The 57,671-nt window shown below is 40.3% G+C and carries 54 protein-coding genes and 2 pseudogenes (1 of these 56 running past the window's edge); 46 read left to right on the top strand and 10 right to left on the bottom strand.

Annotated elements, in window-relative coordinates; translation table 11 throughout:
• The 21 genes from pepF to PBAT_RS13440 form a co-directional block, all read left to right on the top strand.
• Positions 1 to 1,213, top strand: partial view of an oligoendopeptidase F gene (gene pepF, locus PBAT_RS13535; RefSeq protein ID WP_068650714.1) — the 3' portion only. Its footprint begins 587 nt before the window's first position; only the last 1,213 of its 1,800 coding nucleotides appear in the window; its start codon lies off the left edge, out of view; it ends in the stop codon at positions 1,211 to 1,213.
• Between the two features lie 96 nt (positions 1,214 to 1,309).
• Positions 1,310 to 2,929 (top strand): S-layer homology domain-containing protein, encoded by a 1,620-nt coding sequence (locus tag PBAT_RS13530; protein ID WP_246168195.1) that lies wholly within the window; start codon positions 1,310 to 1,312, stop codon positions 2,927 to 2,929.
• A 33-nt stretch (positions 2,930 to 2,962) separates the two neighbouring features.
• Complete coding sequence (locus PBAT_RS13525) at positions 2,963 to 3,859, top strand: DMT family transporter (protein WP_068650441.1); 897 nt, start codon at positions 2,963 to 2,965, stop codon at positions 3,857 to 3,859.
• 167 nt (positions 3,860 to 4,026) lie between these two features.
• Entirely contained in the window at positions 4,027 to 9,486 is a 5,460-nt protein-coding gene (locus tag PBAT_RS13520) for a HAMP domain-containing protein (RefSeq protein WP_068650440.1), read from the top strand.
• A gap of 236 nt (positions 9,487 to 9,722) precedes the next feature.
• Complete coding sequence (gene map / locus PBAT_RS13515) at positions 9,723 to 10,475, top strand: type I methionyl aminopeptidase (RefSeq protein WP_068650439.1); 753 nt, start codon at positions 9,723 to 9,725, stop codon at positions 10,473 to 10,475.
• A gap of 332 nt (positions 10,476 to 10,807) precedes the next feature.
• Positions 10,808 to 11,644: a DegV family protein gene (locus tag PBAT_RS13510; protein WP_068650438.1), complete on the top strand. Its 837-nt coding sequence runs from the start codon at positions 10,808 to 10,810 to the stop codon at positions 11,642 to 11,644.
• 201 nt (positions 11,645 to 11,845) lie between these two features.
• Positions 11,846 to 12,445 (top strand): nitroreductase family protein, encoded by a 600-nt coding sequence (locus tag PBAT_RS13505; RefSeq protein WP_068650436.1) that lies wholly within the window; start codon positions 11,846 to 11,848, stop codon positions 12,443 to 12,445.
• Between the two features lie 213 nt (positions 12,446 to 12,658).
• The gene (locus PBAT_RS13500) at positions 12,659 to 13,003 is read left to right on the top strand and encodes a YojF family protein (RefSeq protein WP_068650434.1); all 345 of its coding nucleotides are present in this window, start codon (positions 12,659 to 12,661) and stop codon (positions 13,001 to 13,003) included.
• Positions 13,004 to 13,025: 22 nt separating this feature from the next.
• Complete coding sequence (gene bshB2 / locus PBAT_RS13495) at positions 13,026 to 13,676, top strand: bacillithiol biosynthesis deacetylase BshB2 (protein WP_068650432.1); 651 nt, start codon at positions 13,026 to 13,028, stop codon at positions 13,674 to 13,676.
• 158 nt (positions 13,677 to 13,834) lie between these two features.
• Positions 13,835 to 15,157: a beta-N-acetylhexosaminidase gene (gene nagZ, locus PBAT_RS13490; protein ID WP_068650430.1), complete on the top strand. Its 1,323-nt coding sequence runs from the start codon at positions 13,835 to 13,837 to the stop codon at positions 15,155 to 15,157.
• A 31-nt stretch (positions 15,158 to 15,188) separates the two neighbouring features.
• The gene (locus PBAT_RS13485; protein ID WP_068650428.1) at positions 15,189 to 16,271 is read left to right on the top strand and encodes a lactonase family protein; all 1,083 of its coding nucleotides are present in this window, start codon (positions 15,189 to 15,191) and stop codon (positions 16,269 to 16,271) included.
• Positions 16,272 to 16,452: 181 nt separating this feature from the next.
• Positions 16,453 to 18,129 (top strand): spore germination protein, encoded by a 1,677-nt coding sequence (locus PBAT_RS13480; protein WP_068650426.1) that lies wholly within the window; start codon positions 16,453 to 16,455, stop codon positions 18,127 to 18,129.
• Between the two features lie 27 nt (positions 18,130 to 18,156).
• Positions 18,157 to 19,263, top strand: a complete 1,107-nt coding sequence (locus PBAT_RS13475) for a spore germination protein (RefSeq protein WP_068650424.1) — start codon at positions 18,157 to 18,159, stop codon at positions 19,261 to 19,263.
• A complete protein-coding gene (locus PBAT_RS13470; protein ID WP_084403063.1) occupies positions 19,256 to 20,452 on the top strand; it encodes a Ger(x)C family spore germination protein in 1,197 nt (398 codons plus the stop codon). The genes PBAT_RS13475 and PBAT_RS13470 overlap by 8 nt, the downstream gene beginning before the upstream one ends.
• Positions 20,453 to 20,613: 161 nt before the next feature.
• Positions 20,614 to 20,793 (top strand): ATP-binding protein, encoded by a 180-nt coding sequence (locus tag PBAT_RS26390; protein WP_149466318.1) that lies wholly within the window; start codon positions 20,614 to 20,616, stop codon positions 20,791 to 20,793.
• Positions 20,794 to 21,233: 440 nt separating this feature from the next.
• The gene (locus tag PBAT_RS13465) at positions 21,234 to 21,668 is read left to right on the top strand and encodes an NfeD family protein (protein ID WP_068650417.1); all 435 of its coding nucleotides are present in this window, start codon (positions 21,234 to 21,236) and stop codon (positions 21,666 to 21,668) included.
• On the top strand, positions 21,668 to 22,588 hold the full coding sequence (locus PBAT_RS13460; RefSeq protein WP_068650415.1) for an SPFH domain-containing protein: 921 nt from the start codon (positions 21,668 to 21,670) through the stop codon (positions 22,586 to 22,588). The genes PBAT_RS13465 and PBAT_RS13460 overlap by 1 nt, the downstream gene beginning before the upstream one ends.
• 157 nt (positions 22,589 to 22,745) lie before the next feature.
• On the top strand, positions 22,746 to 23,489 hold the full coding sequence (locus tag PBAT_RS13455) for an ABC transporter ATP-binding protein (RefSeq protein ID WP_149466319.1): 744 nt from the start codon (positions 22,746 to 22,748) through the stop codon (positions 23,487 to 23,489).
• On the top strand, positions 23,477 to 24,226 hold the full coding sequence (locus PBAT_RS13450; protein ID WP_068650413.1) for an ABC transporter permease: 750 nt from the start codon (positions 23,477 to 23,479) through the stop codon (positions 24,224 to 24,226). The genes PBAT_RS13455 and PBAT_RS13450 overlap by 13 nt, the downstream gene beginning before the upstream one ends.
• An 85-nt stretch (positions 24,227 to 24,311) precedes the next feature.
• The gene (locus PBAT_RS13445) at positions 24,312 to 25,505 is read left to right on the top strand and encodes an AI-2E family transporter (RefSeq protein ID WP_068650410.1); all 1,194 of its coding nucleotides are present in this window, start codon (positions 24,312 to 24,314) and stop codon (positions 25,503 to 25,505) included.
• Positions 25,506 to 25,543: 38 nt separating this feature from the next.
• Positions 25,544 to 26,281 (top strand): alpha/beta fold hydrolase, encoded by a 738-nt coding sequence (locus PBAT_RS13440; RefSeq protein WP_149466320.1) that lies wholly within the window; start codon positions 25,544 to 25,546, stop codon positions 26,279 to 26,281.
• 53 nt (positions 26,282 to 26,334) lie between these two features.
• On the opposite strand, the gene PBAT_RS13435 is transcribed toward PBAT_RS13440, so the two are convergent.
• Positions 26,335 to 27,183 carry a 1,4-dihydroxy-6-naphtoate synthase gene (locus tag PBAT_RS13435; RefSeq protein ID WP_068650406.1) on the bottom strand — a complete coding sequence of 283 codons (849 nt, stop codon included), beginning with the start codon at positions 27,181 to 27,183 and terminating at the stop codon, positions 26,335 to 26,337.
• Positions 27,180 to 27,842, bottom strand: coding sequence for a futalosine hydrolase (locus tag PBAT_RS13430; protein ID WP_211267833.1), 663 nt, complete (start codon positions 27,840 to 27,842; stop codon positions 27,180 to 27,182). The genes PBAT_RS13435 and PBAT_RS13430 overlap by 4 nt, the downstream gene beginning before the upstream one ends.
• Positions 27,843 to 28,099: 257 nt before the next feature.
• Here PBAT_RS13430 and PBAT_RS13425 point away from each other — a divergent pair, with 257 nt between their 5' ends.
• Genes PBAT_RS13425 through PBAT_RS13410 form a run of 4 tightly spaced genes read left to right on the top strand, consistent with a single transcriptional unit; the run spans position 28,100 to position 33,307 of the window.
• The gene (locus PBAT_RS13425; RefSeq protein WP_068650404.1) at positions 28,100 to 29,254 is read left to right on the top strand and encodes a type III polyketide synthase; all 1,155 of its coding nucleotides are present in this window, start codon (positions 28,100 to 28,102) and stop codon (positions 29,252 to 29,254) included.
• A complete protein-coding gene (locus PBAT_RS13420) occupies positions 29,241 to 29,996 on the top strand; it encodes a methyltransferase domain-containing protein (RefSeq protein WP_068650402.1) in 756 nt (251 codons plus the stop codon). The genes PBAT_RS13425 and PBAT_RS13420 overlap by 14 nt, the downstream gene beginning before the upstream one ends.
• Positions 29,984 to 31,132 (top strand): NAD(P)/FAD-dependent oxidoreductase, encoded by a 1,149-nt coding sequence (locus PBAT_RS13415; RefSeq protein WP_068650399.1) that lies wholly within the window; start codon positions 29,984 to 29,986, stop codon positions 31,130 to 31,132. Before PBAT_RS13420 ends, PBAT_RS13415 begins: the two co-directional genes overlap by 13 nt.
• 27 nt (positions 31,133 to 31,159) lie before the next feature.
• Positions 31,160 to 33,307 carry an MMPL family transporter gene (locus PBAT_RS13410; RefSeq protein WP_084403059.1) on the top strand — a complete coding sequence of 716 codons (2,148 nt, stop codon included), beginning with the start codon at positions 31,160 to 31,162 and terminating at the stop codon, positions 33,305 to 33,307.
• Positions 33,308 to 33,323: 16 nt separating this feature from the next.
• Here PBAT_RS13410 and PBAT_RS13405 read toward each other — a convergent pair whose 3' ends face one another.
• Complete coding sequence (locus PBAT_RS13405; protein ID WP_246168200.1) at positions 33,324 to 34,262, bottom strand: alpha/beta hydrolase; 939 nt, start codon at positions 34,260 to 34,262, stop codon at positions 33,324 to 33,326.
• A 206-nt stretch (positions 34,263 to 34,468) separates the two neighbouring features.
• Here PBAT_RS13405 and PBAT_RS13400 point away from each other — a divergent pair, with 206 nt between their 5' ends.
• The 16 genes from PBAT_RS13400 (at position 34,469) to PBAT_RS25285 (ending at position 46,173) form a co-directional block, all read left to right on the top strand.
• Complete coding sequence (locus PBAT_RS13400) at positions 34,469 to 34,963, top strand: flavin reductase family protein (protein ID WP_068650397.1); 495 nt, start codon at positions 34,469 to 34,471, stop codon at positions 34,961 to 34,963.
• Positions 34,964 to 35,061: 98 nt separating this feature from the next.
• Positions 35,062 to 35,805 (top strand): AAA family ATPase, encoded by a 744-nt coding sequence (locus tag PBAT_RS13395; protein ID WP_068650395.1) that lies wholly within the window; start codon positions 35,062 to 35,064, stop codon positions 35,803 to 35,805.
• Positions 35,806 to 35,868: 63 nt separating this feature from the next.
• A complete protein-coding gene (locus PBAT_RS13390; RefSeq protein ID WP_068650393.1) occupies positions 35,869 to 36,177 on the top strand; it encodes a hypothetical protein in 309 nt (102 codons plus the stop codon).
• A gap of 262 nt (positions 36,178 to 36,439) precedes the next feature.
• Positions 36,440 to 37,198: a YheC/YheD family protein gene (locus PBAT_RS13385; protein WP_068650391.1), complete on the top strand. Its 759-nt coding sequence runs from the start codon at positions 36,440 to 36,442 to the stop codon at positions 37,196 to 37,198.
• Between the two features lie 415 nt (positions 37,199 to 37,613).
• Positions 37,614 to 38,411: a class I SAM-dependent methyltransferase gene (locus PBAT_RS13380; protein WP_068650389.1), complete on the top strand. Its 798-nt coding sequence runs from the start codon at positions 37,614 to 37,616 to the stop codon at positions 38,409 to 38,411.
• Between the two features lie 173 nt (positions 38,412 to 38,584).
• Positions 38,585 to 39,100, top strand: coding sequence for a hypothetical protein (locus PBAT_RS13375; protein WP_068650387.1), 516 nt, complete (start codon positions 38,585 to 38,587; stop codon positions 39,098 to 39,100).
• A gap of 506 nt (positions 39,101 to 39,606) precedes the next feature.
• Positions 39,607 to 39,888: a nucleoside triphosphate pyrophosphohydrolase family protein gene (locus tag PBAT_RS13370; RefSeq protein WP_248912428.1), complete on the top strand. Its 282-nt coding sequence runs from the start codon at positions 39,607 to 39,609 to the stop codon at positions 39,886 to 39,888.
• A gap of 113 nt (positions 39,889 to 40,001) precedes the next feature.
• Positions 40,002 to 40,631, top strand: coding sequence for a class I SAM-dependent methyltransferase (locus tag PBAT_RS13365; RefSeq protein WP_068650384.1), 630 nt, complete (start codon positions 40,002 to 40,004; stop codon positions 40,629 to 40,631).
• A gap of 154 nt (positions 40,632 to 40,785) precedes the next feature.
• Positions 40,786 to 41,034, top strand: coding sequence for a hypothetical protein (locus tag PBAT_RS13360; RefSeq protein WP_068650382.1), 249 nt, complete (start codon positions 40,786 to 40,788; stop codon positions 41,032 to 41,034).
• Positions 41,035 to 41,124: 90 nt separating this feature from the next.
• Positions 41,125 to 41,727, top strand: a complete 603-nt coding sequence (locus PBAT_RS13355) for an RNA polymerase sigma factor (protein WP_068650380.1) — start codon at positions 41,125 to 41,127, stop codon at positions 41,725 to 41,727.
• The gene (locus PBAT_RS13350) at positions 41,654 to 42,964 is read left to right on the top strand and encodes a DUF4179 domain-containing protein (protein ID WP_068650378.1); all 1,311 of its coding nucleotides are present in this window, start codon (positions 41,654 to 41,656) and stop codon (positions 42,962 to 42,964) included. Before PBAT_RS13355 ends, PBAT_RS13350 begins: the two co-directional genes overlap by 74 nt.
• Positions 42,965 to 43,316: 352 nt before the next feature.
• On the top strand, positions 43,317 to 43,883 hold the full coding sequence (locus tag PBAT_RS13345) for a MarR family winged helix-turn-helix transcriptional regulator (protein ID WP_068650707.1): 567 nt from the start codon (positions 43,317 to 43,319) through the stop codon (positions 43,881 to 43,883).
• 207 nt (positions 43,884 to 44,090) lie between these two features.
• The gene (locus tag PBAT_RS13340; RefSeq protein WP_338060044.1) at positions 44,091 to 44,501 is read left to right on the top strand and encodes a hypothetical protein; all 411 of its coding nucleotides are present in this window, start codon (positions 44,091 to 44,093) and stop codon (positions 44,499 to 44,501) included.
• Positions 44,498 to 45,364 (top strand): SDR family oxidoreductase, encoded by an 867-nt coding sequence (locus PBAT_RS13335; RefSeq protein WP_068650377.1) that lies wholly within the window; start codon positions 44,498 to 44,500, stop codon positions 45,362 to 45,364. Before PBAT_RS13340 ends, PBAT_RS13335 begins: the two co-directional genes overlap by 4 nt.
• Before the next feature lie 203 nt (positions 45,365 to 45,567).
• Complete coding sequence (locus tag PBAT_RS13330; RefSeq protein ID WP_068650376.1) at positions 45,568 to 45,813, top strand: hypothetical protein; 246 nt, start codon at positions 45,568 to 45,570, stop codon at positions 45,811 to 45,813.
• A 189-nt stretch (positions 45,814 to 46,002) separates the two neighbouring features.
• Positions 46,003 to 46,173, top strand: a complete 171-nt coding sequence (locus tag PBAT_RS25285; protein ID WP_157091317.1) for a hypothetical protein — start codon at positions 46,003 to 46,005, stop codon at positions 46,171 to 46,173.
• Positions 46,174 to 46,434: 261 nt separating this feature from the next.
• Here PBAT_RS25285 and PBAT_RS13325 read toward each other — a convergent pair whose 3' ends face one another.
• The 3 genes from PBAT_RS13325 to PBAT_RS13315 all read right to left on the bottom strand — a co-directional run bounded on the left by PBAT_RS13325 (position 46,435) and on the right by PBAT_RS13315 (position 49,130).
• The gene (locus PBAT_RS13325; RefSeq protein ID WP_068650375.1) at positions 46,435 to 47,199 is read right to left on the bottom strand and encodes a phytanoyl-CoA dioxygenase family protein; all 765 of its coding nucleotides are present in this window, start codon (positions 47,197 to 47,199) and stop codon (positions 46,435 to 46,437) included.
• A gap of 115 nt (positions 47,200 to 47,314) precedes the next feature.
• Entirely contained in the window at positions 47,315 to 48,208 is an 894-nt protein-coding gene (locus PBAT_RS13320; protein ID WP_068650374.1) for an AraC family transcriptional regulator, read from the bottom strand.
• Between the two features lie 52 nt (positions 48,209 to 48,260).
• Positions 48,261 to 49,130 carry a helix-turn-helix transcriptional regulator gene (locus PBAT_RS13315; RefSeq protein WP_068650372.1) on the bottom strand — a complete coding sequence of 290 codons (870 nt, stop codon included), beginning with the start codon at positions 49,128 to 49,130 and terminating at the stop codon, positions 48,261 to 48,263.
• A gap of 138 nt (positions 49,131 to 49,268) precedes the next feature.
• On the opposite strand from PBAT_RS13315, the gene PBAT_RS13310 reads away from it, so the two are divergent.
• The gene (locus PBAT_RS13310) at positions 49,269 to 50,096 is read left to right on the top strand and encodes a phytanoyl-CoA dioxygenase family protein (RefSeq protein WP_068650370.1); all 828 of its coding nucleotides are present in this window, start codon (positions 49,269 to 49,271) and stop codon (positions 50,094 to 50,096) included.
• Positions 50,097 to 50,185: 89 nt separating this feature from the next.
• Positions 50,186 to 51,118: an NHL repeat-containing protein gene (locus PBAT_RS13305; protein WP_068650368.1), complete on the top strand. Its 933-nt coding sequence runs from the start codon at positions 50,186 to 50,188 to the stop codon at positions 51,116 to 51,118.
• A 302-nt stretch (positions 51,119 to 51,420) separates the two neighbouring features.
• Here PBAT_RS13305 and PBAT_RS13300 read toward each other — a convergent pair.
• A pseudogene (locus PBAT_RS13300) lies at positions 51,421 to 52,844 on the bottom strand (amino acid permease).
• 430 nt (positions 52,845 to 53,274) lie between these two features.
• On the opposite strand from PBAT_RS13300, the gene PBAT_RS13295 reads away from it, so the two are divergent.
• On the top strand, positions 53,275 to 53,940 hold the full coding sequence (locus PBAT_RS13295) for an LLM class flavin-dependent oxidoreductase (protein WP_068650366.1): 666 nt from the start codon (positions 53,275 to 53,277) through the stop codon (positions 53,938 to 53,940).
• Positions 53,937 to 54,089, top strand: a complete 153-nt coding sequence (locus tag PBAT_RS25615) for a hypothetical protein (protein ID WP_169810120.1) — start codon at positions 53,937 to 53,939, stop codon at positions 54,087 to 54,089. The genes PBAT_RS13295 and PBAT_RS25615 overlap by 4 nt, the downstream gene beginning before the upstream one ends.
• A gap of 305 nt (positions 54,090 to 54,394) precedes the next feature.
• On the opposite strand, the gene PBAT_RS13290 is transcribed toward PBAT_RS25615, so the two are convergent.
• The 3 genes and pseudogenes from PBAT_RS13290 to PBAT_RS13280 all read right to left on the bottom strand — a co-directional run bounded on the left by PBAT_RS13290 (position 54,395) and on the right by PBAT_RS13280 (position 56,408).
• Complete coding sequence (locus tag PBAT_RS13290; RefSeq protein ID WP_068650363.1) at positions 54,395 to 55,021, bottom strand: FMN-dependent NADH-azoreductase; 627 nt, start codon at positions 55,019 to 55,021, stop codon at positions 54,395 to 54,397.
• Between the two features lie 124 nt (positions 55,022 to 55,145).
• Positions 55,146 to 55,730: a DUF3238 domain-containing protein gene (locus PBAT_RS13285; protein WP_068650361.1), complete on the bottom strand. Its 585-nt coding sequence runs from the start codon at positions 55,728 to 55,730 to the stop codon at positions 55,146 to 55,148.
• A gap of 92 nt (positions 55,731 to 55,822) precedes the next feature.
• Positions 55,823 to 56,408, bottom strand: a pseudogene (locus PBAT_RS13280) (DUF3238 domain-containing protein).
• Between the two features lie 152 nt (positions 56,409 to 56,560).
• On the opposite strand from PBAT_RS13280, the gene PBAT_RS13275 reads away from it, so the two are divergent.
• Entirely contained in the window at positions 56,561 to 57,034 is a 474-nt protein-coding gene (locus tag PBAT_RS13275; RefSeq protein ID WP_068650359.1) for a MarR family winged helix-turn-helix transcriptional regulator, read from the top strand.
• The last annotated feature ends 637 nt before the right edge of the window (positions 57,035 to 57,671 follow it).

The raw sequence follows: 57,671 nt of genomic DNA, 5'->3' as shown, positions 1-57,671 counted from the left end.
CTCCTTTCCTTTATACGAGAACACCTATGAACAGTCACCAGATACGACACTTCGTCGCTCTGGATTTGCTTCTTTCAGTCGTTCACTTCGTACATATCAGAATACGTTCGCTGAAGCTTACGCAACGGAAGTGAAGAAGCAGGTTATCATATCTCGTCTTCGTGGATATGAGTCTGTAACTGAAATGCTTCTACAGCCACAACAAGTGACTACTCAAATGTATAATCAGGTCATGGATACGATTCTAGAACAATTGGCACCACATATGCGTCGCTTTGCCAATCTAAAGAAACGTGAATTAGGGCTTGATCATATGTACTTTGCTGATCTAAAGGCACCACTTGATCCTGAATTCAGTCCGAGTACGACCTATTCTGAAGCATGTCAGTTGATCCAAGATGCCCTTGGCATTCTCGGATCGGAATATGGTGAGATTGTGAATTCGGCGTTCAATGAGAGATGGGTAGATTATGCGAATAACGCAGGTAAGTCAACGGGGGCTTTCTGTTCTTCTGCCTATGGTGAACACTCTTACATCCTGATGACTTGGGCAGATAATATGCGCGGGGCATTCACATTAGCGCATGAAGTAGGGCATGCTGGTCATCTGATGCTTGCAGCTAGGAACCAGCGCTTAACGAATGCGAGACCATCGATGTATTTTATCGAAGCGCCATCGACATTGAACGAACTTCTGCTTGCTGAACATTTAATGGCTAATTCTGATGATAATCGTATGAAACGGTGGGTCATTCTGCAACTTCTGAACACGTACTATCATAACTTTGTGACACATCTTCTTGAAGGTGAACTCCAGCGTCGTGTCTATCGTTTAGCGATGAATGATGAGCCTATTACAGCTAGGGTCCTTTCAGAGTTAAAAGGAGAAATACTCACATCATTCTGGGGTGAGGCCGTGGAAATTGAAGAAGATGCTAAATTGACATGGATGCGTCAGCCACATTATTATATGGGGCTGTATCCGTACACGTATGCTGCAGGATTAAGCGCTTCTACAGCGGTTGTACAGATTATCCGTGAAGAGGGGCAACCAGCGATTGATCGGTGGTTGGAGGTACTCGAAGCCGGCGGGAGCATGACTCCGCTTGAGCTCATGAAGTTAGCGGGTGTAGATATGTCAGACGAGAATCCAATTATTTCTGCGGTGAACTATGTGGGTTCATTGATAGATCAACTTGAATCTCTCTATTAACGGTCAAACCTTCCATTATTTGATTATAAAAGCCTTCGCTTTAATTTGATAGGATAGACTAGCACGCTATTCTATTAAAAAAGTGAGGCTTTTCTCTTGAACAAAAATGGTATACATAACGTTATCTTTAAGATTAGTACGGTTTTGATATTATTGATATCTATCAGCATCTCTTCAATATCTTCGGCATTTGCAGCTAATGTAAGTAACAAACTTCCTTTCGACGACATTACGAATAGTTATGCTCAGAAGGAAATTGTTAGATTAGCTGGACTGAATATTCTTAATGGTACGAGCCCCCGAACCTTTTCCCCTCAGAAACCTGTAACAAGGGCTGAATTTATAGTTATGATCAATAGATTGTTACAATTGGAACCAGTAGATATCGCTATTGCTGCGTTTACTGATGTTCGTAAGAACGATTGGTATTATGGGTGGATACAAGCGGGGCTGAACTTAGGTATTGTCGATGGGGTCCGTCCGGGGATATTCGAACCTCAGAAGCAGATTAGTCGTCAAGAAGTTGCTGCGCTGATTGTTAGAGCTGCGAAGATGAAGTCTGGGTCCACCTCAAGCAGTCTTCCATTTGTTGATTCTAACAAGGTTGCTTCGTGGGCTGTCCCATATGTTTATGCGATTCACAAGAATTCCATTATGTCAGGGGAAGGGAATAAATTCCGTCCAAACGACGCTATGACTAGGCAAGAAACAGCAGTCGTACTATCTCGAATCCTTGATACTGCATTCGGAGTTTCGGTTAGTAAGAATCAACAAACCACTGTTATTCAAATGGGATGGCAATATGATAGCACAACAACGCAATTTATCAATCAAATTAAATCTTCTAAGATTAACACTTTGGTGCCTAGATGGTTCTACCTAGAGAATAACGGTGTGGTATCGGATAATTCCAACAAAGAGTTGATGACTTTCGCATCACAATATAACAAGAAGATATGGGCTATGCTTGGGAATCGTTCGAATTCCGAACTGACCCATACGATATTATCTAGTTCAATAACGCGAAATAAAGTGATCCAACAATTAACTAGTTATGTTCAAAAATATAAGCTGGCTGGCATTAATGTCGATTTTGAAGGTGTGAATCCAGTTGATCGTGACAATCTAACAGCCTTTATCTCAACGTTATCCAATGAATTACACAAGATAGGTGCTGTGCTATCTATTGATGTATCTCCCGATTTAGGGACAGATTGGACGGAGGGGTTCGATTATGCGAAGCTCGGGAAATCTGCAGATTATGTTGTTCTGATGAGTTATGATGAGCATTGGTCAACATCTCCAAAAGCCGGGTCTGTATCTTCACTGCCATGGGTTGAGAAGGCTTTGAACAAATTGATCCTTTCTGTACCTTCTAAAAAAGTGATTATGGCTCTTCCATTCTATACGCGTGATTGGGCTTATACTCCAAAGGGAGTCACTTCAGAAGAATTATCGTTATTGCTACAGAATCAACGGATTAGAGCCGTGAACGCTAAGATCTCATGGAACGATACTACAGGAAATTATGTAGCTACGTATTCAAAATTAGGGATAAAACATAACATTTGGGCTGAAGACAGTCGCTCACTTTCGATTAAAGCTCATATGGCTGCAAATAAAGGTATTGCGGGATATGGGTATTGGTACATGGGAGCTGAAAGCCTTGATATTTGGGCTGCGATAAGGAATGTTGTTAAGTATTCAGCCTACTAAATGATTGTTACACAAACACGAGAGGAATCTACAATGAAGAAATCATCAGCACCTGTTCCTATCATCATACCGCTTCTTATCGGAGTTATTGCAGTGTCCTTTTCTGCAATTTTCGTGAAATGGTCTAGCGCACCTGCGTCGATTCAAGGGATGTATAGACTTCTATTTGCAGTATTAATTATGCTACCATTCGGAATTCGAAGAATATCTGAATTGCGTAAGGTTTCTTATAAGAATTGGCTGCTTCTAGGTGCATCTGGATTTTTTCTTGCGTTACATTTTTTATTATGGATGGGTTCGTTAAAATATACGACGGTTTCGAGTTCGACGATTATCTTGGCACTTGAGCCCGTATTTATTTGGTGCGGAGCTTATTTTATATTCAAAGAAAGAATATCCACATTTGCAAAGGTAGGCATGCTGATTGCTGTTGCTGGTGCTGCCTTGATTGGGTGGGGAGATGTAGGTATTTCAAGTACGAATCTATATGGGGATTTAATGTCCTTCCTAGGAACTATTGCGGTTGCTGTTCATATGTTAATCGGTCAAAAATTAATGTCACAAGTATCGGCCTACGTATACAACTTGGTGGTATTTACATCAGCAGTCGTCGTGTTTGCCCTCTATAATGTGATGATGGGCATATCCTTTACGAATTATAATGATCAGGAGTGGGGTATATTCCTACTATTAGCAATCGTTCCAACGGTGTTCGGACATATGTTGTTTAATTGGTTACTTCAGTACATATCTGCAACGACCGTTTCAATGAGTATCCTAGGAGAACCGATTGGCGCGAGCTTGCTTGCCTTCTTATTATTGAACGAGACCATGAGTTGGATACAAATCAGTGGAGGTCTAATGGCTATTGCAGGCATGATTCTCTTCATGCGAGTCACGAGTAGGAACAATAAACTAGAAATTCAATGATCCCTTACTGGGGTCATTTTTCTTATGTTTTAGGTTTATATGATTTCGTTTATTACTAGAATGACAAAATTTGCATCGCGATGTAAAATATAAATAGGAAAATAGGATACACTGGTTTCATATATAGAAATCAGCTAAGCATGTATTGTGGGTGGGGGGACAGAACAATGTCGAATAAGGATTCATTTGATGAACAGACGAATGAACAATTCAATACAAGCGAGTTATTACAAGCATTAAATGCATTTAAGCAGGGAGACTTCTCTTATAGAATTCCAGTAGACCTAGTTGGTGTGGAAGGGAAAGTCGCAGAATCATTTAATGAAATCATGGAAATGCAAGAAAACATGGTTATTGAGATCCAAGCAGTAGCCAAAGTGGTAGGAAAAGAAGGCAATCTATCGAGACGATTCTCGCATAATAATACAGGTGAATCATGGACTGTTGCTGTTGAGGCTCTGAATGGCATGGTTACTGATCTTATTCAGCCTACCAGTGAAATGGTCCGTGTTATAAACGCAGTTGCTGAGGGAGATCTCTCTCAGACCGTTGAGCTGGAATTCGAAGGACGTCCTCTTACAGGGGAATTCAGGAAATCTGCTAATAACATTAATATGATGGTTAATCAACTAAGTAAATTTGCTTCCGAAGTAACAAGAGTAGCGCGTGAAGTAGGTACCGAAGGGAATTTGGGTGGACAAGCTGATGTTGAAGGCGTATCCGGAACATGGAAGAATCTAACGGATAGTGTGAATAATATGGCTACAAATCTGACAGATCAAGTCCGAAATATCGCAGTTGTAACGACAGCGGTTGCTAATGGTGACCTGTCTAAGAAGATAACAGCAGATGTTCAAGGTGAAATTCTGGAATTAAAGATCACAATCAATACGATGGTGGATCAATTATCCATGTTTGCTTCGGAAGTGACACGTATGGCACGTGATGTAGGTACCGAAGGTATATTAGGTGGACAAGCAGAAGTAAGTGGTGTTGCTGGGACTTGGCGTGATTTGACAGAGAGCGTAAATTACATGGCGAGTAACTTGACTAACCAAGTGCGGAATATAGCTGAAGTGACAACAGCCGTTGCCAAAGGGGATTTATCTAAGACGATCACAGTGGATGCAAAAGGTGAAATTCTAGAGCTCAAGAGCACGATTAACACCATGGTGAATCAGCTTAGTAATTTTGCATCTGAAGTTACACGAGTTGCCAGAGAAGTATCAACGGAAGGCAAACTTGGAGGACATGCTGATGTTAAAGATGTATCAGGTACGTGGAAGGATTTAACCGATAATGTTAATTTCATGGCGGGTACACTCACAGATCAGGTTCGCAACATTGCCGAGGTTACCACAGCAGTAGCTAAAGGTGATCTGTCCAAGCAAATTACGGTCAATGCGAAGGGTGAAATCCTTGAACTGAAGAATACGATCAATACGATGGTGGATCAATTATCTACTTTTGCCTCGGAAGTAACACGTGTTGCACGAGAGGTTGGAACACTTGGGATGTTAGGTGGACAAGCGAAGGTTAAGGGAGTTGCAGGAACGTGGCGTGATCTGACGGAAAGCGTGAATTACATGGCGTCCAATCTAACAGATCAAGTTCGGAATATTGCAGTCGTAACCACAGCAGTAGCGAATGGTGATTTATCTAAGAAAATTACAGCAGATGTTCAAGGTGAGATCCTTGAACTGAAGAACACCATTAACACGATGGTAGATCAATTGTCTACGTTTGCTTCCGAAGTTACACGTGTATCACAAGAAGTTGGAACAGAAGGTAAGTTGGGTGGACAAGCGCAAGTGAAGGGCGTAGGTGGCACCTGGAAGGACTTAACGGAAGGTGTTAACAGTATGGCCCGGAATCTAACAGATCAAGTGCGTAATATTGCTGAGGTAACGACGTCAGTAGCCAAAGGCGACTTGTCTAAAAAGATCACTGTAGATGTTAAGGGTGAAATGTTAGAACTGAAGAATACCATGAACACGATGTTGGATCAGCTGAGTAACTTTGCCTCGGAAGTTACACGTGTTGCACGTGAAGTAGGAACCGAAGGTAAGCTTGGAGCTCAAGCAGAAGTGAAAGACGTGTCTGGAACATGGAAAGACTTGACGGATACTGTTAACTATATGGCTAGTAATTTGACGATACAAATGCGTAATATTGCAGGGGTCACAACAGCCGTTGCAAATGGTGATTTATCTAAGAAAATAACGGTAGACGTTAAGGGAGAATTGCTTGAGCTGAAGAATACGATCAATACGATGGTCGATCAGTTGAATTCTTTCGCTTCAGAAGTTACACGTGTGGCTCGTGAGGTTGGTACCGATGGTAAGTTAGGTGGTCAATCACAGGTTCGAGGTGTGGGTGGAATATGGAAGGATCTTACCGATAACGTTAATATAATGGCGACCAACCTTACAGATCAAGTTCGTGGAATTGCGAAGGTTGTAACCGCTGTCGCAAAAGGTAATCTACAGCAGAAGCTGAACGTAGAGGCAAAGGGTGAAATTGCTGAACTGACAGATACGATTAATAATATGATTGATACGCTTGCTACTTTCGCAGATCAGGTAACAACAGTAGCTAGGGAAGTAGGGGCTGAAGGGAAGCTGGGAGGTCAAGCAAGTGTACCTGGGGCAGCGGGAACGTGGCGTGATTTGACAGATAACGTTAACTACATGGCGAGTACCTTAACGACACAAGTACGTGCCATTACAAATGTTGCTACTGCTGTTACGAAGGGCGACTTATCTCGAACGATAGATGTTGCCGCAGCGGGTGAAGTTGCTGCATTGAAGGATAATGTGAATGAGATGATTCGAAATCTCAAAGAAACAACCCGGATTAATACCGATCAAGATTGGCTTAAGACGAATCTTGCTAAATTCTCTCGATTGTTACAGGGGCAGAGAGATCTGTATGCTGTATGTCGTATGATTCTTTCTGAATTAGCGCCACTGGTATCGATGCAGCATGGTGTCATCTATATCAACGAGGTCGTTAGTGATGAGCCGGTACTATCCTTGTTTGCTAGTTATGCTTACCAACAACGTAAACATCTCTCCAATTCATTCCGAGCTGGTGAAGGATTAGTAGGACAATGTTTAATTGAGAAGCAACGAATTCTGTTAACCAATGTCCCAAGTGATTATGTCATGATTTCATCTGGACTGGGTGAGGCAACACCTCTTAACATTGTGTTGCTTCCGATTATATTTGAAGATCAAGTGCTTGCTGTATTAGAACTTGCTTCATTCCGTGCTTTTGGGGAAATTGATTTAGCCTTCCTTGATCAACTTACGGAATCAATAGGAATTGTAATTAATACAATGCAAGCCAATCAACGTACAGAAGAACTTCTCATTCAATCACAGTCATTAACAGAAAAGCTACAGAAGCAACAGATGGAGCTGCAAAATACGAATGAAGAACTTGAAGATAAAGCCAAGTTATTAGTGATTCAGAAAGCAGAAGTCGAGAGTAAGAATAATGAAGTTGAAATTGCTAAAAGTTTCTTGGAAGAAAAAGCAGAGCAGCTGGCATTGACCTCCAGATATAAATCTGAATTTTTGGCCAATATGTCTCATGAACTTCGGACACCGCTTAATTCATTACTCCTGCTCGCTGAACAACTTGCTGAGAATCCAGAGGCTAATCTATCCAATAATCAAGTGAAATTTGCCAAAACGATTCAAGATTCTGGGTTTGATCTTCTTAATCTGATCAATGATATTCTGGATCTATCCAAGATTGAATCAGGTACGATATCACCAGATTATACAGAGATTAAATTATTAGATTTAGTTGATGCGTTAGATCGGACTTTCCGTCATATGGTTGATGATAGTAAGCTTGAATTTAAAATAAAGACAGATAATAATGTACCTACAACGCTAGTTACGGATTCAAAGAGACTACAACAAGTTCTGAAGAATCTATTATCCAATGCGTTTAAGTTCACAGATGTGGGACAAGTCATGCTTCATATCAGAAGAGCAACGGATGGATGGAATTTGGCTAATACCATACTGAACAATGCTTCAATGGTATTATGTTTCTCTGTGAGTGATACAGGAGTAGGGATTCCAGAAGATAAACAACGTATCATATTTGAGGCATTCCAACAAGCCGATGGAAGTACGAATCGTGTCTATGGCGGTACAGGACTTGGGCTAGCTATCTCTCGTGAGATTGCTGCTATGCTTGGTGGAGAAATTACATTATATAGTGTTGTAGATAAAGGGAGTTTCTTTAATCTCTTCTTGCCCATGGATACCGAGTATCAGGAGATTGAAGTGGAGACTAAATATGTACCTGAAGTCATCGACGTTACACCACCAGAGCGCAAATATTCAGATAGCAGGAAACGAGACAACGATTTCGTTGATGATCGTGACCTGATCGAACCTGGTGATCGTGTGTTTTTAATTATTGAGGATGATCTTAAGTTTAATGAAATTTTATTAGATCTTCTGCATAAAAGAAATATTAAAGCCATCATTACAACTAAGGGATCAAATGCATTAGAATTGGCTCGAAAATATAAACCAGTAGCTATTACACTGGATCTTCGTTTGAAAGATACCGATGGTTGGCTAGTCATTGAACATTTGAAAAACGATCTGAATGTACGTCATATTCCCGTTTGTGTGATAAGTGTTGAGGAAGATGAAATTCAATTGATGCAAAAGGGCGTATATGATTATATTTGCAAACCGATCAATAATGAAGAGCTTGAGAATACGTTGGATAACCTGAATCGATATGCAGATCAGATGAACCATAATCTTCTTATAGTCAATAGCGATACTGAAACTAGTCAACAATGGAAAGAAGTAATCGATAATAAAGATGTGCAAATGACAGATATTGATACTGCGCGTAAAGCATTGGATTATTTGAAAATAAATGATGTCGATTGTCTATTAGTGGATAATGATTTGAAGGATATGGATGTTCTTCAATTCATCCGTGAAATTCAAAAGAATCCAAAAAATAAGTATTTGAGAATGGTATTATATCGAACAAAGAAATGGACTCATGAAGAAGAACACGAACTTGAAGAATTGAAAAAAGTAGCTGTTATTCGTGAAGTGAAATCTCCTATTCAAATGATGGACGAGACTAGTGTATTTCTACATCGTAAGTCTGAGAATCTATCTGAAGGCTCACGGGAAGCGATGATCAAGCTTCATCAATCTGATGAGATGATTAAATACAAAAAGGTACTTGTAGTGGATGATGATATTCGCAATATTTTTGCCCTCACGACTATTCTTGAACGTCATAATATGATGGTTATTTCCGCAGAAAATGGATATGAAGCGATAACTCTCATTGAGCAATCATCAAATATAGACATTATTCTGATGGATATCATGATGCCAATTATGGATGGATACGAAACGATACGTGCTATTCGTGAGAAACCAGAGTTTCAGAAATTACCAATTATTGCATTGACTGCAAAGGCGATGGCTGGTGATCGTGAGGAATGTTTGGAGGCAGGTGCCTCAGATTATATTACTAAACCTGTAAATAGTGCACATTTATTATCAATGATTCGTAGTTGGCTGGATACAGCAGTTGAAGAGGAACCAATTGAAATTGATTAATCACGTGAAAAGAGTCTGAGGAATCGGACTCTTTTCACGTTTATTGTAGGTAACTTAGTGTAATTACCACAATAAAAAGATAATGAAGTGCTTATTGTTATGCATTTTTTCGGTGAGCCTTTTGTATGCTATACGAAGATGGTGTATAATCTTGTTGTTTGGACTTAATTTCATTTCACCAACTCGACATAGTCTGGTTATAATAAGAAGACCATAATAGAATGAGGGATAACAATATGATTACAATAAAGACGAAAGAACAAATCCAGAAGATGAAGTTAGCTGGCGAAATATTAGCAGCTTGTCATCGTGAGATCAGTAAGATGATTGTTCCAGGGATAGCTACTTTGGAGATCGATAAATTTGCTGAGGAATTTATGATTAAGAACGGGGCTACTCCTGAACAAAAAGGTTATAATGGGTATCGATTTGCAACTTGCGCATCTGTGAATGATGTCATTTGTCATGGTTTCCCAACGCATACGAAGTTAAAAGAAGGCGATATCGTTACCATTGATATGGTCGTTAATCTAAACGGATGGTTGGCAGATTCGGCTTGGTCTTATGCAGTAGGTCAAGTATCCGAGCAATCACAGAAGCTCTTAGATGTAACAAAGGAATCCCTTTATAAGGGTATTGAAATGGCAGTGGTAGGTAACCGAATTGGTGACATTTCTCATGCTATTCAGGTCTATGCTGAAGCTGAAGGATTCTCTGTCGTTAAAGAATTCATTGGACATGGTATTGGTAAGGATATGCATGAAGAACCTCAGGTTCCTCATTATGGTCCACCAAATGTAGGTCCAAGATTGAAGGAAGGCATGGTTATTACGATTGAGCCGATGCTTAATACAGGAACGTACCGTAGCAAAATAGATGCAGATGGTTGGACAGCTAGAACGCTTGATGGTGGTTTGTCTGCACAATATGAACATACTTTAGCCATCACAGCAGAGGGTCCTATCATTTTGACGGATCAGAACTTATAAGTTAAGTTAACATTACAAGGAGGCAACAATTGTTGCCTCCTTGTTTCTGAGTTGTTATTGTATTCTTGCCCCATAAGAGGGGCGAATGATGAAGTTTAGATGCGATTTCATTGTTAATACATAATTGCTGAATTCAATATGATCATAGTGTTTATCTATATGGATTAATATCATATCATCTCCTAGGTACAATTAATTATAATGAACTTATCTTTGTTTAATAGGGTTTTCTGGTGGGATAAGATGTAAAGTTGAATATCTGCTGTTAGTTTGTTATGTTTATTTAATTGGATCAACGTAGACTATATATCTGTGAAAGTGAGAAGTGGAAAATGAAATCAATTGCTTGGGTTACAGATAGTACATGTACTATTGACCCTGAATTTGCTAAAGAAAATCATATTTATATTGTACCCTTACGGCTTATATTTGGTAATGAAAGTTATAAAGAGACCATCGATATTACAAATGATGAAGTCTATGAGAAACTTAAAGTTTTTGAAAAAGCAGGTAGTTCACAGCCTCCAATTGGAGAATTTATAGAGTTGTATGAGTCGTTGAAAGATAAATATGATGAAATTATAGCTATTCATTGTTCTTCTTCTCTTAGTGGAACTTTCCACAATTCGATCCAAGCAGCCGAAATTGCTGAGGCAACTGTGGTCGGGATTGATTCACAGGTCGGTGCGTTCCCATTTAGAGAAATGCTAATGCATGGTATTACTTTGCAACACGAGGGATTCTCCGCTCAAGAAATTAAAGAGCGTATTCAACCGATGATAGACAATACCAAGTTTTATCTTATTCCAGCCAATCTACAACAACTTCATCGTAGTGGCAGAGTATCAGGAACGCAGTTATTCATTAGTAATTTGCTTAAAATACAATTGATTATTCGTTTCGATGAAGGGAAGATTCTTGTTGATGAGAAGATTCGTACCGCGAAGAGAGCAAAACAGAGGCTCATCGAACATTTGAAAATTGATATTGAAAAAATTAAAAAAGTATGTATTATGCATGCTAATAATATGACATTAGCGCAAGAGATCAAGCAGGAAATTGCAGAAGAGTATCCGATTGTGAAAATAGAGATTATGACATTCATTCCTGTCGTTGGTATCCTTGCTGGTGAAGGAACCATCGGATTGTCGTGGATAAATAATTACTAATTCATACATTTCATAAGGAAATATAGAAACTGGAGGCAGTTGCCTCTAGTTTTTTTGTATAGAAATATAATGGTTAACAACAATAAATGCTACACAAAATAGTATATCTCCGTGTGGATTCGACAAAAAGGTTGTTATGTGAGAAAAATTATTATATAATAAAAAAAGTAAGTAAATAACTTTAAGGGAGTTGCTTGATTTATGTCTAAGGAATTTTTTGAAGCAATTAAGAATAGACGTTCCGTTTATGTAATAAGTAAGGAAGCAGTTGTATCCGATGAAAGAATTCAAGAAATCGTTAACGAAGCAGTAAAACATACACCATCTTCTTTTAACTCACAAAGCGCTAGAGTTGTCGTTCTTCTTGGAGAACAACATGACAAACTGTGGAATATCACAGAGAACACACTTAAAACTGTAGTACCAGCAGATTCATTCGCGCCTACAGCAGAGAAAATGACGTTGTTCCGAAACGGTTACGGAACGGTGTTGTTCTTTGAAGATCAAGCTGTTATTGAAGGGCTTCAAGAATCATTTGCGCTTTATGCAGATAATTTCCCTATCTGGTCTAATCAATCTTCAGGAATGCACCAACTGGTTGTTTGGACAGCATTAGAAATCGAAGGTTTCGGTGCTTCATTGCAGCATTACAACCCACTTATTGATGATGAAGTGAAACAAACTTGGAACATTCCAGCATCATGGAAACTTCTTGCTCAAATGCCATTTGGTAAAACAGTTGTTCCGGCGGGCGAGAAAGAATTCCAACCACTAGAAGACCGTGTTTTAGTATTTAAGTAAGCTAACTCGATAACTCGATAACTTTAAGAAGCCGAACTTGTTTCTTATATTAGGTAGTGTTAATCCTTGTTTTCTAGGGGTTGATACGCCTCTTATAGAAGGAGGGAAGGCTTTTTTTATATTACTATTTGAGAATGATGTAGGATGTAGACTATAATATACAGAGCACAGTTAAATGTTATGATCGATTTACAGACGGAGGAGTAGAAGATAATGCAACCCATAGATCAGGCAAGCGTTCAATTGATCATTGATCAATTGAAAGACGAAGACCTTTATATTCATCTTGAGATGACGACGGGAGCCTATGCTTCCCACAATGATGATACAAAATTAACCGCATCAACTTTTATACGTAATGGTATTATTCGATATACTTTAGGTTCTATTGAAGGTAACGGTCCTTTTCGTGTCGGACTCAAGATTAATGAAGGTTGGGTTTATTCTCAGGGGCTAACACACTGGGATGAAAGTGATAGTGAACGACTTATCCTTGCAGGTCATGATCATGAAGGCAAACTGGTCGTATCATTACAATTAAGTAAAGCACCATTTTAAATTAGGGAGAAGGGGAACTCATATGGAACGTCAGATATTAGTAGTACTTCCACATCCTGATGATGAATGCTTCGGTCTCTCAGGAACGTTAGCCAAGCGCATCAGTGAAGGAACACAAGTTACCTACGCCTGCTTAACTCTAGGAGAGATGGCTCGTAATATGGGTAATCCCGTGTTTGCCAATCGGGTAACTCTTCCTCAGATACGCAAGTCGGAACTGATGGAATCTTGTAAGTCTATTGGGATAACGGATGTAAGAATGATGGGTTATCACGATAAAACCATTGAATTTGAAGATCATGAAGCCATGAGCAAGAGACTTGAAGAACTCATTACAGAACTTAATCCATCGTTAGTCGTTACCTTTCATCCACTTTATAGTGTGCACCCAGACCATGATGCTACAGGTGCAGCGGTTATCCGTACTTTAGCCAAGATGCCTAAGGAACAAAGACCTACGCTACACTGTATGGCATTCACGAAAGACTGTGAGCAAATGTTAGGTCTTCCGGACGTGAAAGTTGATGTGACGGCATTCCTTAAACATAAGATCGGTTCTATACAAGCTCACCGGTCTCAGTGGCAGTTACCAGTAGACAGTAACATGGTCGAGAGTGAAGCCATGAAGGAAAGGTTCGGAACTGAACGATTCTGGACATATTCATTTGAATAGTAATTGGTTTAACGTTGGGGTCCTTGATATTCATTCAGGGGCCCTTTACATTAGTTATCATGAATGATCATGGCTAGGAAATAAGCAAGGTAGGATTACTGTTAATTATAATTGAAGTTTTGTACAATATAGAGATGTCGGCAACTATTTCTTGAGAAATGGGTGATGAATGGAACGTGAAAATAAACGCCATGATGGTCTGGTTGTGTGTAATCCTTGTTCTTGGAGGTTGTAGTGCAAGTCGTAATACGGGTGAAAATGCAGGTGCGAATACAGGTGTGAACTCAGGGAGCAATGAAATTGCGAAGACTCCCCCTAATGTTGATGGTTCAGCTTCGGAAGATCTCAAACCAATAGACCCATCAGAACCAGCAGATGCTACGAAGGAACTCTTGAAGACTATGACGACAGCGGAGAAGATTGGTCAATTGGTTGTTGTTGGCATGGAAGGTACAATTATCAATGAGGATAGTCGAAAATTCATTGAAGACTACCATGTCGGCGGGTTTATTTTTTATAAAGATAATATTGAGAGTACGAAGCAAACGTTAAGTCTATTTAACGACCTAAAGAAAATTAATGTTACGAATAAAGTTCCGCTCTGGATGAGTGTGGATGAAGAGGGTGGCCGTGTGACACGGATGCCTAAAGAGTTTCTTAAGTTACCTACAAATAAAGCCATTGGGAATAAGAATGACCCGAAGCTATCCAATGAAATCGGACAGGTTCTTGGTCGCGAGTTACAAGGGTTCGGATTGAATATGGACTTTGCACCAGTTCTTGATATTAATAGTAATCCCAATAACCCAGTTATTGGAGATCGTTCCTTCGGAAATCAGGCAAAGTTGGTAAGTGAACTTGGTATTGCCACGATGAAGGGGATTGAATCTCAAGGTGTAGTGCCGGTCATTAAGCATTTTCCAGGTCATGGAGATACGTCAGTTGATTCACACATCGGCTTACCTGTTGTTGAGAAGAATTTAGAACGGTTACGTCAGCTTGAGTTAGTTCCGTTCCAAGATGCGATTAATGAACAAGCAGAAGTGGTGATGATCGCACATCTTCTGATGCCTAAGGTTGACCCAGATGCTCCGGCATCTTTATCGAAGAAAGTAATTACGGATCTGTTACGAGATGAGCTTGGGTTCGATGGCATTGTCATGACTGATGATATGACGATGGGAGCTATCGGGGAAAATTATGATTTACAGAAAGCTTCTGTCCAAACGGTTCTTGCGGGTACTAATATTGTATTGATCGGTCATGATGCGCTGAAGGGGAAATTGGTTATTCAAGCTTTGACAGATGCAGTGAATCATGGGAAAATCTCAGAAGATGTCTTAAATAATCGGGTCTATGCGATATTGAAGGTTAAAGAGAAATATGGGTTAACCAACGATCCGGCTAAAGGACCAGATGTTCAATCGCTGAATTCGGATATACAACAGATCCTGAATAAGGTGGGTAATGGAAATCAATAAACGATACATACAACTAAGGGAGGCATTATAAATGATAGATAATAATCATGGGAAACTATTTGTATTTGTAGGTTCATACGCTGAATCGGATGATAGCGGTGTATATGTGTATAGTTTGGATGAAGCAACAGGGCAATTAACACGAGTAGACGAGGTTGCTGGACTTAAGAATCCGACTTTTTTAAATGTAGACAGGGTTCAACATAAGTTATATGCCATCTCAGAGACATTATCCGAAGAGGGGGCTAAGATCGGTGAGATCGTAGCATTCTCGGTTGATTCTACAACAGGTGCGCTGAAATTCATCGATCGAAAGAATAGCGTACAATCGACTACATGCCATATTCAACGGGATTCAGAAGGTAAGTTCCTCACAGTGACTAGTTATCATGGAGGGATGATCGGATTGATCTCCATAGAACAAGATGGTAGCTTGGGAGTATTGTTGGATGTTAAACAGCATGTAGGACACAGTGTACATCCTAACCAAGATCGACCGCATCCACATTCCTCTTTTTACAGTCCGGATGGAAAGTACTTGTTCGTACAAGATCTTGGATTAGATATCATTCAAGCCTATAGCATCGATTCAGATGATCAGAAGTTGATCAAGAAAGGAACAACACATCTACATCCTGGTGCGGGACCAAGACATTTAACTTTTCATCCACACGGCACATATGCTTTTGTTATTAATGAGCTTGACTCGTCCATTACTTCGTTTAAGTATGATGCTGAGAATGGTGAATTGAAGGAGCAGGAGACGGTGCCTACACTTCCAGATGATTTTACAGGGGAGAATGGTTGTGCAGAGATTACGATTTCTCAAGATGGTAAATTTGTATACGGATCTAATCGAGGACATGATAGCATTGTTATTTATGCATTTGATGAGGCGACTGGTAAACTAAACCTTGTAGAACATGTATCTGTAGAAGGTGGCCATCCACGTCATTTCGCGATCACGCCAAAGGGAGATTATCTCATTGTAGCCAATCGAGATACGAACAATCTTGTGACATTCCGCGTGGATCAAGAGTCAGGAAGGTTACAATATACAGGAATAAGTGAAACCGTATCTAAACCTGTATGTGTACTTCCTTATTATTTGTAAATCCAAATTATAGACTTGATATAGCACTTATTCCGTTCAGCACAATGCTGAGGAATAGGTGCTTTTGTTGTTTTTTCATTATTTTTCGTATGATTTGGAGAGTTATGGTAACACTACGGGTACTAAAGACATGACTTGCTCTTGTCAATTCTAGCCTTGTAGCTGTGTGGGGATGATGTATATGTGGCAATCGATTATTTCATATATTCCGAATTGGATAATTTTCACTCAAGCTTTAGTAATATTGATTGTTCCTATAATTATTTATTTAACCTCTAAATGGCTTCAGTCTGCTTTGGGTTCTCGAACTTCAGAGGGTACTCCAACAGCGAATGAATCTGAAGAGAATATATTTGAGAATGCTAAGACTAAGGCAGAAGATACTATGCCGTTTACAGGTAATTATGAAACAGACTTAGCATCTATTAAGAAAAGGATAGCTAAAAATTGTGATGTTCATTTTAGAGAGTTTACGATGGCTACTGGTGAAATGGTAGCTATTATATATGTCGAAGGACTTTATGATAAGGAACTTATTGAGGTTCAAGTGATGAAGTCTTTGATGTTCGATGATGTTGAAGAGATGGAGAAGTCATCTAAGGACTCGAAGATTACAAAATCATATCTTACAAATAAAATGCTTCCTATTAGTGAAATAAGGGAGGCTCTTAATCTAGAGGAGGTAGTCTCGGATATATTGGTGGGATCTACAGCAATGCTGATTGATGGAATCGTAGAAGTATTACTTCTAGGTTCAGCAACGGGAAAAACACGAAGTATAGAGGAGCCTTTATCAGAAGGGCTATTAAGAGGTCCACGTATAGGATTCACTGAAATACTGTGCGATAATACCGCAATACTAAGGCGTCATGGTAAGAATGAAAGTTTGGAACTGATTAAATTCCAAGTAGGGACAAGGGCCAAAAAAGATCTTGTCGTTGCTTATATGAACGATATCGTTAATTCTGAATTGCTGGAGGAAGTTAAACGCCGGATTGAATCCATCAATATGGATTATTTACCTGAGTCAGGATATGTAGAACAATTGATTGAAGATGATAGTTTAAGTCCGTTTCAACAAGCTCAAAACACTGAGCGACCTGATCGAGTAATTAACTCATTGTTGGAAGGGAGAGTTGCAATTCTATTGGATGGGAGTCCGTTTGCACTGATCGTGCCCGTAACCTTTAGCATGTTGTTACAGTCTCCCGAGGACTATTATGAAAGATGGATACCGGGTACGCTCCTTCGGATGTTACGATTTCTAGCTACATTTTTTGCTTTACTTGCCCCTGCATTGTATATAGCATTTATTTCTTATCACCCGGGGCTTATTCCTACGAAATTGGTTATGTCTATTATTGATGCGAGACAGGGAGTACCCTTTCCATCACTTATTGAGGCATTAATTATGGAAACGTCCATTGAAATATTAAGAGAAGCAGGCGTACGACTGCCCAAACCTATTGGTCCTGCTATGGGTATCGTTGGTGGTCTAATTATTGGTGATGCAGCTGTAAATGCAGGTCTAGTCAGTCCTTTTTTAGTAATCGTTGTTGCCGTAACTGCTATTTCTTCATTTGCGATTCCGACGTATAGTGCAGGCATAACGCTACGATTATTACGTTTTCTGGCCATGTTCTGTGCCGCTATTTTAGGTGCTTATGGAACCGTTTTGTTTTTTCTATTATTATGCAGCCATTTAGTGAAGCTGAAAAGTTTTGGAGTGCCATATGTTAGTCCTATGGCTCCATATAGATTAGATGATTGGAAAGACTTTATCTTTCGTTTGCCCTTTAAGGTGATGAAACGCCGTCCGCTCATAATGAAGACTAAGGATTCTGACCGCAAAAAATAAATAGGAGCAGAAAAGGAGGAGAATGCTTTGTTTACCAGGACGGATGATAAGATAACAACCACACAAACGGTCGTAATCATCAGTTGCTTTATGCTTGGATCTGGAGTTCTTACACTTCCAAGAACTTTAACTGAGAGAGTTAAAACGGTTGATGGTTGGATATCACTCATTTTAGGCGGTTTGATCATTATGCTCGCAGGAATATGTATTGTGAAACTATGTCAGAAATTCCCTGGTAAAACCATGTTTCAATTCCTAAAAGAAATTGTAGGGAGTTGGATCGGTAGTTGTATGTGTTTACTGATGGTCATGTATTTCGTATGTTTATCTGCCTTTGAGATCAGAGTTATGGCTGAAGTAACGATGCTTTATTTACTTGAAGGCACACCTATGTGGGCAATTGTTATGTCCTTTATGTGGATTGGATTGTATCTAATTACGGGTGGGATCAATTCAATTGCGCGATTATTTGAGATTATACTGCCGATTACGATCGTTGTTTTATTAATTTGCTTGCTATTGAGTAGTAGATTATTTGATATTGATAATTTACGTCCTGTGTTAGGAGAGGGAATCTTTCCTGTCATTAGGGGGTTGAAATCAACATTACTTGTTTTTATAGGCTTTGAGATTATGATCATTCTTCCGGCGTTTATGCAATATCCAAAAAAAGGCGTAAAGGCATTAATAATAGGTACTTCAATACCTCTTGTTCTGTACTTAATCACATTTATTATGGTTGTGGGTGCAATGACTGTTGATGGAGTCGTAAGAAGTACTTGGCCAACGCTTGATCTCATAAGAAGTTTTGAAATTACGGGTCTCCTCTTTGAAAGATTTGAGTTCTTTCTGCTTGTTATCTGGATCATGCAAATATTCTCTACATATACGATTTGTTTTTACGCAGCATCGTTGGGTCTGGCTCAATTATCGAAAAAAAATATTCGACCTATCATGTACGGCTTGCTTCCATTCATATTCATTGTTGCTCTGCTACCCAAAAATATGAATGAACTATTTGATTTTGGTGATTTCATTGGCACCGTGACGATCTATTTATTTGGGTTATTTCCTGTACTCCTTTTATTAATCACAACAATCTTCCGAATAGGAGCTGTGAAGGAAGATGAATAGCATGAAAGGCTATTTCCTAAGTGCACTTTCTATCCTATTACTTCTATGTCTTACAGGATGCTGGGGGAATAAGGAGATTGAAGATTTGAGTGTTAACGTCGGGCTAGCACTTGATGTTGGCAAGGAGTCTGAATTAGAACAAGAATTGGCTGAACAAGGCGCTACTTATCCTAAAAAAAACATCATTACAGCAACGCTCCAAACGGTACCTGTTCTGAAAGGGAACAAAGAACAACAAATGGGTAATTCAAAATCCTCCGAGATGTTTTTGAATACAGAAGTAACAGGAGATTCTATCTTTCAATTATACCGTCAATATTCTCTTAGGAGATATCGTCCCATTATTGGACATCATTTAAAAGTTCTTGTCATCTCTTCAGAACTTTCACGCAAAATGGATTTAGACAAGCTAGTAAATTTTATTTTACGAGATAACGATATCAGACCTAGTTGTCTTGTATTAATAAGTACCGGGAAAGCTAGTGAAGCTCTAATTTCAAGTCAACCCGGAGACATTCCCTCGTTCCATCTCAGAAGTATGGTAGAGAATCAATTTAGAAACAATAAAATATTGGCACCTATGATTCTTACGGAATTAGATGGAATCATGAACTCAGGGTCAAGTTTTGTTTTGCAAAATTTGGTTACTGCAAAAGGGGAAGTGGAATTCGCTGGAGCAGGGGTACTTAAAGGGGAAACGAATAAATGGATCGGGACTCTAAATGAACACGAGGTCGAAGGACTAAATTGGATTAAGGGAGATATAGAAGGTGGGGTTATCAAAACGTATGATAAGTCTGGTGAAGTTCTTGCTTATGAAATCAAATCTGCAAGTACCAAGATCAAATCTAAGGTAAATGGAAATGATATTTCTTTTCATGTGAGTATAGAAGCGGATGGCCGGTTAATTGAGAATTGGGATAAGTCACAAGTTCCTACCGATGAGAAATTTTTGAAAGAAGCAGAGGAGTATTTCGAGGAAGAATTAAAAGATATGTTACATAAAACAACTCGTAAGATGCAAGAGAAGTTCAAGGTGGATGTAGGGGGATTCCGTAACCAGCTTCGCATACAACACCCTAAGGTTTGGAGAACAGTTAAACAAGATTGGGACGAGACGTTTAGTAAGTGTGATATTACATACGATGTTAACATTACAATTACTGATTACGGTTCATCAGCGAAGTAAGAGGTCATAGGTTCTATTCCCTATCGTTAGCCGCAAGACTGATATTTGGGAGAGCTTCAAAGATATCGAGATTCGAGATCCGAATTCTTATTTGAATATAATTCCGCAGGAAGCTAAGAGAAGGAACATGATCATCTAAGATCTATTCGATCTTCCCAAAAATGGAAGATGGGAGAATCGACCTAAACTTGTTGGATAATGGCATTCGTTACACGGATAATGGTGTGATCACAGTGAGACTTCATCAGCAACATAAACGTATCATGATGACGATCGAAGACTCAGGATCTGGGACTATCGATTGTAGAAAAATTAGTAGAATTACAAGGTGGGTTGATTGAAGTAACTAGTATTGTAGGTCAAGGTACGATATTTAATATTTCTTTTCCTAATGAAATAATAGAGTGATAACTTCTTGATAGACTCTTCATACTTATTCCATACAATGATTATTAAAGTCATTATCATTTATTGGAGGGGGAAGAAGATGAGCATGACTCATTACATGTTGCTACTGTGATTTAGGTCGGATGCCGGACGATTCCAAGTGAAGTTCGCAAATGTGTGACAACTATGACATGAATGGTGAGTCTTGAACAATAAATAAACCTAAATGTTGGTATATTGAGTTATAATGATATTAGGAACCAACCAGAGAGAAATAACGTAATGAAATGAATACATAATACGGATAACAACTATTTTAAGTGTGTTATCTAACGATTGTGGGTAATAATTTTTTGCTTGGTTCCATATAATCCAGCAAAAGGTGGTGAGAACAATGGAACTTTGGGCAATTTGGCTCGTCATCGGAGTCATTCTGTTTATCATCGAGATGTTGACATTAACTTTTTATTTGTTGTGGATTGGAATTGGGGCCATTACGGCGGGACTTGTTGCGTTGGTAGTACCAGACTTATTCTTTGTACAGGCATTAGTTGGTTGTATTGTGGCGTTGGGGTTGACCTTCTTCACGAAACCCCTCACAAGATATATGCGGAAATCGAAAGGGTACACGGACGTTATTGATGATTTAGTTGGTAAGCAAGGAATTGTTATTGAACCAATCGATGTAGGTAGGAATGGCATTGTAAAAGTGGGGAACGAGACTTGGAGTGCTAACTCGTACCAGGCTCTGCAAAAGGATGATATCATTATTGTTTTACAAAGGGGTACCACCGTCTTGGAAGTTCAAAAATGGGAAGGGGTTTCTTAATGGTTATTACAATTATAATTCTTGTTATTGTTGTTGTATTTATCGCACTTACTATCAAAATAGTACCTCAGCAACGCGTTGGGGTTGTAGAACGACTCGGTAAATTCCACCGTTTATTAACACCAGGATTAAATATTCTTATTCCAATTGTCGATCATGTAAGGGTATATCACGATTTACGTATTCAACAGGCGAATGTGCCTCCGCAAACCGTGATTACGAAAGATAACGTACAAGTTGAGATAGATACAATAATATTCTATCAAGTTGTAGGACCAGATCAGGCGACATATGGTATTTCTGACTATGTCTACGGAGTTCGGAATATTTCCACAGCAACCATGCGGCAGATCATCGGGAAGATGGAGTTGGATGAAACATTATCTGGGCGTGAGAAGATATCGATGGAGATTCGTGTTGCCCTAGATGAAGCGACAGAGAAGTGGGGAGTACGGATTGAACGGGTTGAAGTTATCGATATTCAGCCACCAAGAGATATTCAAGAAGCAATGGATAAGCAGATGAAGGCTGAACGCAGCAAACGTGCTATTGTTCTCGAAGCAGAAGCGGCTAAGCAAGACATGATTCTACGTGCTGAAGGTGATAAACAAAGTAAAATACTGAAAGCCGAAGGGGATAAAGAAGCCCGTATTCGTGAAGCAGAAGGGTTAGGTCAAGCTCAAGAGCTAGAAGCGATCGGTCAAGCGAAAGCAATCCTATCTGTTGCTCAGGCGGAGAAGAACCGGATTGAGTTGCTACGTGAAGCAGGGCTGGATGAGAATGTCCTTGCCTACCGCTCATTCGAAGCTTTGACTGAAATTTCTAAAGGACCTGCTAATAAAGTGTTTATTCCTACGAATGCTGTGGAGATTCTCGGTAGCTTAGGTGCTATTGGAGAGATCTTTAAGGCTAAGAAATAAAATAGTTAACATGTAGAGAGCCAAAACTGAAGTTATAGTTTAGGCTCTCTTTTTATATGGATCAATAGCGTGATGTAGGTGTTGTACATGATAATATAATAAGAGATTACGCTACACTGTAAAAGCATTTCTATACACCATTGGAGGGTAAGGATTATTGACAAATATAATGGAAATGAATCAATTGAGTAAATGTTATGGAGACAAAACGATATTACAGAGATTTACAGCCCAAATTAAGAGACCCGAAATCATCTCACTTCTTGGAAAGTCAGGGCAAGGAAAGAGTACGCTTCTTCGAATTCTGTGCCGCTTGGAGGCTCAGGATGAAGGTGAAATCCTTTTACATGGGCATTCGTATCTAACGGTGGATCCTAAAGAATGGCGAAAGAAGATATGTTATGTATCTCAACAATCATATATGCTTCCTGGAAGCGTAGAAGATAATCTGAGAATGGTAAGTCAACTTCATAAGACACCCTTTGATATGCCCCTTGCGAAGAAGCTTATGATCTCTTTAGATTTAGATTATCTTGATTGGGGTAAGAAATCGATCGACTTATCTGGGGGAGAGAAGCAAAGGGTGGCACTCGTTCGCTCACTACTTCTAAGCCCAGAAATTTTATTGTTAGATGAGGTTACAGCCTCTTTAGATATGCAAAGCAAACATACCGTAGAAAAGTTGCTACAGGAATGGCAAGAACAAGAAGGCACAACTTGTATTTGCATAACACATGACATTGAACAAGCACAAAGAATGAGTCACAGAATATGGTTTATTGAGGAAGGGTCTCTCTTAGAAGATAGCGATAGCTGTGATTTTTTCGAGAATCCATGTACAGAAAGTGCCAGGAACTACTTACAACGTGTACCACAGGGGGAAACTTCATGTCTTATGTAGCTCTCAGCTTCACTCTCATATTTGTAATGATCACGATGTTAGTCTCCATGTGGCAAAAGCTTGATTTAGAAAAGGACATTGCGATTGGGACGATACGTTCGGCTATTCAACTACTACTTGTTGGATATGTATTAATGTTTGTATTCAAATCGAATCATCCTGTGTTTATTCTAGTCATTATTTCAGTGATGATTACAGTCGCAGCCTGGAGTGCTGGTAAACGTGGCAAAGGATTGTCTGGGATACGTTGGCGTATCGCACTTTCGATTGGTTGTACGGAAATATTGATGATGGGCTTACTTTTGGGATTACATATTATCGAGGCAACACCTCAATACATCATCCCGATCAGTGGCATGACGATTGGTAATGCGATGGTGGTATCAGGGTTATTCCTGAATCATATGAAGCGGGAAGTAGAGTCATACCAAGGTGAAATAGAGACTTTATTGTGTCTAGGAGCAAGTGCGAGACAAGCGATTCAAGATCCACTCAAGAGATCCGTTAAATCTAGCATGATACCCACGATTGATGGGATGAAGACAGTGGGCCTTGTCCAATTACCTGGAATGATGACGGGTATGATCGTAGCGGGAGCTGATCCGATAGAGGCTGTTCGTTACCAGATCTTAATTGTATTTGCATTTACGGCATCAGCAGCGATGACAAGCATTATATTAAGTCTTGTAAGTTACCGCCTGTGGTTCACGAAAGACTTACGATTAGCGCGATTATAAGAAAATTGTTCATTGGAATCTGATAGGGTTAATACGTTATAATGAATAATAAAATCAATTTTCACTAAAGGAAATGATAAACTTTATGATACAAAGGCCGCCTGATTCGAGAAAAAGAATGCAAATACTGCAACAAAAAAAGTTAATTTCGTTGTTCGTTATCCTAATGATTGGGTTAATCATCTTCGTATTTAGCAAGATTTCTTACATTTTCACGCCAATCAAAATCATTCTGAGTACAGTTTCGATTCCGATTATACTTGCGGCAGTCGCCTATTATTTACTCAACCCACTTGTAGATTTGATGGAAAGAAAAAAGATTAAACGTGGTTATTCTATACTTATCCTCTACGCACTAATTATCGGTCTCATGACGGTACTCATTGTTGAAATTATTCCGGTGATTCGTAATCAAGTTCTGGAGTTTGTTGAGAATTTGCCAAAGTATAGCGAAGAAGCTCAGCGATTATTTGAGAACTGGATTGGAAGCGATCTATTCTCTCAGATCCAGCAAAGTCTTGGATTTAATGATCCTAATTTTATGAATGATATTTCATCGAAAGCTGCTTCATTTTTTAATAATACATTTAAAGGGATTGGAACAGTTGTAGGTGCAGTAACGGAATTTGTACTGGCATTTATTATTGCGCCCTTCATATTAGTGTATTTATTGAAGGATGGTAAGAAACTGCCTCCGTATTTTCTTAAGCTTCTTCCAACGAAGATACGACCGCGCACATCGAAAGTTCTAGGTGAAATTAGTCATCAGATTAGCTCCTTTATTCGTGGTCAAATTATCGTTAGTTTCTGCATTGGGGTATTACTCTATTTCGGATATCTTATCATCGGACTAGATTATCCAGTGGTGCTTGCGATCATTGCGGCCTGTACGAGTATGGTTCCTTATCTAGGACCTACGATTGCAATCACACCGGCCATTATTATTGCATTAGTGACTTCACCAATCATGCTTTTGAAAATGGTCGTCGTATGGACGATAGTACAATTGATTGAAGGAAAATTTATATCGCCACAAATCATGGGTAAAACGTTAAAAATTCACCCGATTACAATTATATTTGTTATTATCGTATCAGGTAAATTATTTGGAGTACTCGGAATTATACTAGCTGTTCCTGGTTACGCCGTATTGAAAGTCATCGTGATGAACGTATTTCAAGGGTTTAAGAATAGGACAGATTGGTATGAACCTCTTCCTGAAGTGATTACACAAGAAGAAATAACTGTAAATGAAGCGGTAATAAAAAAGGATAATTGATCAACTTCTAGATTAATCTTTATGTGAGGATGTGTCTTATGAAAAAATGGCTACAATTTCGATGGTGGAAACTTCTGATTCTCATTATAGTCTTATTAGGCTTAGGGATGTCTATCTATCTTAATCCTTATACTCCAGATGCAAGAGCACTTGAGGCAATGAAAGGTGGCAACGGAATTACAGTATCCGAAGAGAACCAGTGGATTCAGTTCGATCCAGAGAAACCTAGGGGCGCAAATGTTATTTTGTATCCTGGTGCACTCGTTGAACCGGAGAGTTATGCTCCCATGGCTAAGGAGCTTGCTACACAAGGACATCGGACGTATATTGTGAAAATGCCACTGAATCTGGCGGTACTTGGAGGAGATAGAGCTGATGCGATACTCACCAAAGAACCAAACGAAACTTTTGTGATCGGGGGTCATTCACTTGGTGGTGTTATGGCTTCTAGATATGCAGCCAACCATTCTGATCGGTTCGCGGGGGTGTTCTTTCTGGCTTCATATCCTGATTCAAAGGGGAGTCTGCTTGCAACAGATCTATCTGTCCTTTCTCTGACTGGATCGGATGACGGCGTTTTGAAGAAGGATACGTACGAATCCTCTAAAAGCTACCTCCCGCAAGACGCAGAGTATTTTGCAATTGAAGGTGGTAACCATGCTCAATTTGGAAGTTATGGAGCGCAAAAGGGTGATAATCCTGCGAGAATAACACCGGAAGTACAACTTCAAAAGATGGTAGAGAAATTAACGGAATGGATAAATAGATTGAAATAAAGTGATGACTTCATTGTCATCTCTTTTATTTTAATATTCTTTTATGAAATTCTCTATTCTCGCCATAGTAATGCATCGATATCGAATGTAGGGATAATTCCTTCTTGAGAAGCCCGGTTGAGTAATGCCTTGATAGCGCCATACCCTTCATCACCTAGATCTGCGCTGAATGAATTTACATATAAATTGATATGGGCTTGGGCGACTTCAGATGACAGTTCCTGCGAGTGATGTAGGACGTAATCTTGTGAAGCCTCTGGCTGAGCCCATGCATATTCGACGGATTGACGAATCCAAGTCGTAATTTTATTTAAATCTAACGATTTACGTGCGATTATAGCTCCCAAAGGGATGGGTAGGTTCGTATCTTCTTCCCACCAACTTCCTAAATCGGTCATCAGTGACAACCCGTACTCAGGGTAGGTGAAACGTGCTTCATGAATGACGAGTCCGGCATCAATGAGTCCATCCCGTACAGCCGGCATAATCTGGTCAAATGGCATTACGACAATTTCTCCAATACCACCGGGAATGTTCTGCGATGCCCATAAACGAAACAATAAATAGGCCGTTGAACGTTCGCTAGGCACAGCCACACGGCGACCCGTTAGTGTTGTGGGGTCGTTCGTGATCACATCGTGACTTGATGTAAGTACTAATGGACCACAACCTCGCCCAAGCGCCCCTCCACAGGACAGTAATGCATATTCGTCTGATATCCAAGGTAGCGCACCATAGGATATTTTGAGAATATCAGGTCCGTCGATTCCTTGTGCAAGTGTATTTGTAATATCAATATCTGCATAGGTAACTTCTAACTCGGGTGCACCAGGTATTAAACCGTGGACCCAAGCATGATATATAAACGTGTCATTTGGACACGGTGAAAAAGCAATCTTCATGTTAGCACCTCCAATAGTATTGAACTTGCGGCTTCGAGAGCCTCAAATGCTTCTTTCATCTTCCATGCGGATCGATCACGGGGTCCGACAGCATTGGATATCGTCCGAATCTCAAGAACAGGTACGCTATAGATCTGAGCTGCAACAGCCACACCATAGCCTTCCATAGCTTCAACAGTAGCTCCTGGTACGCGCTTGTCTAGCATTGCTGCACTCTCAGATGAACCTGTCACCGTTGTGACAGTAAGAATAGGACCCGTATGAACGCAAAGACCAGCTTGCTGAAGTGCATCTGTTATTAAAGATACGAGATTGGATTCTACGGGTACACGAGAAGAGCCAAACCCTAGTTCGTCTACGCTACAAAATCCTTCAGGAGTCTCTGCCCCTAGATCTGCGGCTATGATCTCACTAGCTATGACAACGGAACCAAGTTCGGCTCTTCCAACAAATCCACCACCAATACCAGCGCTAATCACTAGACTGTAATCTCCTTTAGCAAGGGCAGATGCTGTATTTGCAGCAGCAGTTGCAGAACCGACGCCAGCTAATCGTACATCGAATCGACTTGATCCACGAATACCACGTACGACAGCATCTCGTTCTGCAGCGACCGCAGTCATGATTAATATACGTTGTGAACCGGATAGATGAATCACTTCTGCGTCCTCAAGCGGTTGTGCATTGATATCTTGTTTCAATTAAATCCCCTCACTCACTTATTCATTCGTATGTAGTTACTTTTTGTCTTCTCAATATATAAAGGTACCGTTAACAGATAGCGTTGTAAAGGGAGGAGGTGGTGTCCCGGTTCATGATAGTTGTAAATTCATGCATATACGAGCTGTTACAAGAATAAACTTGTTCCATTACGTTATCGTTTCGCACAAACCTTAGAGAAGGAGTTGAAGAACACATGAATAATACGATGTTTCCTAACATTTCTATACTAGGCATAGGTACAGCATTACCAGCTTACCGGATTGAACAAGGTGAGGTGTTAGATAAATTAGAGGAAGCCTTACAGGATTCCCCGAATTCCGTGCGGTGGGCTAGAAAGATTTTTAAACAATGTGGTGTAGCAACGCGATATACCTGTGAACCTAATCTCATCGCACATGGTTCCACAAGCCGTTATTTGCCATCCGAAGGACTCAATGATGTTCCATCCACTGCTGAACGTATGGGTATTTATAAAAGAGAATCGATTCCTTTAGCACTAGAAGCTGCACGAGATGCTTTACAGGATGGAGATATTGAAGGTTCTCAGATCACACATCTTATAACAGTAAGTTGTACAGGCCAATTCTTGCCAGGGCTGGATGCTGTTATTGTTAAGGAATTGGATCTATCACCACGCGTTTCGCGAATTCCATTAACCTTTCAAGGATGTGCGGCAGGGTTGAAGGCAATTCAATTGGCTAGAACGCTGATGGAAGGGCAATCAGACAGGCAGATCTTAATCGTCTGTGTAGAGTTATGTACACTTCATTTTCAACCTTCAAGTGAACGAGAGGCTTTGTTTGGCGCATCATTCTTCGGAGATGGGGCTTCCGCATGTGTTATAGGAGCGGCTGATAAGAACCGAAAAGGGTTGTTTCAATTAGGTGAGGGGCATTCGGTTCTCATGCCTGATTGCAGTGAAGAAATGATATGGGAAGTTGGAAATTATGGATTCGATCTCTATCTATCTACGAATATTCCCAAATTGTTAGGCCGCTATCTAAGTGCTGAGATGGAATCCCTATTAGCTGGTAACGAATCTCCTAATCTATGGGCTATCCATCCTGGAGGACGTGGGATTGTCGATGTTATACAACAGATGTACGAATTGCGGGATGATCAGGTTCAGTATAGTCGAGGTATTCTACATGACTATGGCAATTTGTCCTCCGCGACGATTCTTTTTGTTCTAAAAGCGATGCGCGAAGATCTTGCATCTCGTGAAGCAGAATCATCTAGTGGTGTAGCTTTAGCTTTTGGTCCGGGGCTTACAGCAGAACTGCTTAAATTTACGTATCTTCCATCAGCTATTCTACAAGAGCGGACGATAGACCATGTCCATTCTTAAGAAGCTACAGAAGAGAGCCGAAGAACCAGAATTGATGGATGATTTCAGTATGGGTGGAGATGAATTACACGAAGCGTTACGTGATCTTCGGCTGTTGAATCGTATATTTGCTGCCTCAAATCCTACTATTTATGGTGTTGAGCGGATATGGATACTAGCGGGTCGTCCGAAACAGTTATCTGTTCTTGATGTGGGCGCGGGTTCAGGGGATGTAAATAGACACATTCTTAGATGGGCGGATAAGAGAGGCATCGATGTTACGATCCAATTAGCAGATGTAACGGAGGAAGCATGTGAAGAGGCACGACAATTCTTTCATGATGAACCGAGGGTAACGGTAAAATTAGTCGATGTGTTGGACCTACCAGAAGCATCGGTAGATATCGTAACGGGATCGCAATTTATCCATCATTTTACAGGAGATGAGCTTCATAGGATCGTAGCTCATATGTATAAAATGTCCAAGCTTGGTGTTGTGATTAATGATATTCATAGACAATGGATTGCGTGGTTAGCGGTATGGATCGTCAGTCATGTAGTATCCACTAATCGTTATATAAGGCACGATGGCCCTTTGTCTGTAGCCAAAGGGTTTCGTGCTACGGATTGGATTATATTAAGAGACTCCCTAGGTGTTCCCCAACTTAAGTACTCGTGGCGTCCCTTATTTCGGTATGCTGTTATCATTCCGCAGCATGCTTCACAAAGTGAAAAGGGGAGTGGAAATCGATGGAGCAGATGATGGATGCCGTCGTAATTGGTGGAGGAATTGCAGGGTGTAGCCTTGCAAAACAGTTAGCAGATCTAGGATGGCGTACAGTGCTATTAGATCGACAGGTATTCCCACGCCATAAGACGTGTGGTGAATTTCTATCGCCAGAATCACAAGAAATGCTTAGTCAGCTTGGGTTGGATGATGTGATGGAGTCCTTAGAACCTCAGAAGATATCGAAAGCGAGATTGATATTTGCAGATGGAGGTACAGTGGAGGTTCCATTACCAGGTACAGCTTGGGGAATTAGCCGCTACAAGCTGGATACTGCCCTGCATGAAGTTATTGTCCAATCAGGAGTTAGCGTGCGAACCGGTATGACAGTTACTTCGATTAAGCAATCTGAGGAAGGCTACGAGGTGAAGATTAAGGAACGTGGTATTGATACGATCATTCAAGCTCGAACGGTGTATGCTGCCTGGGGATCTCACCGTCATACGAATATATTTGAAGAACCTTATATATTAGATTCGAATAAGCATTCCTACGTCGGAATTAAATCTCATTATTCTGGCATACGTTCTGATCTTGTTACGGAGTTGTATTTCGTAAAGGGTGGCTACGTCGGAATTTCTCCTGTTGAGAATGGTTATTCGAATGTGGCTGCACTTCTGGACAAGGAGGTAGTCAAGGGCGCAGGAACGAGTGTAGCCACCATCTTTGAATCAGTCTCAAGAGATAATCCTCAATTAGTGGAGAGAATGAAACATGCCGTTCCTATTGCGGGGACACAAGCTTCCATAGCTCCAGTACATTTATCTTCTCATCCGCTTGCATGGCACGTCATTCCACATCTAGGAGATGCAGCAGTAGTTATTCCGCCGCTATGTGGAGATGGGATGTCTATTGCCCTACGGTCATCCTATCTATGTTGCGCTCTCGCTGATCGTTATCTACGTGGGGAAATATCTCTGCTACGTTGGAAAGAAGAATACACACAGGCCCTTCAACATGAATTCGGTGGCCTAATAAGGCGAGGGAGACTTGCACATACACTGTGTTCGAAGCCTCAGGTTACTCGTTGGTTCCCAAGTGCTGTCAGGCTCTATCCGCCGCTTGGTAAGTATTTCGTTAAAGCCACACGATTGAAACCATATGGTGGTTAGATATTATGTATTTAGGAGAGCTGGCTTATGGGATACCGCATGCTTGCTAATCTTTCATTTCGGTTCCCGACATGGATCATCGTGTTGTGGACAGCTTTTTTTGTTATCTTTGGTACGTATGCAACGAAGCTACCAGAGGTTCTCAAAGACCATGGGTTAGTGTCTGAGGGGAGCTATACAGATGTTCAGCAAACGCTATCTGCTAAGTTCGGAATACCGGATGAGCCAATCATGCTAGTTTTTGAAAAAGAAACCTCAGTAACGACACAACAGTTTCGTCAATTTATTGAGAACGTATTGATGAGAATCCAGTCTGTTGAGGGACTATATAGCCAAATATCTCCGTTTGAAAAGGAAGGGATGTTACAAGGGAATGTAGCCTATGCACTTCTTGGGTTTCGTCAGCAATCCTATAGAATCGGACCTGTGTTGGAACAGATCAGACAGCATCTTCCAACGTCATCACATATTACGGTAGGTATGACGGGGAAGTCTGTTGTTCAATATGATGTAAATCAAGCGAGTCGAAATGGATTGAAGACAGCAGAGTTGATCGGGTTACCTATAGCATTTATTATATTGTTATTTGCGTTCAGAGGTGTCGTCTATGCATTACTACCCATTATTATCGGGCTGATTGGCGTAACAGGGACGCTTGGGATCATGACATTAGTGGGTAAGATGATTGAACTCTCCAATTTTGTGTTAAGTGTAATCCCTATGGTAGGGCTGGCACTTAGTATTGACTTTTCCCTTATGATTATCAGTCGATTTCAAGAAGAACTTCCCAATCGAAGTGTAGAACAGACGGTACTCACGTCGATGCGAACAGCGGGACGAGCTGTGATATACTCTACTGCATGCGTTATTCTCGGGCTCCTGGCTATTCAATTTATTCATTTGCCTATCTTCACAACTGTCGCCTTAGGTGCTATGGTTGTGCTCATCATATCTTTACTATTAAATCTAACGTTACTTCCTGCTCTACTCAGTATCATAGGGCCATTTATTATACCCAACAAGCAGAAGGAAAGGGAGATATTGACCTCGAGTTTCTGGGATCGATGGTCACTCACAATCATGAAGAGACCTATCGTATCCATGGCTGTTTCCTTGATTGTGTTGCTTATTTGTCTTGTTCCATTACGTCATATGATGATTAGCATACCGGATGCGACTTCGCTACCTCAGGGATATGAGTCCCGAGCGGCAGCTGAGCTCTACAAAGCTCACTTCACCTCCGCTTCCAGTTCAGAGGTTGTTGTCCTCGCGACAGGAAAGAAGGTCACATTTACAACGCAAAATTGGCTCCATGCCTATCAATGGGTGGAGAGTATGAAGCAAGATCCAAATGTGATCAGCATTGATTCTGTGTTTGAGCATCTGCCTGTGTTATCGGAGCAAGAGTTCCTTCGAATGCTTAAGAATCCTATCTTCATGAAAAGAATAGAGCCAGCGTTACAATCCGTACTACGAGATAATACAATGCTCTTTCGAATGACGATACAGGGGACCCCAGGATCCACCATGGCTTCAGATTGGCTACGGAATTTAGAAGTTGAGGGTATAACGGAGGAACTTCCCTTGATTGTTGGGGGAGAGGCGAAGTATCAGCAGGAAATATTCGATGAGATTTCAAATCATCTGGTTTCAATTCTATTATTCATAGGTATAACGAACTTCATCGTACTATGTATTGCATTTCGCTCTATTCTTATTCCACTTAAAGCCATTGTAATGAATTTATTAAGTCTAGGTGCTTCGTTTGGTATTCTGGTCTTTATATTTGAAAAAGGAAGACTAGGACTAGAACCTAGTCCGATTGCGGTTATGATTCCGGTCTTTGTATTTGGACTCGTATTTGGAATCAGCATGGATTATGGTGTGTTCTTATTGTCTCGAATGTCAGAGGTATATGAACGGACGGGAGACCATGTTATTGCTGTCACATCAGGATTATCCTCAACAGGTAGGATCATAACGTCAGCTGCTGCTATTATGATTGCTGTGACTTTACCATTCGCTTTCGCTGATGTCGTAGGGGTGAAACAACTCGGAATCGGCATTGCTGCAGCCATATTTATTGATGCCACAATCATTCGACTGATTCTCGTTCCGTCATTAATGGTACTGCTAGGGCGAATGAATTGGTGGATGCCTTTTCAAAGAAAATAAAAGCCTTGGAATCGTATTAGTTCAATAAGCTCTTAATGGCTTTTATGACCGCATCCGGTCTGTGTATTTGAATGGCATGCCAGCTGTCTTCTACGATGTTTTGTGTAGTCAAATGTGAAAGGTGTAACAAATACTTCTGTTCTTTAATCCAATCATTATGTTGTATCCCAGCACTTAATACGATGACAGGTAAATCACTTCTTAATTGTGGTGCCTGCAGTAATTGGATGCTACTCTCTCCTGTATTTAGTAACTCCAAATATGCCGACTTATAAGCACTTGTTCGATAACCCAATACACGAGCTATCTGTAATATCTCAGGAGGGAGTCGTTTGGAGCCAATATGCATTCTCATCAGACGGGGTATAGCTATCGGAGACAATAAATAACCAAGTCGGTACAATTTTAAAGCCTTCTCACGTTGATTCTTTCTAACAGGATCTATATGTTCTGATAAATATCTGTTCTCATGTGTGGAATCCACCAACACCAAACCCGTAACTTCGTCCGGGTACGTAGCGGCAAATAATCTCATGATCATTCCACCGTAGGAATGTCCCACAAGCAAGAAGGGGGGCTTCCTACCTAGTGTAGTTAATAACGAGCGAAGATCATCCACATATTGTTGGCAGGTGGGCTCTGAAGGAGATGGGGAACTCCAACCAAATCCTGCACGATCATAAGTGATAACAGTCGCGTCTTCAGCCAATACGGGTTGAACATGACACCAATCCAGTGAACAACCACCCATTCCTGATTCCAAAATAATGGTCGATGAGCCTTTCCCAGATACGTTCACATGTATATTGTGTTGATTAATCTCAATCATGCGGCCACTAGGATTATATTGATTACGCTGATATGTAGAAGATATGTGTTGAAACAAGGACAATGGAAAGCCTATGAACGACAGCGTGTTACGAATAAATCGATCAGAAAAAGAAATCATGGTCATTCCAACCACCTCCTTCTTCAATTTTAGGTAGAAACCATATAATTAAAAGAGAAGCTTTTATGTGTATATTTCCTATTTTAATATCGATGAATAGGATTTAAACAACCGAGTGAATGTGTTAAACTTGAGTGACAGTTAATACAACGTTATATGGATGGTTGCATCGCGATTATAATGATACATACATTGAGAGGTGTTTTGAGAGAATGGATAACAGTAAGAATGTTGCGTGTTTCAAAGAAGTTATGGGGAATTACCCTACTGGAGTGACCGTTGTAACAACCGTTGATGAACAAGGCGTTCCGTTAGGACTTACCGTTAATTCATTTGCTTCTGTATCTTTAGATCCTTTACTTGTTCTTTGGTCCATTGATAAGAGAGTTTCGACGTATGAGACGTTTATAAAAACAGATAAATTCGCAGTACACGTACTATCCGCTGATCAAGGTGATATCTGTTCTTTATTTGCAAGTAGAGATATTGACCGATTTGGAAATTGTGAATGGGCTTTATCTGAGCAGAATCTTCCGATTATTGCAGGAGCTTCTGGTGTGATGCAATGTAAGACATTCAAAACGATTGAAGCGGGCGACCATACGATTTTGATTGGTGAAGTCGTAGCGATTGAAAGTGAAAACAAAGAACCACTTTTATATCACAAACGTAAATTCGGGAAGATTCCTGACGAATTCTATATTTAATATATAAAGTGCATGAAATGATGACCTTCCACGGACTCTTCGTTGGGAGGTTTATTTCTATCAATGTGGGATCATGAAGTGTTTGGAGAGGAGACCCTATGTCCTTCTTGAAGAGGATTGATCTAGATTGGGATAGCGTGCCACCCACGGATGAACATCAATTCCCATTCCAAATGCCTGTGTTACGCAGCTTAAGCACGCTACATTTAGAAAGTAACGTAACTTTTCTAACGGGAGAGAATGGTTCAGGTAAATCTACGTTATTGGAATCGATCGGACTTAAGTGTGGTTTTAGTATTATTGGGGGCAAAGATCTTGTTATTTCGAAGAAAAGGGATAATGTATCGCTCGCGTCAATCATGAGACTTAGCTGGATGCCCAAGGTGAACAGTGGTTTTTATTTCCGAGCAGAAACATTTGATGCTTTTGCCAACTATATCGATGAGCTAGCAGAGGACCCTTTTGTAGGAAGGTCGGCGTATAGTCCATATGGTGGGAAGTCTTTAAATGAACGTTCTCACGGACAAGCCTTTTTGACCTTTTTCAACAATCGATTAGATAAAAAGGGGCTGTACTTATTAGATGAACCAGAGTCGGCTTTATCTCCGCAGAGTCAGTTATCCTTTTTGAGGCTGATTTGGGAGTTGGAACAGAGTGGACAGGCTCAGTTTATTATCGCGACACATTCTCCGATACTTATGGCATACCCGCATGCTCAAATATTACATTTCTCAGAGTCATCCATAGAACCGATACACTATGAAGAAACGGAACATTATAGCTTGACCCGAGATTTCTTGAATCATCGTGATCGGTATTTCAACATGTTGTTCTCAGATTAATTACTTATAATGGTCATAAGAATCCGTAGCAGAGAAAATTACTAGAAATTTGGAGGCATAACAATGAGTCAACGCTATCGAATTACAAGAACTTTACAGGAAAACGGAAATTTAGAGCAAACGATATCTTTGGATGAGTGCAAACAGTATTTCTCGTCCAAATCTGATTTCATTTATACATCAGTGTATACGGTGACAGGTTCAACCAGTATGTCCATAGATGGAGATTTCTTCATGTGGAACTATAATGATACTCAGATCCCATTCAGGTATTATCAGGGGGACATTTACGTATCCGGCACCAATGAAGCCGTAATTCCGATGATGATTGAGGTTGCGAGCGAATTAGTTGCAGATATACAGGAAGGGTAGTTTTATTAAAAAATATTAACGTTACGCTATAACGCAAAGACAGAGGCTGCCAGCATCATGGGCAGTCTTTTTTTGAACTTACAGGAAGGAAGTTTAATCACGGCCTTGGATGCGAAAAGTGAATGGAACCCAAGGAAGCGTAATACTTTATGGATAGAATAATTGTAATTGCTCGAGGAGTTCTTCGATGGGGATAGGCATATGAGGTGACAAGCTTCGACTACCATTCATATAATGGAGAGAAGCGAGGTGTGAGAACTTTATGAATAACTATCGAAGCATCACAATCGTAAGTAAATGGAAAAAGACAAGTTGGTTATTGACACAACGAAATTTAAGTAAGCATGTTCCAAGTACAAGACAATTCCAAAGAGACAATTTGACCTCGATGCTTTCTGATTATTCGACTGTCTTCTTCAAACCTACAACTGGTTCTGGCGGGGTTAATATTATTCGTATTAGGAAAGTACCCAAGGGCTATCAAACGCAATTGGAGGCTACCAAATCTTATTACTCAACTATAAATGCCTTATATAGTAAGTTAAATCAATTTGCCAACAAAAGATCCTATGTTTTGCAGAAGGGAATCCAACTAGCCACAACAAATGGAAAACCTTTCGATATTCGTGTCATGGTCCAGAAAACGAATAAAGGGGTATGGCATAGCACTGCAATATTTACCAAGATCGGAAGTCCGGGCATGGTAGCCACAAATTATAATCAAGGAGGGAAACTCGGTTATTTCAATCAAACGATGTCAGGGTCAGGCTACAATCTTATCAAGATTAAGCAGTTAGAAACTGAGCTGAAACAATTAGGAGTCAAAGTTGCCAAAAACTTTGATCGTCATATGAAAGGATTTAGAGAATTAGGTTTGGATGTGGCTCTGGATTCCATGGGAAAAGTGTGGATTCTGGAGGTGAATACAAGGCCACAATTCTATCCTTTGAAGAACATGAAGGATAAGGCATTGTATAGGCGAATTCTTTCATATGCTAAAGCTTATGGAAGATATAAATAAATAGGAATGGATGGGTACAACAAAACACCAGGAGATCTTCCTGGTGTTTTGTTGTACTGAACATCGAGAAATGTGATCTGACTGTTCGACATTCCACCTCATTGAACGTGAATAACAGATATTCTCAAAATTGCCGTTTAGAGAATTGATGGATGGATCTTTCGGTGAAATTGTAGCTTTGTTTGATTCGTTCGAAAAGTTAAAACAACCATTAAACATTGCGACACCCAATTGGGACGAACTTGAAAAACAAGCAATTTTCAAGTTTATTTCAAATAATCATTAAGCTTACAGGCAGGTAAACGAAATGAAAATTATTGTAGCGCATTCAGCAATCTGTTATAATTTACCATAACATTTATTGTGGGTTTCCCAGATGAGTTGAGTTAAGAATAGTTGAGAGGAGTTAGTTGAGATGAGTGTACAACAAGGAAATGAACAGATTGTTCGAACGGAGTTTCAAAAGCAAGCTAGAGGCTTCTCAAACAAATCTTTGTCTTTGAATAGCGAGGATTTATTGAAATGGATTCATCGACACCTCCCCCTTAATGAAGGAGTTAAGATGTTGGATGTGGCAGCGGGAACAGGTATTTTAAGTCGCTATTTAGCTCCCTATGTAAATAAGGTGATATCTGTTGACTTATCGCCTGATATGATTGCAGAGGGTATAGAACGAAACAATGCATTGAATATATCTAACATAGAATTTAACCTTGCTCATGCTGAGCAAATACCCAGTGACAAAGAAGCGTTCGATTTAGTCATTAGTAGATTAGCATTTCATCATTTTACAAATCCAAAAAAAGTGTTAGAAGAAATGATTAGAGTAAGCAAATTATCAGGGACTATCTGTATTGTTGATATGATTTCACCAGAAGATAATGAGTTATACCATCAGTATAATCACTATGAGAGGCTTCGTGATCCTTCCCACACGAATGCACTCAAAGAAACAGAATTCATTAAATTGTTTGAAAATGCAGGTTTAGATATTCAAACTATCGAAACGATTGACGTTCCTATTAACGTTAATAAGTGGTTGGAACTAACATCTACGGCTGATCAAGTAGCAGTTCAAATTATTGAGGACATTCAACTCGAACTAGCAGATAAGAAAACTACCGGACTGTTCCCTTATATAGAGAGCGGAGAAGTGATGTTCACACAAAAATGGATAAAAGTCATAGGTGGACATGAAACGCTAGTTCAGTAAAATAGATTAAACCCTCTCATTTTAAGAACCCTAGATTTAATAGGTCTAATGAGAGGTTTTTTTATGAACTTAAGTGATATGGATATTTTACGAAGCAGACTAACTAATTCTCTGCAGTCTTATTGAAGTAACCGGAAACGATAAATATCATGAGTGTTTAGAGAGAGGCCCCTATGAGATCATCTAAAATAAAATTAGTTGTAATTCTTAATGTTATTCTCTTCCTAATTGGTGGGTGTAATAATGCCGATAAGGAGAGAGACGTTAATGCATTCTCAATCTATTTGGTTAAGGACTTATCTGCAACTGAAGCTATGAGTAAAAAGCTTGATGATCTTCCATTAGAAACAATACCTGTGCTTACCGACAAAGAAATTAGAACTTACAATTGGATAGAACATGAATTTACAATGAATGAAGGCATTAGTTTAGAGAAAAAGCTAGAAGTGAAAGTATCAGCAAGGGGTAAACCTTTTGTTGTAGTTGTGGGTAATGAAAGAATATATCTAGGGACGTTTTGGTCCCATTTATCATCTCAATTTTTAGATCTTGATATTCCGACGATCTCTTCTAATTGGCTTAAAGGAAGTGATAACGATATGTACAAAATACGCTCTGGAAAAATTCTAGATCCTAGAGATGATCCTAAAATATTTGAGGCATTAAAAGGGTTAGGGAAAGTGATTTAATTCCTGACTGTAATTAACCTATTTGTGAAAAAGGGTGTCATTCTGCGCCAATCAACAGGACTTTATTGGTTATGGCAAGAACAAGTCAGAATTACAATTTCAATTTATGAATAATACAAAATAAAGACTATCTTCACCTATGAAATAGATGGGCAATAATCAAGCTAGATCATGTTTAAGAAGCAACCGGGTGAATCGCGAAGCGGATAAGATTTAGAATATTGATTGTTACATAAGAATACAAACACGAAAAACACCGCATAATGATGTGGTGTTTTTCGTGTTTGTGGACTCGTCATATGTATACCAGTTTGCCGTGGCGGCTGTTTCTTGTATTTCCATTTAGATTAAGGTTAGAACATGATGGGAACATATGTTTTTGTCGGGAGGTAGAGGGAAGAAGCCCTTACCAATTCGCAAACAGGTGAACAATAAATTTCTACAAAAAGAAAGGAAGCAAAATGAAAAATATGAATTTCAGTGAAGCTGTTGAACGTTCTTTACAATTGAGAAAAGTCTACCATCGTTTAGAACGACAGTATCATGAAAAAGAATGGACAGTAGAAGAAGATGCATTAGCTTTCCTGACAGATGCTGGTCTGGTCGGTCGTCTAACCATGTCTCAACAGGTGCGTTGGCCAACAAACGGGGATACTGTATCGGAACTTGAACATAAGATTGGTGAAAGTATGTGGTGGTTGATTATTTTGGCTGAACGTATGAATATTGATAGCGGTGCAGCATTGGAAAAATTCTTAACCAAAACTGAAATGAAATTAGGGGAATGAGATAATAAAGAATACAGGAAATCAAGGTGTATTGTTTAGGCATATAGACATGACTTGAATCCGTTAAGCAAGATAGTATCTCAATTTAAATAAAACATAATGGAGTTGGAAAAATGACGGAATTCTGGGAATCAAGTTTTATAGAAAAACAAACGATGTGGGGATTTGAACCTACTGACTCGGCAATTGTGACAAAAGACTTTTTCCTTGAAGAGAATGTTAAGGACATACTGGTACCAGGGTTTGGATATGGCAGAAATGCAAAGGTTTTTATCGACAATGGAATAAACGTAACAGGTATTGAGATTTCAAAAACAGCAATTGATTTGGCGAGGCAAAATGGGCTTGATATGAGTATTTTTCATGGTTCAGTAACTGACATGCCATTTGATAACCAACGCTATGACGGTATATTTTGCTATGCACTTATTCACTTATTGAATGATCGTGAGAGAGAGAAGTTTATTAAAGATTGCTATGATCAGTTAAAGCCAAATGGATATATGATTTTTACAACGGTTTCAAAAAAAGCCCCAATGTTTGGAAAAGGAAAACAATTGGATAAAGACTATTTCGAGATCATGGAAGGCGTAAAAATGTATTTTTATGATTCTGACTCCATAAAGCAAGATTTCGAAAAATATGGACTGGTAGAGTTTTCAGAAATTGACGAGCCGAGTAAGAACGTAAAAAATAAACCTCCAATAAATTTTATTATTGTAAAATGTAAGAAAAAGATATAAGCATTTTAACACTTTTCTAAAATATCGAATATAGAAAAAATATTCATTACGTTAACGGGTAACTATAGATCAATTAAGATAGGCTGCCGTGAGGTAGCCTTTTTTCAGCACGTACCACAATTTAGTTATAATGCTCCTCAGGAAGTCCCAACTGGTGAAACTGTCATTCAGTTATGTGGAAATGAATCAGGCACCTTGTATATATTCAGGTGATGAACCTGGAAAAATCATTAATGTTAAAGAGGGTAAAAAGTTTTGGTATATAATTAGTCCGATTAAAGATGTGGAAGTAATCGCGGTAAAAGAAGATGGTACTAAAGAAATCATTAAAGATAATAATCATGAAGAACTATTAAGACTTATTGATTTCATATACCTCCGTAACCTCCTACGGACAGGATAACTTCCCTATAATTTGGTTGTGGAGATTTTTTTGTACAAAAATGAACTTTTATAACCTCTGCAATCTCTTATCTATGAAAGGGGTGAGAACATGCATCTAAGCCGTCTTGTCAAACAAGCGCAAAAAGGCAACAAGGAAGCTTTATTACAACTAATTATAGTCGAACAAGACGCTTATTATCGTCTAGCGTACAGCTACATGAGAAATGAGCATGACGCGATGGATGCCATGGCAGACATGATTGTTACGCTTTATGAAAAGCTGGAACAATTGCAAAAGGGCGAAGCCTTCTACAGCTGGAGCAAAACTATTCTCGTCAAACGTTGCAAAACAATACTCCGCAACAAGGAACGATTTATTCCACTGGAAGATGAGCGAGAATCATCACATGATGCATTAACTGACGATAATCCATATCGCAACACGGAGTCTGAGATGAATATGCAGGTGCTGCTCTCTCATCTGAGTGTACGACAGCGGGAAGCGATTGAACTTCGTTACGTACATGATCTCCCCTATCAGACGATTGCGGACATGACCGATGCGCCGTTGGGCACAATCAAATCAAGAATTTCTCAAGGCATACATAAACTGAAGTCGATGATGGGAGGTGATCGTTATGACAACGATCGAGGAGAGATTACTGGAGCACAAACAGAGCTTGAATATCGTACAGGCACCATCAGAACTTGAAGCCAGACTTCGAAATGCACTTGAGCATGTCCCCAATAAGAAAAGAAATGTGAATAGAGCGATGATATGGGTTGTATCATTAGCTGCAGGACTCCTTCTAGTTGTCGGAACTTATCAATATCCTGCTTTTGCTTATTACGGAAATAAGTTGTTTAATAAAATCGAGTTGACCTCTCTAAGCTTCTCTGAAGTGGCGGAGCAAGGATACGGGCAAACGGTCAACAAAAGTACAACACTTGATGACGGCACAGTTATTAGCATTAACGGAGTTATTGCGGATGATAATGCATTGTCACTGTATTACACGGTTGATCGACAAGCAGGATCTGTGTTTGATGAGAATGGTTCTATGCGTTATTCCGTGGATAAAATCCAAGGATTCTTAACTGATTCAATGCTAAGAAGTGGAGGTGGCAATCATAGCAAAGACGAGACCCACTTCGAGGGAGTGGACAAATTTGATCCGGTAAGTCCATTCGCCAGGACATTAACCGTAACATTCAGTGTGTGGCTAGATAACGGGAAACGAGCTTTCTATCCAATTCAATTCAAGTATGAAGCCAATAAAGCGATGAAAAATATTATTAAAGAGGATATTTCAAAATCAGTGCCTGTCGATCAGGGGACTGTCCACTATGACTCCATTACGGCTTCACCAACGTCAACCATCGTGAGGGGACATTATGAAATGGATTATGAGGGATTCCCGAGATTCATGGGTAAAACAAATCTTTATGTGAATGGATCAGAAGTGAAATCATGGGGATCGCGGGGTTTGGCTGAAAAGGGCATGGGATTTGAACTTGAATTTGATGTGTTTCCGACAGACAAGATAGAGAATGTTGAACTTGTACTCGAAAATTTTCCTGGGTATCAGAAAGTAGAAGAACCCATCTCCCTAGCCTCGCCATCAGATCTATCCTTCAAAATTGGCAATGAAAAGGTATGGATTCGAAGTGTCATAAAAACCGATACAGGTTATGATATCGTGATTGCCCGGAACCAATTCACATTATTGGAAACGGATAATCTATCCATTCAAGCTGGTGATAGTGTAGTTCCCGTATCAACAATTTCCGTATCACGCCCATGGGATCTCAAGAACGGTAACATCATGTGGGAACAGACATATTCTTTTAATACAATGGAAGAACCGAAATGGCTACTACTAGACGGATTTAACTATATTAAAACTTACGACAAGACAATATCTATTCCTGTAAATAACAAAAAATAAAATGGTACACAAATTATTACTATCGCTCAATATATTCATTCCAGAAACAAGGAGCAGTTTGCCTCGGCAGCTGTTCTTTGTTTTTATTAGGCAGACATGGCAACTACAGTCATCGGATAAGCGTCTGTGCAGGACGCCATTCGAACCACGCGGATATCGAAATTGAGTTAAATACAACTATAGGTATATTCTTCGGTTGAGGATCAAACAGCGCTAACTAGATTTGGAATAAAGGAGAGATCGATCCTTTTGCAGTGACCGAGGAGGAATGCAGTCCAAATATGAAGAAAGTTCGCGGAATGTGTTAAAAAAATGTGTTGACACAAAAGTAATTAGGAACCATACTACATGTATGAACAACAATAATAAAATAATAAATGACATTGACGCTATTCCCTCGCTTGTACAATCCAAGCGTCAGATTGATCGCTATAACCTAGACATAGACGCACAGGCTATACTCGTCGCGTCTAGACTAATGGCAGCGGGAGCTAAGCTTGGACATGCCTCGGAGATTCATTTCTCTAGATTCGGTTTATCAACAGGTCGATATCGTCTATTGGCAGATCTTGAAGATAACGAAGGAGAAGAGTTGCCTTCGCAATTGGCAGAGCATCTAGGTGTTACACGTGCTACAGTGACAGGTCTTATCGACATTCTTGAACGAGATGGGCTAGTATCTCGGCGATCAAGCTCAGACGATGGCCGTCAGAGGGCGGTTATTCTGACGGAAGAAGGAGCGAAGAAGCTCCGTGAAATGGCTCCTGAGCATTTTGCTCGGCTGGAAGCAATGGTGGGCTTACTCAATATCGATGAGCGCAGCGTATTTCTCGACTTGCTAGGCCGAGTTACACAAGGAATCTCAGCACTAACGGGTGAACTAGGCTCGAAACCAAAGGGAAACATCAGTAATGAGTAGAATGGGCTAGTGAAGCTAGCCTATTTTTACTCTTATATAGTTAGGCACCTAATTATATCTCACTGAAAGCAATCGTTGAACTATTTCAAAGAAGAAGGGAGCAACTAAATGAACAAGATGAAATACCCGAATCAGACAGATGGTGTTTACAGCATCCATGCTGCTGGTTCCAAGAAAAAAACTTTTGTACTATGGCGTGAAGTTGTAATGGCCTACGCTGCTCCTGCCATCATGGCAGGTATCGGAGGATTAGTTATTACCGATAGGGGTCTTCAAATAGGGGCATTAACCACTATCGGCGGTGCATCGGCCTTGATGGCCTTGATGATTGGCCTATTGTTGGGTAGCCGAGTGGGCCATATACGATGGGTCATCGGTGCACCTCACTTCGTTGTGGTAGGGGTGTTCGCATTGGCCGGGTCCTCGTTTGGTCTATACGCCGCATGGCTGACATCTGTTTTAATAGAAATTATGATTCCGAGCAATCACTTGGCCTGGGTTGATCGTGTCTGGATCGATTTCCCATTGTCTGGATTCATAGCAAGCACGATAGTGACATGGCGGTGGCGTCTTGCCGTCACAACTAATTTTTCATCCAAAAGGAGAAGAGAAAAATGATAGTTATTATGGGAGCAACAGGTATGATAGGCAGTGCGCTTTTGGAACGTTTGGTTGAGCTTGGCGTACCCGTCAGGGCGCTGAGCAGAGAGCCAGAGAAGTTGCGTGATCAAATCGGAGAAAAAGGCCGATCGACTATCGAGGTTGCATCGGCAGATGCTTCTGACCCCGAATCGCTGCGCCAGGCGTTTGCAGGTGCTAGCCAGCTCTTCCTTGCCATGTCCAACAGTCCAAGACAAATCGAATTGGAAACTTCAATCATTCAGATTGCCGCCGAATCTGGAATCAAACACATCGTAAAAATATCTAGCCCTAAATTTGAGCAGAGCTCTCCAGTGGCAGTGGCGGGCTGGCATCAAGAAATTGAGAAAACGCTGAGGGAATCGGGTCTCACCTACACCGTGTTGCGCCCTTATTCATTCATGCAAAATTTAATGCGCCTTGCACCAACGATCACAACCCAAAATGCTTTCTTCGGCTCCATGGGCGATTCACCGTGTAACTTCATTGACTGTCGCGATATCGCAGATGTTGCCGCAGAAGTTCTGACCAACCGCGAGGTATCAGGCCAAATATATACGCTTACTGGTTCAGAGATTTTCAGTTATCCCCAGATCGCGAGTCAACTATCCGCCCTACTTAATCGTCCGATAAGCTACATCAACATGGAACCTCAAGTACTACTCAGCAATCTTATCGAGCAAGGGCGTATGCCAGCTTGGCTCGCGAACCACGTTGTGGAAATTCAGTCCATGTCTATGGTGGTGCCAGAAAGTCCAAATGACACTGTGAAGCGCTTGCTCGGCAGAGAGCCACGCACGCTAGACGCCTTTCTGCATGAGTGTGTAGAAAATTTCCGGTAGAGACGGTGTCCACCTATTTTACAATTTGTGTCGTTGGCAGTGTTTTGTTCCGATCTCAGACATGTCATTGCTAACGGTGAACGATAGTTGAATAATACATATTGATGAGCAGGTGCTTCGGTATCCTGCTCTTTTTATTTAGCTACGGGCAGTTTATTTCGTATCAAAATAAACAAAATTTAAAAACCAAAGGAGGTATAAAGATGAAATGTAATCAATGCCGAAATGAAATGATAAAAGATTGTAACGTTAATGTTGAATATGATCCGTCTGGAATTACAATATCTAAAAAGGGAAAAGGATTTTTCAATGAAGTATCTGCAAAACCTAAAGCAGCTGTTTGTTCAAATTGTGGTTATATAGCTTTCTACATTGATGAACTGGGTGACTGTTCGCCAAGAATAGTCGCTTCTTATACTATTGTGCAGGGTTCTTGCATACTCGCATAGATTATCCAAGTAATTCTGACCGAACATTTTTTCAAGTTTGATTAGTCTCCTCCGTTGACTATCGGATCACTCTAGTTCAATATTAAGAGCGCTACAGCGAGGGAGCTCTTAGCTACGCTAACGTGCAGGTTTCAATGGCAGAAAGATATCACGAGCAACCATCAATTATTAAGGAAGGTGACTTGAAAAATGCAACAAGCCATCGTTGTGCATTATACTACTGGAAAGAAAAATAATCTCGATGAATTAAACACACTACTTGAAAATGGCTGGAAAGTAATACAACAAAGTTCAATGGGTGGAGAATGTGGTGCCGCTGTGTATTCATTAGTAATTTTAGAGAAGGCAGATATCGCCTAACATCGTTAAGCTAACGGGACACGATACGATAGTTGAATAAGAATTTCAATGGATTAAACTTTTCCAAAAATAAACAATGTAAAAAACCGAAATGCTTTATCATAAGATAATTTGCATTTCGGTTTTATTTTTATCTACTCTAGCATAAAAATCACCGTAATTCTTAGCGGCAGTGAAACACGAACTCCCAGTCCTCACGTGGACTGGGAGTTGTTATAGGATCGAATTGTAGACATATTAATAGATATTAGATTTTTTGAACTAGTAAACTCCTTTATACTCTTTGTAAATCTCGTTCTCGCCACAAATCATCAAGCCTTGACCCCAGTTGATATGGGTTTCTTCTGTTGGGAAATCCATCGGATCACGATATTGAAATAGAACATTTCTTCTTGGGCGGCTACTGCGATTGGTATCGGAGCCATGGATCGTTAAATAATTGAAGAATAGTACATCGCCTGCTTTGGCCGGACAAGGTGTCCCCATGCTGAGCGGATACTCTTTTTGGCTCAAGTAATGTTTACCCATGTGAGGTAATAAACCTTGTTTATGTGATCCAGGGATTACACAGAGGCAGCCATTATCCATATCGGAATCGTCAAAATGCACGCTCGCTGCTAACATGGTATGTTTTTCATGAGGGAAATAGGGGGTGTCCTGATGCATCGGAAAAGCAGCACCTTTCTCAGGTGGCTTAACTAGCATTTTAGAGTGATGAAGCTGTACATTTGGCCCAATAATTTGGGACAGTACATTTACCATATTCGGGTGAATCGCGGCTCTTGTGAAGGAGGCGTCATGGTAATGCACATCATGGAAGCCTTTAAGTACTAGCTTTTTCATTTCCTCGGGTGGTAGATAATCTCCATCCCAAGCGGCATTGGAATCATATTTTGTCGCAGCGGCTTTAACAATAATCCGATCGACTGCGTTTCTCATTTCTTCGACTTCTTGTTGGTTGAATACCTCTTTGACTAATAAATAACCATTCTCCTTAAAAAATTCAACCTCATCTTGTGTAATCATCTTTAATCCCTACCTCCATGGTGTTCAATTTGATTTCTATAAATCGATTATAGGAGATAGGTAAGCAGACTGTCTTTGCAATAATACGACAAACCATTGTAATTTTAAGACAAGATTATAAGGGGGGACTTTCGGTGGTGTGATTATTTCTATACGCACCAGGGGGAATTCCCATTATGGTTGAAAATGCTTTTGTAAAATAATGAACGGAGTTGAATCCAACCTTTTCTGAAATGTTCTTGATGGGTTCATTCGTGTACTTAAGCAAATTGGCTGCAGATCGAATACGTTCGGATTTTACGTATGCGACGTAGCTGTGACCTATTTCAGCTGTAAATAGTCTAGATAAGTGACGGCCCGATATATGTAAATAATTCGCTAGGTCGTCCAAATTCAACGGTTGCTCTAAGTTGTCACGGATAAAAGCCTTAGCTTGATTGAGTAAATAGAGGGATGCCTTGTCTTTAGGTAATTGAAACGTCTTTTCAGTGTGCTCTGTGAAGGCACTATAGAAGGAAAGGAGTAAGGCTTGGGCGATACTAACAATAATTTCTTTATTAATATACTCTGGCGTTTCGAAATGCTTAAGCAGTGCTGACCATAGTAGGGCGCTTGATGAATTTTGGCTATTAGAAATGAGGAATTGGTTGGTGCGGTATAACTTATTGAAGCGTTCTAACATCTCAGAACCGGAATGGATAGGAATAACATCGAAAGCTACATAAACCAAATACATTTCATTTCGACTGCGGATTTGATGCCATATCTCTGGTCTTGAACAGAATAAGGTTCCTGTTTCCAAAGCGAATTCTATTCCATCATCCTGGTAAATTCCCTGACCTTCCACAACGTAACATATTTCAAAAAAAGAGTGCTTGTGCAGTGGATTATGCAAGTGATGCGGATTGATTCCCCAGTAATGGACGTCAAAGGTGATTGAATGTTGATTGAGTACACTCGCTAAGCTATTTAAGATATAGGATGTTTTTGAAGCGTCTATTAAATACATGGTATCACCTCACATTGTCTTAAAAATATAAAGGTCTTTATCTGGTTTCCTGTTAAGATGAGTTACGCCATTGCGAGGGTGATAGACCGATATACTTTTTAAATACGGTGGCAAAATGTTGGCTTGTCTTATATCCTAGTTCCATCGCAACGCTTGTGACGCTGACCTCTTGTTGAAGTAGCATCTGACAGGCAATATCTATCCGTAGTCGATCAATATAATTAGCAGGGGACTGCCCATACATATCATGGAACAATCTGTAGAAATGGGATTCACTTACACCAACCTGATCAGCGAGTTCTTTATTACTCCATCTCACTTCTGGCGCTGCTTGGATGGCTTCGGTCAATTTAATCATGGCCTCTTGCAGATCAAATGGCATGGGACGTTTAGAGGACGGGTTTAGCATTTGTAGAATAATATCGAGTACGTAATGACGTACACGGCAGGAAGCCAGTGATTCGTTATGCTCAATAATATCTCTTAGCTTACTGAATGGTTCACGAACACGACTATCCACGAATACGATTCTTGGCAGCTGCTGCAGTTGGCGATGAATCTCCATACGGTCTTCATCTTCTAGATTTAGCCACCCGGGATGCTCGGAGGGATCTGCTATAATCATCCACCAGATGCTACAGGGTTCAATGAAATTAAAACTTGCACGATGCCATTCTCCAGGTCGGGTGTAGAAGAACTGTCCGGTGTGTGAAGGGAATAAGTGACCATCTACCTCCCAAGTAACCTTTCCACTTTCCACGAATACAAACTCGTACGAACGTTCATGCTGATGGACGATTAACGGTGAAGCTTCTTGAAAGCGGTCATAGCCGAGCAGAATTAATTCAGATACATGGGATAGCGGTGTGGACTCCGTAAATTCATACACCCAACGCGCTGTTTCAGTCTTTATTTTCGCCATAGTCACGGTCCTTATCGTTTCTAATGATCTCGTATGTTTCCAATCCTATTTGATAGGTTTTGGAAAGTCAATGCTCATCTTGAGGTCTACAATAAACTAAGTAAGCCAATTTGACCAAGAATAGATGAGGTGTCCATTATGGGAATTATTCCGTATAACATTACAACAGCGGATAAAGAGAGGTTTGATCAAGATGGTTATTGGATCAGTCCGAAATTGCTAGATGACCAGATGATTGAGCGTCTTCGTGGTGCGCATGAACGTATTTGGAAGAAAGATTATGATGGAGCGGGTATGCCTCTTCATGCCTTCAATATTTCTGACAATCCATTTGCTCTTCGTAAATTCGATAATGGCTGGTGGATTAACGACGAGGTTCGTAGTGTCGTCATCGATCCGAATTTAGGTCAAATGGCTGCGAATCTGCTGAACGAGGACGAGATACGTCTCTGGCATGATCAAGTGATCTATAAGCCGGGTACTTCAGGGCAAGAAACAAATGTAGGGAATGTAGGCTGGCATCAGGATTACGCTTATTGGCGAGCAAGCAGTACCCCGAATATGGTAACCGTTTGGATTGCACTGCAAGATACGGACCTGAATAATGGCGGCATGATGACGATCTTGGGTTCACACAAGTGGGGCGCTGTTGAGGGAAGTGATGCCTTCTTTGACCAGGATATGGCAAAGCTGAAGCAGCGTTTTGCAACTCGAGATTGGGTAGAGGAGCCGTGTATTCTAAAAGCTGGTCAAGCGAGCTTCCACCATGGTCTTACATTCCATGGCTCAGCAACGAATTTCTCCGACCAGCCAAGGTTATCTGTCGTAGCACATCTAATGCCAGGAGATACCTCATACAAAGAGGGCAGAGCTCGGCATGATAATGTTCGATTGCTTGGCCCGCGTCCGGAGTTCGGACAGAAGTTCGATAATGAATTCTTCCCATTACTGTATTCCACAAAATAAATCTATAATATCCTCGGATGGAAGACAATAATTCAATGCAAACAATAAACAATAACTCATCACTTAACTTAGGAATAGAGGAATTAAATATGACAACAAGAAAGCTCCCGCAATTCGGAAATGCAGCACGGAGCTATGAGCTTGTTCCAGGCTGGGCAAAGCTCCCTGCTCACTTAAAGTTTGGCTATACACATGGAATTGTCGTAGATCAACAGGATAACGTCTACGTTTTTCATACTGGTAAGCCTTCCATTTTCAAATTTGATCAGACTGGGGAATTTCAAGAGGCTTGGGGCGAAGAGTTCGAGGGTGGCGCACACGGATTTTATCTTCATAAGGATCAAAGTAGTGAATATCTCTTTATTACAGATACTGCTCGTGGTAATGTTGTGAAAATGGATTTGAGCGGAAAGCACTTGTTGACATTGGGAGCACCGGATCGTCCTGATTTATACAATGATGAGTTAAAATATATCCCTACAGATGTAGCCGTGTCGGCAAATGGTGATATTTATGTATCCGATGGCTATGGACAAAGCTGGATTCATCACTATACCGCAGCAGGGGAATATATCCGTTCCTGGGGTGGAAAAGGTACGGAAATGGGACAATTGAACTGTCCACATGGCATTTCCATTGATGTACGTAGTGGTATAGAAGAGGTTTATGTAGCGGATCGTGGCAATCATCGTATTCAAGTCTTTACCTTACAGGGCAATTTCAAAAGAGTCATCGTTGATGATATGGATCAGCCCTGCAGTTTTTATTATCATGGAGAGGATCTCTTCTTCCCAGACTTAAACAGTAGGGTTACGATCTTCGATAAAAATAATCAATTGATCTGTCATTTAGGTGAAGACCAACAGGCTTACAAACAAACCGGCTGGCCGAATTTACCCAAGTCTTACTACTGTGATCATAAATTCAGCTCACCTCATGGCGTTTGTGTCGATTCCAAGGGTTCTGTTTATGTTGCTGAATGGATTATCGATGGACGTGTAACAAAGCTTACATTGGCTTAACTGTGAAGTATATACAATAAAGTGAACCCGCTATCCAAAATAACTGGATATGCGGGTTAATTGCATTAGTAAAGGTGTAATGTTTCTGGAAAATAAGAGGGATATGAAAGCGTGGGCTCAAGTCTCCGGACTAAGCTGACGCTTATGTTTTGATATTTGGTGAATACTTGATGGAACCAGACGAACATATCATGCTTCCTTCTATTGAAGGCGTAACGATTAAAAGAACATGGATTCATAATCGTCGTAGCTTTCTCATGAACCAAAAGACGCCCATCTTGTGATGGACGCCTTTCCTAAATTCAACGCTGCCTGACCTTACATTGTTTTGTTTGGACTTTCTGATACCGCAGCATGAGCGGATAGAATAGGATGCCGCTGACAATTAGCGCGAGTCCAAGCAGGAACGTCTTGAGATCCGCGGTACCCACCACGATGACCCATAACGAGTAGATGGCGGCGAAAGCCGCAATGATCCCCTCGGTTATCCGCTCCTTCTGCAGCGAGTAGGTTTCGCCGGTCCAGGTCAGCTTAAGGTGGTAGAGTGATGCTATCAGATAAGGCACCAGATAGGCGAGCGTAGCGATATAGATAATAAAATCAAACGCCGCGGAGATGGAACCCGAGATCGTGGACAGCAGCAAAATCTGGCCGAGTGCGACGGAGATCCAGAGGGATACCTTCGGCATGCCCTTACTATTCTCCTTGGAAAAAAACGGCAGGAACACACCCTGCTTGGCTGCCTGGAACGGCACCTCGGCACTAAGCAGTACCCAGCCGATCGTGGAGCCGAGCAGACTGATCAGTCCGAGGCCTGCGAGTAGCTTGCCGCCGATGGGTCCTAGCACAGTGGAAATGCCGTCCACCAACGGGTTCTGGGAAGCCATCAGTTGGTCCTGTGTCAGCAGTCCCATAGTCAGGATGCTGATGCCGACATACAGCACGAAGGATATAAGCAGCCCTGCGATGGTCGCGCGGCGGATATCCTTCGTGCGGTGGGCGCGTGCGGCGAAGACCATTGCGGATTCCACGCCGATGAAAGCCCACAGCGTTGTAATCGCAGCCGCGTTAACCTGGGAGAGCAGGCCAAGCGTCTTCCCGCTGTCATTGGTGCGTGGAGCCAGGAATGGCCCGATATTGCTCTGTTGGAACGCAAAGAGGGCAATCACGATGAAGAGCGCAAGCCGATGACCTTGGTCACCGTAGCGAAAAAATTCAATCTCCCCGCGCTGTTCATGCCTTTTAGGCAGATGGCGTGCGTTCCCCATAGCAGTACGGAGCAGACGAGGAACGTCAGGGCATTGCCCGCTTTTAATGTGAAGCTCCCGTAGGATAGCCATACCTTGTTACTAGTAAGCACCGGGAAGAAGGTAGACAGGTAGCTCGCGAACGTAGTAATAACTGCCACAAAACCGGCGATATTGCCGAGCCAGTATCCCCAGGTTGACATAAATCCGGCCATGAGAGAGCCGTGCGAACCTTCACGAAACAGCTCCTTCGCATAGATTTGCGGGCCGCCGCTGAGCTCAGGCTTGCGGACAGCCAGACTGCCGAAGACAAGCGCCAACATAAGTACACCTAGTCCTGTAGCGGACCAGGCCAGAATAACCCCGGCAGGACTCGCCGCTTCCGACAGAGATCGAGGCAGCATGAAGATTCCGGAACCAACCATGTTACCGACCACGAGGGCGGTCAGGATCCAGAAGCCTAATTTATGTCTTGTCATGATGATAAACCCCTTTTGGAAAGTTTTGAAAATTCACTGGCTGATGTAATAAAATGAACTGACAGGTACCTATAATACACTTTCTTCTGCTAAAGCACCAGAGTGAATTTTAGGAGAGTGCTTATTATGTGCAGCGGGTAAGTTTAAATGTCGAGGGACAAGAACATGTAATCATAACAGATTAGATATTTTTATATTTACAACATCGCAATAGCACTCTTGTACAATTGTTCACTCGAGCGAAGTACAGTTTTAGAATCCAACTGATTATGAAAGAGTCATCTTATGGGGTAAGTACTGTTGTTAGTTTGAATGTCTTAGAAATCCACAGAAATCATGGATTTTTTATTTTATGGATATAAGGTCAATTGGTAGAATCAGCGAATATGTCGATATTCTACGAAAATGGATTCGCAGACATTAAGCGTTTATGGAGATTATTTTAGGATTATGGGACTCATACGAAGAAGATGCGTTTATACGTGACAAAGAACGCGGTGAATATTTCAATCCTAATAAAATGCATCCTATAAATTATAGAGGTAACTATTTTTCTGTAAACGGCCCATTAAATCTTAGTCGCTCTATTCAAGGCAGACCTTTACTCTTCACTGCAGGTTCGTCTGCTAATTTTATGGACAATGCGTCCAAGTATACTGATGGAGCATTTATCCAACCTAATTCGCTTGAACATTCAAAAGGAATGCGGTCAGAACTAAGAAAGCGAGTGGTTTTAGAAGGTCGTTCACCAGACAATTTTCTCGTTACAATTACAAAAACCGTGCTTGTAGGAAGAACTGAACAAGAAGCAGAAGCGAAGTTTAAAGAAATGCAAAGACTAAGTCCATTTCACAGAATACCTAAGCCTTTATTATTTGGTTCAGCTGAGAAAATTGCGAATGATATTCAGCATTGGTATGAAGAAGGGGCAATGGATTTGTTACTGATACAACAAGAACATCCAACAGCTTTAAAAGATTTTGTTGAACTAGTTGTTCCCATTTTGCAAGAGAAGGGTATTTTCCGTACAGAATATGAATCAAATACTTTACGAGGAAATTTAGAATTACCTATCCCAAAACATCCAAAACAATGAGTATGAATGCTGGACTGTTTGGTCTCAGTTTCGGCCAGTCGAACAATCGCTATAATCCATTCCTCATTTTTGTAATACGTCACTTCTGCAAAGAGACGAACAGTTCTGGTATAGACGTATTTGTTGAGACGGTTGGCGACGATCTGTAGGAATCGTTGTTGTTCAGCAATTGTAAATGGCAAGGGATCCCTCAGAATTCACTCAAGGGATGCTAGGGCATAAAAAAGCATCGATCACTCAGATATATGTTCAGCTCCGTGAGTAGCGAAGACGCGAACTGTATCGACGTTTCTTCTAATGTAGCCAAGTCTAGGTAGCCAATTCGGAGGGCTATCTTGAACTTTACAGGGTTAGTTTGTTAAGTAATACTTTAAATGGCTTCCGCTTCGTCGTATAAGACGATAGAGGAAGCCATTTTTATGCCGACTGATCAATTTTACTAGATATAAGTGAATTAGAACGTACTTGCTACTATAACAGCCTTTTCAAGACCAGCGGCAATAATCTCTTCTGCCTTATGAGGGAATTGGTTGTGTCCTTCAATCACAACTGTCTCCATATCTGTTACACCAAAGAAGTTCATCATACTTGCTACATATTTAACAGCCATTTCTACTTCAGCTTTTGGTCCTTCAGAATATATACCGCCACTTGCGTTTAATAATAATATTTTTTTATTTCCCATAAGACCTACTGGACCTTCTGGCGTATATTTAAATGTTTTGCCCGCGCGGTTTAAGTAATCAATATATGTGTGTAGTATAGCTGGGATTGTTAAATTCCATAAAGGGAAACCAAATACAACTTTATCAGCTGCAAGGAATGGATCTAAATATTTATCAGCAACAGCTACTGCTTTTGCTTCTTCTGCTGTTAATTCCAATCCTCTACTTGACTTAAATGTACCGTTAATCATATCTACTCCCACGTATGGCAGTTCCTCATTGTATAAATCCAGCTCTGCTACTGTATCATTTGGATGTGATTCTTTATAGCTCGCTAAAAAAGTTTCATATAATTTCACGCTAACCGATTGTTCGGCTGGACGATTGTTTGCTTTTACAAATAAAACTGTTGTCAATTTCTGTTCCCCCATGTTGTTATATATTTTGAAAAATTATTTTGATTTATACACGAACCACAGGCAATTACCTATCTTACAAATTTATCTTTGTTTGATGACAAATTGTCGACACATTGTGATTTTACAATATTTTTTTAAAACGATATTCCATTTCTCCAGCCATAGCTTCAGGGGTATCACCAGTTTCTCTGAAATCATGCGTATACATTTGTTCAAACGGTCCAAAGTTTACTTGTTTATAAAATTCAAAACAAGGAAATCCATCGTGTGCTCCTTGCATATTGACAGTACCATCTTTTTTGACATGTACTATTAATAGGTAGTCAACAGGAGGTGCAGATACATTTAATGGATTGCTAGCACATGCATTCATTTGAAACTTGACATCATCAGAACCCCATACAATATCAGTACATAAAATGCCTTCTGTACTAGCCTTTCCTGTTTTTTTATTAACAGAACCATCTGGAGTTGTGACTCTTTCTGTTGTTATGCCCGTATTTGCATATGTGAAAATTTCTTTTTTGTAAAAATCTACAACTACTTCTTGTTCAACTCTGGAGCGCATAGCGTTGACAGCATATGGTGTAAACTCACGTGAGTCACCTTCAAATTGGATTACGTTTCCTGTTTGTACATCCTTCTTAGCTTCTGTCCAAGATATTGGAATAAATACACTCGCTCTAACTTTAACGATATTAGTCATGAGACACACCTCTATTGTTCTTAAATATATTTCGGGTAATAATATTGACCCATCGAGCAAAATAGGTTGCAATTTCTTTCATTAATATATATCTAAATCTTCGCTTTAAAACTGTATTCCATTTCTCCAGCTAGTGCTGCTGGGCTGTCATCAGTTTTTCTGAAATCATGTGTATATATTAATTCAAATGGACCAAAATTTGTTTGCTTATAAAATTCATAGCAAGGGAACCCATCATGAGAGCCTTCAATATACGCAACACCACTTTTATTAATACGTATCGTTAATAAATAATCAGCCGCAGGTGCTGCTGCATTTAAAGGATTGCTAGCACTTGCCCTCATTTCAAAAGAAACGTCATCAGCGCCCCACACAATATTAGTACATACAATGTTTTCTGTTTCTGTTTTTCCTTCTTTATAATCAATAGCACCATCTGGATTTGTGACTTTCACAGTTACAATACAAGCATTTGCATATGTGAAAATCTATTTTTTTATAAAAATCAATAATCACTTCTTGCTCTAATCTTGACCTCATTGTGTTTACAGCGTGTGGTGTAAATTCGCGTGCATCACCCGTATATTCGAAGATCTTTCCTGTTGTAGGATCTTTGATAGGTTCCAACCAAGCATATGGTGCAAATACACTTCCTCTAATTTTAACGATGTTAGCCATGAAAAACCTCCATAATTAATTGATCTTTATTTCTGTGAATTCTATTTCTTTTACAAGCTGAACATAGTCAATTTGATTGACTATGTTTCACAAAGTACAATAGGACTTAAATAAAGTCAACTTAATTGACTTTATCTGAGGAGGTTTTATTTATGAATCATCAAATATATAGCGAATTGGATTTCACATCACTTTTGTCATTTTCCTTAAATGCATTGATTGATGAACTACATGGCAAATTGAGCGAATTAGGGTTTGGAGATATTAGACCTGCACATGGCTTTATGTTTAAATATTTGGCTTCTAGTGGAGCAACAGGTATAGAACTAGCAGAGTATTTAGGCATTACAAAGCAGGCTGTAAGTAAAATGGTGGATTATCTTGAGAAAAGTGGTTATGTAATACGTCAGAATCATCCCACTGATAAGAGAGGGAAAATTATTATTTTGACTGAACGAGGTTGGTTAGTAGTGAAAGCTAAAGAGAAGATCCTAACTGAGATTGAGGGACGCTGGATTGAAGACACAGGTATCGAACGAATGCAAATGCTCAAAGAAGATTTAACCAAATTTGTTTATAAAGCAAATGAAGGGAAATTATCATCCAGGTCAAGACCTGTTTGGTAAATATATAGTCTATGAACGTATTCAACTAAACGTAAACATTAAGCCCCAGGGCTATACCTGGGGTAGTTTTGAGCAATTATCTCTTGATAATGATGCGGATAGAATATATAAACCTATTTATTGAGCTCCCATGAAAATTAAATTAGCTCAAAACCTGAAAAAGAGCATAATAAAATAGACCCAGAATAACACTTTTTAAAAAAAGGCTGAGCCTCAGGAGTAATCATATAGATATTGTTAGATCTTTTAAGCACAAAAAACATCATATAGACAACAAACAAAAAGGCAAGGCTGGTGCAACAACCAAAAAAGGATTAATCTCCCATGAGTGCTACCCATATAGGGTGCGACATTCTGTGATGCACCGTGGTGGTCGGAGTCAGACTAACGGTTGGGCTCTATGGCACCATAGCTTATCGACCTTCTTCGCCAGCCGTACAAACAGTATAGACAGGGGTACCCATTTTCATCCTCTGTGGTGCAGCGCCGCTCTTGCGCTGCATGAATGGCTATACCAGCTAATAGCTTGTCAAGATTACCAGTAAAGTGAAGCTTATTCATATGGTATATTTAAAAACATGTAAGCCAAATAACCCTCCAATTTTATTAAATTTGGAAGGTTATACCCTGCCCTTTT

The organism is Paenibacillus antarcticus, from assembly GCF_001637225.1.
GTDB lineage: Bacteria > Bacillota > Bacilli > Paenibacillales > Paenibacillaceae > Paenibacillus_AQ > Paenibacillus_AQ antarcticus.
This window is presented reverse-complemented; position numbering and strand designations above follow the sequence as displayed.

Excerpts from the sequence above, each read along its gene's own strand:
- PBAT_RS13415 (WP_068650399.1), top strand. The coding sequence starts at position 29,984 with ATGGAGCAGATGATGGATGCCGTCGTAATTGGTGGAGGAATTGCAGGG.
- PBAT_RS13315 (WP_068650372.1), bottom strand. The coding sequence starts at position 49,130 with ATGGCGAAAATAAAGACTGAAACAGCGCGTTGGGTGTATGAATTTACG.
- PBAT_RS13435 (WP_068650406.1), bottom strand. The coding sequence starts at position 27,183 with ATGAAGATTGCTTTTTCACCGTGTCCAAATGACACGTTTATATATCAT.
- PBAT_RS13510 (WP_068650438.1), top strand. The coding sequence starts at position 10,808 with ATGAAATCAATTGCTTGGGTTACAGATAGTACATGTACTATTGACCCT.
- PBAT_RS13405 (WP_246168200.1), bottom strand. The coding sequence starts at position 34,262 with ATGACCATGATTTCTTTTTCTGATCGATTTATTCGTAACACGCTGTCG.
- bshB2 (WP_068650432.1), top strand. The coding sequence starts at position 13,026 with ATGGAACGTCAGATATTAGTAGTACTTCCACATCCTGATGATGAATGC.
- PBAT_RS13470 (WP_084403063.1), top strand. The coding sequence starts at position 19,256 with ATGAATAGCATGAAAGGCTATTTCCTAAGTGCACTTTCTATCCTATTA.
- PBAT_RS13365 (WP_068650384.1), top strand. The coding sequence starts at position 40,002 with ATGACGGAATTCTGGGAATCAAGTTTTATAGAAAAACAAACGATGTGG.
- PBAT_RS13330 (WP_068650376.1), top strand. The coding sequence starts at position 45,568 with ATGAAATGTAATCAATGCCGAAATGAAATGATAAAAGATTGTAACGTT.
- PBAT_RS13340 (WP_338060044.1), top strand. The coding sequence starts at position 44,091 with ATGGCCTACGCTGCTCCTGCCATCATGGCAGGTATCGGAGGATTAGTT.
- PBAT_RS13380 (WP_068650389.1), top strand. The coding sequence starts at position 37,614 with ATGAGTGTACAACAAGGAAATGAACAGATTGTTCGAACGGAGTTTCAA.
- PBAT_RS13450 (WP_068650413.1), top strand. The coding sequence starts at position 23,477 with ATGTCTTATGTAGCTCTCAGCTTCACTCTCATATTTGTAATGATCACG.
- PBAT_RS13460 (WP_068650415.1), top strand. The coding sequence starts at position 21,668 with ATGGTTATTACAATTATAATTCTTGTTATTGTTGTTGTATTTATCGCA.
- PBAT_RS13350 (WP_068650378.1), top strand. The coding sequence starts at position 41,654 with ATGACAACGATCGAGGAGAGATTACTGGAGCACAAACAGAGCTTGAAT.
- PBAT_RS13285 (WP_068650361.1), bottom strand. The coding sequence starts at position 55,730 with ATGACTAATATCGTTAAAGTTAGAGCGAGTGTATTTATTCCAATATCT.
- PBAT_RS13505 (WP_068650436.1), top strand. The coding sequence starts at position 11,846 with ATGTCTAAGGAATTTTTTGAAGCAATTAAGAATAGACGTTCCGTTTAT.
- PBAT_RS13305 (WP_068650368.1), top strand. The coding sequence starts at position 50,186 with ATGACAACAAGAAAGCTCCCGCAATTCGGAAATGCAGCACGGAGCTAT.
- PBAT_RS13275 (WP_068650359.1), top strand. The coding sequence starts at position 56,561 with ATGAATCATCAAATATATAGCGAATTGGATTTCACATCACTTTTGTCA.
- PBAT_RS13445 (WP_068650410.1), top strand. The coding sequence starts at position 24,312 with ATGATACAAAGGCCGCCTGATTCGAGAAAAAGAATGCAAATACTGCAA.
- PBAT_RS13440 (WP_149466320.1), top strand. The coding sequence starts at position 25,544 with ATGAAAAAATGGCTACAATTTCGATGGTGGAAACTTCTGATTCTCATT.
- PBAT_RS13480 (WP_068650426.1), top strand. The coding sequence starts at position 16,453 with ATGTGGCAATCGATTATTTCATATATTCCGAATTGGATAATTTTCACT.
- PBAT_RS13420 (WP_068650402.1), top strand. The coding sequence starts at position 29,241 with ATGTCCATTCTTAAGAAGCTACAGAAGAGAGCCGAAGAACCAGAATTG.
- PBAT_RS13375 (WP_068650387.1), top strand. The coding sequence starts at position 38,585 with ATGAGATCATCTAAAATAAAATTAGTTGTAATTCTTAATGTTATTCTC.
- PBAT_RS13355 (WP_068650380.1), top strand. The coding sequence starts at position 41,125 with ATGCATCTAAGCCGTCTTGTCAAACAAGCGCAAAAAGGCAACAAGGAA.
- map (WP_068650439.1), top strand. The coding sequence starts at position 9,723 with ATGATTACAATAAAGACGAAAGAACAAATCCAGAAGATGAAGTTAGCT.
- PBAT_RS25285 (WP_157091317.1), top strand. The coding sequence starts at position 46,003 with ATGCAACAAGCCATCGTTGTGCATTATACTACTGGAAAGAAAAATAAT.
- PBAT_RS13385 (WP_068650391.1), top strand. The coding sequence starts at position 36,440 with ATGAATAACTATCGAAGCATCACAATCGTAAGTAAATGGAAAAAGACA.
- PBAT_RS13345 (WP_068650707.1), top strand. The coding sequence starts at position 43,317 with ATGAACAACAATAATAAAATAATAAATGACATTGACGCTATTCCCTCG.
- PBAT_RS13325 (WP_068650375.1), bottom strand. The coding sequence starts at position 47,199 with ATGATTACACAAGATGAGGTTGAATTTTTTAAGGAGAATGGTTATTTA.
- PBAT_RS26390 (WP_149466318.1), top strand. The coding sequence starts at position 20,614 with ATGGAAGATGGGAGAATCGACCTAAACTTGTTGGATAATGGCATTCGT.
- nagZ (WP_068650430.1), top strand. The coding sequence starts at position 13,835 with ATGGGTGATGAATGGAACGTGAAAATAAACGCCATGATGGTCTGGTTG.
- PBAT_RS13465 (WP_068650417.1), top strand. The coding sequence starts at position 21,234 with ATGGAACTTTGGGCAATTTGGCTCGTCATCGGAGTCATTCTGTTTATC.
- PBAT_RS13320 (WP_068650374.1), bottom strand. The coding sequence starts at position 48,208 with ATGTATTTAATAGACGCTTCAAAAACATCCTATATCTTAAATAGCTTA.
- PBAT_RS13520 (WP_068650440.1), top strand. The coding sequence starts at position 4,027 with ATGTCGAATAAGGATTCATTTGATGAACAGACGAATGAACAATTCAAT.
- PBAT_RS13335 (WP_068650377.1), top strand. The coding sequence starts at position 44,498 with ATGATAGTTATTATGGGAGCAACAGGTATGATAGGCAGTGCGCTTTTG.
- PBAT_RS13485 (WP_068650428.1), top strand. The coding sequence starts at position 15,189 with ATGATAGATAATAATCATGGGAAACTATTTGTATTTGTAGGTTCATAC.
- PBAT_RS13425 (WP_068650404.1), top strand. The coding sequence starts at position 28,100 with ATGAATAATACGATGTTTCCTAACATTTCTATACTAGGCATAGGTACA.
- PBAT_RS13295 (WP_068650366.1), top strand. The coding sequence starts at position 53,275 with ATGGAGATTATTTTAGGATTATGGGACTCATACGAAGAAGATGCGTTT.
- PBAT_RS25615 (WP_169810120.1), top strand. The coding sequence starts at position 53,937 with ATGAGTATGAATGCTGGACTGTTTGGTCTCAGTTTCGGCCAGTCGAAC.
- PBAT_RS13525 (WP_068650441.1), top strand. The coding sequence starts at position 2,963 with ATGAAGAAATCATCAGCACCTGTTCCTATCATCATACCGCTTCTTATC.
- PBAT_RS13395 (WP_068650395.1), top strand. The coding sequence starts at position 35,062 with ATGTCCTTCTTGAAGAGGATTGATCTAGATTGGGATAGCGTGCCACCC.
- PBAT_RS13400 (WP_068650397.1), top strand. The coding sequence starts at position 34,469 with ATGGATAACAGTAAGAATGTTGCGTGTTTCAAAGAAGTTATGGGGAAT.
- PBAT_RS13390 (WP_068650393.1), top strand. The coding sequence starts at position 35,869 with ATGAGTCAACGCTATCGAATTACAAGAACTTTACAGGAAAACGGAAAT.
- PBAT_RS13500 (WP_068650434.1), top strand. The coding sequence starts at position 12,659 with ATGCAACCCATAGATCAGGCAAGCGTTCAATTGATCATTGATCAATTG.
- PBAT_RS13410 (WP_084403059.1), top strand. The coding sequence starts at position 31,160 with ATGGGATACCGCATGCTTGCTAATCTTTCATTTCGGTTCCCGACATGG.
- PBAT_RS13310 (WP_068650370.1), top strand. The coding sequence starts at position 49,269 with ATGGGAATTATTCCGTATAACATTACAACAGCGGATAAAGAGAGGTTT.